The organism is Shewanella sp. MF05960, assembly GCF_050849305.1.
GTDB lineage: Bacteria > Pseudomonadota > Gammaproteobacteria > Enterobacterales > Shewanellaceae > Shewanella.
In genome coordinates this window covers 115343-173013 of record NZ_JBOZPS010000006.1, presented here as the reverse complement: position 1 = coordinate 173013, position 57671 = coordinate 115343, and the positions used below count along the sequence as shown (strand labels likewise).

General features: G+C 42.7%; 61 protein-coding genes (2 of these 61 running past the window's edge). 32 read left to right on the top strand and 29 right to left on the bottom strand.

Annotated features, from left to right (window positions below; translation table 11 throughout):
* Together ACROAE_RS08205 and ACROAE_RS08200 are read right to left on the bottom strand one after the other, a co-directional pair.
* A protein-coding gene (locus ACROAE_RS08205; protein WP_432400610.1) for an efflux RND transporter periplasmic adaptor subunit crosses the window boundary here: on the bottom strand, nt 1–496 show its start. It extends 983 nt beyond the left edge of the window; 496 of the gene's 1479 nt are visible here — the first part of the coding sequence; it begins with the start codon at nt 494–496; its stop codon lies off the left edge, out of view.
* 126 nt (nt 497–622) lie between these two features.
* On the bottom strand, nt 623–1027 hold the full coding sequence (locus ACROAE_RS08200; protein ID WP_432400608.1) for a hypothetical protein: 405 nt from the start codon (nt 1025–1027) through the stop codon (nt 623–625).
* A gap of 357 nt (nt 1028–1384) precedes the next feature.
* Here ACROAE_RS08200 and ACROAE_RS08195 point away from each other — a divergent pair, with 357 nt between their 5' ends.
* Nucleotides 1385–1948 carry a NapC/NirT family cytochrome c gene (locus ACROAE_RS08195; protein WP_432400606.1) on the top strand — a complete coding sequence of 188 codons (564 nt, stop codon included), beginning with the start codon at nt 1385–1387 and terminating at the stop codon, nt 1946–1948.
* A gap of 73 nt (nt 1949–2021) precedes the next feature.
* On the opposite strand, the gene ACROAE_RS08190 is transcribed toward ACROAE_RS08195, so the two are convergent.
* Both ACROAE_RS08190 and rsmD read right to left on the bottom strand, forming a co-directional pair.
* Nucleotides 2022–2318 (bottom strand): hypothetical protein, encoded by a 297-nt coding sequence (locus tag ACROAE_RS08190; RefSeq protein ID WP_432400604.1) that lies wholly within the window; start codon nt 2316–2318, stop codon nt 2022–2024.
* A gap of 2 nt (nt 2319–2320) precedes the next feature.
* On the bottom strand, nt 2321–2914 hold the full coding sequence (rsmD, locus tag ACROAE_RS08185; RefSeq protein ID WP_432400602.1) for a 16S rRNA (guanine(966)-N(2))-methyltransferase RsmD: 594 nt from the start codon (nt 2912–2914) through the stop codon (nt 2321–2323).
* A 181-nt stretch (nt 2915–3095) separates the two neighbouring features.
* Here rsmD and ftsY point away from each other — a divergent pair, with 181 nt between their 5' ends.
* From ftsY to rpoH, 4 genes are all read left to right on the top strand, one after another.
* Nucleotides 3096–4883, top strand: coding sequence for a signal recognition particle-docking protein FtsY (gene ftsY / locus ACROAE_RS08180; RefSeq protein WP_432400600.1), 1788 nt, complete (start codon nt 3096–3098; stop codon nt 4881–4883).
* Between the two features lie 3 nt (nt 4884–4886).
* Nucleotides 4887–5570, top strand: a complete 684-nt coding sequence (ftsE, locus tag ACROAE_RS08175) for a cell division ATP-binding protein FtsE (protein ID WP_188957593.1) — start codon at nt 4887–4889, stop codon at nt 5568–5570.
* Nucleotides 5567–6532, top strand: a complete 966-nt coding sequence (gene ftsX, locus ACROAE_RS08170) for a permease-like cell division protein FtsX (RefSeq protein ID WP_432400598.1) — start codon at nt 5567–5569, stop codon at nt 6530–6532. Before ftsE ends, ftsX begins: the two co-directional genes overlap by 4 nt.
* Nucleotides 6533–6760: 228 nt before the next feature.
* Nucleotides 6761–7618 (top strand): RNA polymerase sigma factor RpoH, encoded by an 858-nt coding sequence (gene rpoH / locus ACROAE_RS08165; protein WP_432400596.1) that lies wholly within the window; start codon nt 6761–6763, stop codon nt 7616–7618.
* Nucleotides 7619–7708: 90 nt separating this feature from the next.
* On the opposite strand, the gene menE is transcribed toward rpoH, so the two are convergent.
* From menE to menD, 4 genes are read right to left on the bottom strand one after another with little or no spacing between them, the layout of a single operon-like run.
* Nucleotides 7709–9115 (bottom strand): o-succinylbenzoate--CoA ligase, encoded by a 1407-nt coding sequence (menE, locus tag ACROAE_RS08160; protein ID WP_432400594.1) that lies wholly within the window; start codon nt 9113–9115, stop codon nt 7709–7711.
* Nucleotides 9115–10218, bottom strand: coding sequence for an o-succinylbenzoate synthase (menC, locus tag ACROAE_RS08155; RefSeq protein WP_432400592.1), 1104 nt, complete (start codon nt 10216–10218; stop codon nt 9115–9117). The genes menE and menC overlap by 1 nt, the downstream gene beginning before the upstream one ends.
* A gap of 8 nt (nt 10219–10226) precedes the next feature.
* Entirely contained in the window at nt 10227–11018 is a 792-nt protein-coding gene (menH, locus tag ACROAE_RS08150) for a 2-succinyl-6-hydroxy-2,4-cyclohexadiene-1-carboxylate synthase (RefSeq protein WP_432400590.1), read from the bottom strand.
* Complete coding sequence (gene menD / locus ACROAE_RS08145) at nt 11018–12757, bottom strand: 2-succinyl-5-enolpyruvyl-6-hydroxy-3-cyclohexene-1-carboxylic-acid synthase (RefSeq protein ID WP_432400588.1); 1740 nt, start codon at nt 12755–12757, stop codon at nt 11018–11020. Before menD ends, menH begins: the two co-directional genes overlap by 1 nt.
* A gap of 414 nt (nt 12758–13171) precedes the next feature.
* Here menD and ACROAE_RS08140 point away from each other — a divergent pair, with 414 nt between their 5' ends.
* Complete coding sequence (locus ACROAE_RS08140) at nt 13172–14005, top strand: HDOD domain-containing protein (RefSeq protein WP_432400586.1); 834 nt, start codon at nt 13172–13174, stop codon at nt 14003–14005.
* Nucleotides 14006–14060: 55 nt separating this feature from the next.
* Here the strand turns inward: ACROAE_RS08140 and ACROAE_RS08135 are convergent, their stop codons facing one another.
* Nucleotides 14061–14489, bottom strand: a complete 429-nt coding sequence (locus ACROAE_RS08135; RefSeq protein WP_432400584.1) for an Lrp/AsnC family transcriptional regulator — start codon at nt 14487–14489, stop codon at nt 14061–14063.
* Between the two features lie 170 nt (nt 14490–14659).
* Here ACROAE_RS08135 and yjeH point away from each other — a divergent pair, with 170 nt between their 5' ends.
* Nucleotides 14660–15934, top strand: a complete 1275-nt coding sequence (yjeH, locus tag ACROAE_RS08130) for an L-methionine/branched-chain amino acid transporter (protein ID WP_432400582.1) — start codon at nt 14660–14662, stop codon at nt 15932–15934.
* 11 nt (nt 15935–15945) lie between these two features.
* Here the strand turns inward: yjeH and ACROAE_RS08125 are convergent, their stop codons facing one another.
* Together ACROAE_RS08125 and ACROAE_RS08120 are read right to left on the bottom strand one after the other, a co-directional pair.
* A complete protein-coding gene (locus ACROAE_RS08125; protein WP_432400580.1) occupies nt 15946–16398 on the bottom strand; it encodes a TerB family tellurite resistance protein in 453 nt (150 codons plus the stop codon).
* A gap of 107 nt (nt 16399–16505) precedes the next feature.
* Nucleotides 16506–17057 (bottom strand): DUF2780 domain-containing protein, encoded by a 552-nt coding sequence (locus ACROAE_RS08120; RefSeq protein WP_432400578.1) that lies wholly within the window; start codon nt 17055–17057, stop codon nt 16506–16508.
* Between the two features lie 170 nt (nt 17058–17227).
* Between ACROAE_RS08120 and ACROAE_RS08115 the strand changes: the two genes are divergently transcribed.
* Together ACROAE_RS08115 and ACROAE_RS08110 are read left to right on the top strand one after the other, a co-directional pair.
* Entirely contained in the window at nt 17228–17944 is a 717-nt protein-coding gene (locus tag ACROAE_RS08115; RefSeq protein ID WP_432400576.1) for a hypothetical protein, read from the top strand.
* A 23-nt stretch (nt 17945–17967) separates the two neighbouring features.
* The gene (locus ACROAE_RS08110) at nt 17968–19422 is read left to right on the top strand and encodes a DUF4145 domain-containing protein (protein WP_432400574.1); all 1455 of its coding nucleotides are present in this window, start codon (nt 17968–17970) and stop codon (nt 19420–19422) included.
* A gap of 253 nt (nt 19423–19675) precedes the next feature.
* Here ACROAE_RS08110 and ACROAE_RS08105 read toward each other — a convergent pair whose 3' ends face one another.
* The 3 genes from ACROAE_RS08105 to ACROAE_RS08095 all read right to left on the bottom strand — a co-directional run bounded on the left by ACROAE_RS08105 (nt 19676) and on the right by ACROAE_RS08095 (nt 21672).
* On the bottom strand, nt 19676–20008 hold the full coding sequence (locus ACROAE_RS08105; RefSeq protein ID WP_432400572.1) for a hypothetical protein: 333 nt from the start codon (nt 20006–20008) through the stop codon (nt 19676–19678).
* A 270-nt stretch (nt 20009–20278) separates the two neighbouring features.
* Complete coding sequence (locus tag ACROAE_RS08100) at nt 20279–20587, bottom strand: hypothetical protein (RefSeq protein ID WP_432400570.1); 309 nt, start codon at nt 20585–20587, stop codon at nt 20279–20281.
* Nucleotides 20588–20679: 92 nt separating this feature from the next.
* The gene (locus ACROAE_RS08095) at nt 20680–21672 is read right to left on the bottom strand and encodes a LysR family transcriptional regulator (RefSeq protein ID WP_432400568.1); all 993 of its coding nucleotides are present in this window, start codon (nt 21670–21672) and stop codon (nt 20680–20682) included.
* A 125-nt stretch (nt 21673–21797) separates the two neighbouring features.
* Here ACROAE_RS08095 and ACROAE_RS08090 point away from each other — a divergent pair, with 125 nt between their 5' ends.
* The 11 genes from ACROAE_RS08090 (at nt 21798) to ACROAE_RS08040 (ending at nt 32541) form a co-directional block, all read left to right on the top strand.
* Nucleotides 21798–23003, top strand: a complete 1206-nt coding sequence (locus ACROAE_RS08090; RefSeq protein WP_432400566.1) for a multidrug effflux MFS transporter — start codon at nt 21798–21800, stop codon at nt 23001–23003.
* 135 nt (nt 23004–23138) lie between these two features.
* Complete coding sequence (locus ACROAE_RS08085; RefSeq protein WP_432400564.1) at nt 23139–23750, top strand: tRNA-uridine aminocarboxypropyltransferase; 612 nt, start codon at nt 23139–23141, stop codon at nt 23748–23750.
* Between the two features lie 19 nt (nt 23751–23769).
* Nucleotides 23770–24150, top strand: a complete 381-nt coding sequence (locus ACROAE_RS08080) for a hypothetical protein (protein WP_432400562.1) — start codon at nt 23770–23772, stop codon at nt 24148–24150.
* 33 nt (nt 24151–24183) lie between these two features.
* A complete protein-coding gene (locus ACROAE_RS08075; protein ID WP_432400759.1) occupies nt 24184–24813 on the top strand; it encodes a class I SAM-dependent methyltransferase in 630 nt (209 codons plus the stop codon).
* A gap of 84 nt (nt 24814–24897) precedes the next feature.
* Nucleotides 24898–26007, top strand: a complete 1110-nt coding sequence (locus ACROAE_RS08070; RefSeq protein ID WP_432400560.1) for a hypothetical protein — start codon at nt 24898–24900, stop codon at nt 26005–26007.
* Nucleotides 26008–26067: 60 nt separating this feature from the next.
* Entirely contained in the window at nt 26068–26235 is a 168-nt protein-coding gene (locus ACROAE_RS08065; RefSeq protein WP_432400558.1) for a hypothetical protein, read from the top strand.
* A gap of 64 nt (nt 26236–26299) precedes the next feature.
* Complete coding sequence (locus ACROAE_RS08060; RefSeq protein WP_432400556.1) at nt 26300–27589, top strand: hypothetical protein; 1290 nt, start codon at nt 26300–26302, stop codon at nt 27587–27589.
* Between the two features lie 133 nt (nt 27590–27722).
* The gene (locus tag ACROAE_RS08055) at nt 27723–29030 is read left to right on the top strand and encodes an amidohydrolase (protein ID WP_432400554.1); all 1308 of its coding nucleotides are present in this window, start codon (nt 27723–27725) and stop codon (nt 29028–29030) included.
* Between the two features lie 43 nt (nt 29031–29073).
* The gene (locus ACROAE_RS08050) at nt 29074–30402 is read left to right on the top strand and encodes a M16 family metallopeptidase (protein ID WP_432400552.1); all 1329 of its coding nucleotides are present in this window, start codon (nt 29074–29076) and stop codon (nt 30400–30402) included.
* Nucleotides 30399–31847, top strand: a complete 1449-nt coding sequence (locus ACROAE_RS08045; protein ID WP_432400550.1) for a M16 family metallopeptidase — start codon at nt 30399–30401, stop codon at nt 31845–31847. The genes ACROAE_RS08050 and ACROAE_RS08045 overlap by 4 nt, the downstream gene beginning before the upstream one ends.
* Nucleotides 31848–32010: 163 nt before the next feature.
* Nucleotides 32011–32541, top strand: coding sequence for a hypothetical protein (locus tag ACROAE_RS08040; protein WP_432400548.1), 531 nt, complete (start codon nt 32011–32013; stop codon nt 32539–32541).
* A gap of 25 nt (nt 32542–32566) precedes the next feature.
* Here the strand turns inward: ACROAE_RS08040 and ACROAE_RS08035 are convergent, their stop codons facing one another.
* From ACROAE_RS08035 to ACROAE_RS08005, 7 genes are all read right to left on the bottom strand, one after another.
* Entirely contained in the window at nt 32567–32902 is a 336-nt protein-coding gene (locus ACROAE_RS08035) for a DUF2956 domain-containing protein (RefSeq protein WP_432400546.1), read from the bottom strand.
* Nucleotides 32902–33366, bottom strand: a complete 465-nt coding sequence (gene trmL, locus ACROAE_RS08030) for a tRNA (uridine(34)/cytosine(34)/5-carboxymethylaminomethyluridine(34)-2'-O)-methyltransferase TrmL (RefSeq protein WP_432400544.1) — start codon at nt 33364–33366, stop codon at nt 32902–32904. The genes ACROAE_RS08035 and trmL overlap by 1 nt, the downstream gene beginning before the upstream one ends.
* A 267-nt stretch (nt 33367–33633) precedes the next feature.
* Entirely contained in the window at nt 33634–33792 is a 159-nt protein-coding gene (locus ACROAE_RS08025; RefSeq protein WP_011635799.1) for a YqaE/Pmp3 family membrane protein, read from the bottom strand.
* Nucleotides 33793–34068: 276 nt separating this feature from the next.
* Nucleotides 34069–34752: a hypothetical protein gene (locus ACROAE_RS08020; protein ID WP_432400542.1), complete on the bottom strand. Its 684-nt coding sequence runs from the start codon at nt 34750–34752 to the stop codon at nt 34069–34071.
* Between the two features lie 74 nt (nt 34753–34826).
* A complete protein-coding gene (locus ACROAE_RS08015; protein WP_432400540.1) occupies nt 34827–36206 on the bottom strand; it encodes an ATP-binding protein in 1380 nt (459 codons plus the stop codon).
* Nucleotides 36206–36892: a response regulator gene (locus ACROAE_RS08010; protein ID WP_160051961.1), complete on the bottom strand. Its 687-nt coding sequence runs from the start codon at nt 36890–36892 to the stop codon at nt 36206–36208. The genes ACROAE_RS08015 and ACROAE_RS08010 overlap by 1 nt, the downstream gene beginning before the upstream one ends.
* A 107-nt stretch (nt 36893–36999) precedes the next feature.
* Nucleotides 37000–38430 (bottom strand): cytochrome C biosynthesis protein, encoded by a 1431-nt coding sequence (locus tag ACROAE_RS08005; RefSeq protein ID WP_432400538.1) that lies wholly within the window; start codon nt 38428–38430, stop codon nt 37000–37002.
* Nucleotides 38431–38706: 276 nt separating this feature from the next.
* Between ACROAE_RS08005 and ACROAE_RS08000 the strand changes: the two genes are divergently transcribed.
* Nucleotides 38707–39198, top strand: a complete 492-nt coding sequence (locus tag ACROAE_RS08000) for a Spy/CpxP family protein refolding chaperone (RefSeq protein ID WP_432400536.1) — start codon at nt 38707–38709, stop codon at nt 39196–39198.
* 189 nt (nt 39199–39387) lie between these two features.
* The gene (gene fieF, locus ACROAE_RS07995) at nt 39388–40257 is read left to right on the top strand and encodes a cation efflux pump FieF (RefSeq protein ID WP_432400534.1); all 870 of its coding nucleotides are present in this window, start codon (nt 39388–39390) and stop codon (nt 40255–40257) included.
* Nucleotides 40258–40319: 62 nt separating this feature from the next.
* On the opposite strand, the gene ACROAE_RS07990 is transcribed toward fieF, so the two are convergent.
* From ACROAE_RS07990 to typA, 6 genes are all read right to left on the bottom strand, one after another.
* Nucleotides 40320–41549, bottom strand: coding sequence for a diguanylate cyclase domain-containing protein (locus tag ACROAE_RS07990; protein WP_432400532.1), 1230 nt, complete (start codon nt 41547–41549; stop codon nt 40320–40322).
* 200 nt (nt 41550–41749) lie between these two features.
* Nucleotides 41750–43165, bottom strand: coding sequence for a nitrogen regulation protein NR(I) (glnG, locus tag ACROAE_RS07985; protein WP_432400530.1), 1416 nt, complete (start codon nt 43163–43165; stop codon nt 41750–41752).
* 36 nt (nt 43166–43201) lie between these two features.
* Nucleotides 43202–44239 (bottom strand): nitrogen regulation protein NR(II), encoded by a 1038-nt coding sequence (glnL, locus tag ACROAE_RS07980; protein WP_432400528.1) that lies wholly within the window; start codon nt 44237–44239, stop codon nt 43202–43204.
* Nucleotides 44240–44378: 139 nt separating this feature from the next.
* Nucleotides 44379–44903: a DUF4124 domain-containing protein gene (locus tag ACROAE_RS07975; protein WP_432400526.1), complete on the bottom strand. Its 525-nt coding sequence runs from the start codon at nt 44901–44903 to the stop codon at nt 44379–44381.
* 107 nt (nt 44904–45010) lie between these two features.
* Complete coding sequence (locus tag ACROAE_RS07970; protein WP_188957524.1) at nt 45011–45322, bottom strand: pyrimidine/purine nucleoside phosphorylase; 312 nt, start codon at nt 45320–45322, stop codon at nt 45011–45013.
* 135 nt (nt 45323–45457) lie between these two features.
* Complete coding sequence (typA, locus tag ACROAE_RS07965) at nt 45458–47269, bottom strand: translational GTPase TypA (protein ID WP_432400524.1); 1812 nt, start codon at nt 47267–47269, stop codon at nt 45458–45460.
* Between the two features lie 487 nt (nt 47270–47756).
* On the opposite strand from typA, the gene glnA reads away from it, so the two are divergent.
* From glnA to ACROAE_RS07945, 4 genes are all read left to right on the top strand, one after another.
* Nucleotides 47757–49166: a glutamate--ammonia ligase gene (gene glnA / locus ACROAE_RS07960; protein ID WP_432400522.1), complete on the top strand. Its 1410-nt coding sequence runs from the start codon at nt 47757–47759 to the stop codon at nt 49164–49166.
* Between the two features lie 190 nt (nt 49167–49356).
* Nucleotides 49357–50940, top strand: a complete 1584-nt coding sequence (locus tag ACROAE_RS07955) for a diguanylate cyclase domain-containing protein (protein ID WP_432400520.1) — start codon at nt 49357–49359, stop codon at nt 50938–50940.
* 89 nt (nt 50941–51029) lie between these two features.
* Nucleotides 51030–51566, top strand: a complete 537-nt coding sequence (locus ACROAE_RS07950) for a type II secretion system protein (protein WP_432400518.1) — start codon at nt 51030–51032, stop codon at nt 51564–51566.
* 205 nt (nt 51567–51771) lie between these two features.
* Nucleotides 51772–52242, top strand: coding sequence for an Lrp/AsnC family transcriptional regulator (locus tag ACROAE_RS07945; protein WP_432400516.1), 471 nt, complete (start codon nt 51772–51774; stop codon nt 52240–52242).
* 95 nt (nt 52243–52337) lie between these two features.
* Here the strand turns inward: ACROAE_RS07945 and ACROAE_RS07940 are convergent, their stop codons facing one another.
* Both ACROAE_RS07940 and ACROAE_RS07935 read right to left on the bottom strand, forming a co-directional pair.
* Complete coding sequence (locus tag ACROAE_RS07940; protein ID WP_432400514.1) at nt 52338–52985, bottom strand: DUF2959 domain-containing protein; 648 nt, start codon at nt 52983–52985, stop codon at nt 52338–52340.
* Nucleotides 52986–53049: 64 nt separating this feature from the next.
* Nucleotides 53050–53274, bottom strand: a complete 225-nt coding sequence (locus ACROAE_RS07935) for a hypothetical protein (RefSeq protein ID WP_011635820.1) — start codon at nt 53272–53274, stop codon at nt 53050–53052.
* Between the two features lie 105 nt (nt 53275–53379).
* Between ACROAE_RS07935 and ACROAE_RS07930 the strand changes: the two genes are divergently transcribed.
* The 6 genes from ACROAE_RS07930 to ACROAE_RS07905 form a co-directional block, all read left to right on the top strand.
* Nucleotides 53380–54384 carry a virulence factor BrkB family protein gene (locus tag ACROAE_RS07930; protein WP_432400512.1) on the top strand — a complete coding sequence of 335 codons (1005 nt, stop codon included), beginning with the start codon at nt 53380–53382 and terminating at the stop codon, nt 54382–54384.
* Between the two features lie 114 nt (nt 54385–54498).
* Nucleotides 54499–54936, top strand: a complete 438-nt coding sequence (gene dtd / locus ACROAE_RS07925; RefSeq protein WP_432400510.1) for a D-aminoacyl-tRNA deacylase — start codon at nt 54499–54501, stop codon at nt 54934–54936.
* A 34-nt stretch (nt 54937–54970) separates the two neighbouring features.
* The gene (locus ACROAE_RS07920; RefSeq protein ID WP_432400507.1) at nt 54971–55453 is read left to right on the top strand and encodes a thioesterase domain-containing protein; all 483 of its coding nucleotides are present in this window, start codon (nt 54971–54973) and stop codon (nt 55451–55453) included.
* A gap of 135 nt (nt 55454–55588) precedes the next feature.
* Complete coding sequence (locus tag ACROAE_RS07915) at nt 55589–56182, top strand: FMN-dependent NADH-azoreductase (protein ID WP_432400505.1); 594 nt, start codon at nt 55589–55591, stop codon at nt 56180–56182.
* 278 nt (nt 56183–56460) lie between these two features.
* The gene (locus ACROAE_RS07910) at nt 56461–57072 is read left to right on the top strand and encodes an SCO family protein (RefSeq protein WP_432400503.1); all 612 of its coding nucleotides are present in this window, start codon (nt 56461–56463) and stop codon (nt 57070–57072) included.
* Between the two features lie 8 nt (nt 57073–57080).
* Nucleotides 57081–57671: the 5' portion of a methyl-accepting chemotaxis protein gene (locus tag ACROAE_RS07905; protein WP_432400501.1), read on the top strand. 912 nt of this gene lie beyond the right edge of the window; the window shows 591 of its 1503 coding nt (coding positions 1–591); its start codon is at nt 57081–57083; the stop codon falls past the right edge of the window.

Sequence of the window (57671 nt, the reverse complement as noted above, 5' to 3'; positions counted from 1 at the left end):
GCGCTTGTTGCATTCCACCTGATACGCCCACCACAATTTCTTGGCTTGCGTCACCGACAGCCACTTTTTCTAAATTCATACCACAAATCGGACAACTACCCGGCGCATCAGACACAACATGAGGATGCATTGGGCAAATATATTTAGTTGTCTGGGTGGGAGTTTTGTTAGTTACGCTTGGTTTGGCCATGGGTTGAAGTGAGCTAATCGGTTGCTCAAATACTTTTTTGGCAGCAGGCGTTATTTGTGTTTCGTGGTGAGCTACTGATTTAGATTCAATATCAGCTGTTTCAGGCTCTTTTGCGACTAAAAACATACCACATTTAGGGCAACTACCTGGCTTGTCACTCGTGACATCAGGGTGCATGGGGCAGTAATAATTGTGTTGATGCTGTTCATGTGCTGCCGGTTCAGATGCAGCATAGGCAGGGAAAGCCGTCGCGTAGCTTAATAAGCTCGCCGTTGCTAATAGTGCAACAATAAAAGCGTGTTTCATATCAACCTCTGGTCATGGTTGAGCGCGGCATACAATACAAAAATTGTGTTGCGCCAATACGCAGATAAACCATGAATATCATGTAAAAAATATAATCGAGTTTACGCCGACATTATAGAAGTGAGGTTAAACAATAGGGGGGCGAAACGCAGGGGAGCCATCAATAGAGAATAATTGTGCAATCGGTAAGGTTACCGCAGTATCTTCAGGGGTAGGGCTAATCGCTATATCGGTACTGAAAACCGTGCCCGTAAAAGTAATGGTAAAGCAATGGCTGCAGTCATTAGTGCAACTAGCGGCATTATCACAACAATGGTTTGAGCTAGTGGCAATGTTTGTTTCATCTTGCATCATGCTGTGGCAATCGCTGCCACTTTTCATGTCGTTTGGCATCACTTTCGTGATCATCTGTTCATTCATCTTCATATCGCTGGGCATAATCATGGTATAGCCATTAGCTAACACACCTTGTCCGATTAAAGACAACAAAGTGCAAATAGCAATCAGGTAATGGCGAATAGATTTATGCATAACATCCTAAAAGTGAACCAACATGTAAGCTTTATCGATCAATCATAGTGAAGACTAATCACAATACTAAAGACCCGTACAATATAATCGCATACGGAGTAGCAAACAATGCGCCAGTACACATTTTTAACCTTAATCAAATCAATAAGACCGCTAAAAACACTAAACCATTTCAGCATTCGGAACGTTTTTAAGCTGTTCAGTGACAATGAGTAGCGATCTATCTCTCATTTTAGATATTTTCTGATAAGGAATCATAAAAACAGCGACTAGAATCAATTTTATAATGTTAAAAAATCCTAAACTAGATAAACAAATATTAGAAATGTAGTTTTAGCAAATTATGGAGATTGAACAATGAACTGGCGTGCACTATTTAAACCAAGCGCGAAGTACTCAATTATTGCACTTATTGTGGTTGGTGTAATTGTGGGTGTCGTAGGCTATTTCGCAACACAACAGACATTACATGCAACAAGTAGCGATGCTTTTTGTATGACTTGTCACCGAGATCACTCGTTAAGAGATGAAGTTATGGCATCAGCTCACGGTGGCGGTAAAGCCGGTGTGACTGTGCAATGTCAAGACTGTCACTTACCGCATGGTCCAGTTGATTACTTGATTAAGAAAATCATCGTGTCAAAAGACATTATTGGCTTAATGACTATCGATGGCTTTATGACGCAAGAATGGTTAGACGAAAACCGTAAAGAACAAGCCGACTTAGCGTTAGAATATTTCCGTAGTAATGATTCTGCTAATTGTCAGCACTGTCATACACGTATTTATGAAGACCAGCCAGAAACGATGAAGAAAATGGCTGTTAGAATGCACAGCAATAACTTCAAGAAAGCACCTGAAGACAGAAAAACCTGTGTAGATTGCCACAAAGGTGTTGCTCACCCTTACCCTAAAAAGTAATAGCATATCGACTTTAAAAAAAGCCTCGTTAAATTAACGAGGCTTTTTTGTATCAGGTACAAAGTGAATCGCGCTAAACGGTTACCGATTGAGGCTTAAGGTGACCTAAGGCAAATATGCCCCACAGCAAAATGGCTGCATATTTTATGATGGGTTGATATTTACTCTTAGGGCTGAGGCATACGGCTAAAAGTAACAACAGGTGCATCATCGCAGACAATGTAGCGATAAGAGTCAGTATGGCTGTGACATCTTGGCTAAACACAAAAAATCCATAGGTGAATAAGGCCCACATCGACAATGTGGCGGTTTTACCGATTAATATCAGATCATTTCGCGCTGTATTGTTTAATGTCAGATTGCTGAGCATGACTACAGCGCCGATGTGTCAGTTGTTTGATATTGATAAAGTCGGTAAGTCACCTGGCCAGCCTGCTTCTCTTTAAGTGGAATCCATGAGGCGGGTACGGGTAACGTTGCAATTTCGGACTCGGTTTCAACGTAAATAAAGGCATTGTTGTTGAGCCATTGGTGGGCCATTAATAGATCAATGGCTTTGGCTGCGAGTTCTTTACGAAATGGTGGGTCAATAAAAACCAGGTCAACACCGTTTTTAGTGCCTTTAGCCAGCACTTGTAAGCTGTCACCATTGATGACTTCGGCATTTTGGCATTGTAGAGTAGTAAGGTTTAGTTTTAATTGATTGGCGGCATCTCGTTGCAACTCAATCATGGTGGCAAATTCTGCGTAACGCGACAGTGCTTCAAGCGATAATGCACCGCTGCCAGCAAAACAGTCGAGCACTCGAGCGCCGCGAATATCGTTGGCTATCCAGTTAAATAAGGTCTCGCGAACGCGATCGGTTGTTGGACGTAAACCTTCAAGATCATGGATCGGAAGCTTACGTGAGCGCCATTGACCTGAAATAATTCGCACCTGACCGCTACTGGTGTTTTTTTTAGCCATCTCACCCTCGTGATTTTGCCTGAACAAAGAAAAAAGAAAGTGGTAGACTATGCCACAATCTGAACCGTCGTTATTTTATATCAAACTCGTGATTAAATGTGAGTATTCATCATTTTACTGCACAGAGATGCATCAAACGGCTTCAACCGAATTTTTAAACCTATAAATACTGGTAGCAAACATGGCAAAGAAAGGTTTTTTTTCCTGGTTTCGTAAAGATAAGCCCGCCCCTGAAGTTGAAGAGCAGCAACAACCTGATGCAGAAATTTCGCATGATGTTGCCACTGACGCAGCAGAACAAACTCAACAAGCTGAGCAACAAAAGCAAGCAGCAGAATTTGCCCAGGTAGAAGCGGCTCGTATCGAAGCTTTAGAGCTTGAAAAACAGCAGCTTGAACAACAACGTGTTGATAATGAACGTGCTGAGCAAGCACGCCTTGAAGCTGAGCGAATAACTGCTGAAACTAAAGCATTAGCCGCCGAGAAACTCGCTGCGGAGCAATTAGCCGCACAGCAAGCCGAACAAGAAGCTGCCCGTTTAGCAGCTGAACGCCTAGAACAACAACGCATTGAGAATGAGCGTGCAGAACAAGCACGACTTGACGTTGAGCGTATGGCCGCCGAAGCAGAGGCATTAGCAGCCGAAAAGCTTGCCGCGGAGCAATTAGCCGCACAGCAAGCCGAACAAGAAGCTGCTCGTATAGAAGCTGAACGCCTAGAACAATTGCGCATTGAGAATGAACTTGCTCAGCAAACACATCTCGAAGCTGAGCGTCTTTCGGCTGAAACAGCAGCATTGGCGGCCGAAAAACTTGCAACTGAGCAATTGGCCGCTCAAACATTAGCAGCACAAGAACTCGTTGCACAAGAATTGGCCGAGCAGCAAGCGGCTGAAGAAGCACGCCTAGAGCAAGAGCGTCTTGATTCAGAAGCTATCGCAGCAGAAGCTTTAGCCGCTGAAACGCTGGCAGTCGCACAAGCGCCTATTGAATCCATTGAGCTCGAACGTCAAGATGAGCCACAAGAAAAACCTAAAAAAGAAGGCATGTTCGCCCGCTTAAAGCGCGGCTTAATGCGTACCAGCGAAAATATCGGTTCTGGTTTTATTGGCTTATTCAGTGGTAAAAAAATCGATGATGAGTTGTTTGAAGAGCTAGAAGAGCAATTATTGATTGCCGATGTGGGTGTTGAAACAACCACTAAATTGATTAAAAGCTTAACGGAACATGCGTCGCGCAAGCAGCTTAAAAATGCAGAAGCGTTATACGACTTAATGCGTGACGAAATGCAAAAAATGCTAGAGCCGGTCGCGATTCCATTAGTCCCTGATAACGCCAATGGTCCATTTGTTATTTTGATGGTCGGCGTTAATGGCGTGGGTAAAACCACCACTATCGGTAAATTAGCAAAACAGTATCAAAATCAAGGTAAATCTGTCATGTTAGCGGCAGGTGATACCTTCCGTGCTGCGGCGGTTGAACAGCTTCAGGTATGGGGCCAGCGCAATAATATTCCTGTGATCGCTCAGCATACTGGCGCCGACAGTGCCTCGGTATTATTTGATGCATTACAAGCGGCCAAAGCGCGTAAAGTTGACGTATTAATTGCCGATACCGCCGGGCGTTTACAAAACAAAAGTCACTTAATGGAAGAGCTGAAAAAAGTGGTTCGAGTGATGAAAAAACTTGACCCAGATACTCCGCATGAAGTGATGCTTACCCTCGATGCGAGCACAGGCCAAAATGCCATTAGTCAGGCGCAGTTATTCCAAGAAGCCGTAGGGGTGACGGGGTTAACGATCAGTAAGCTTGATGGCACAGCTAAAGGTGGGGTGATATTCGCCATTGCCGACAAATTTAATATCCCTATTCGCCACATTGGCGTAGGCGAACAAATTGACGATTTACGTACGTTTAACGCCAACGACTTTATTAAAGCGTTATTCAGTCAGGAAAAAACGGACCAATAATTTATGATCCAATTTGAGCAGGTCAGTAAAATTTATCCAGGCGGTCAAAAAGCGCTGATGGATGTCAATTTTCATCTTAGACAAGGTGAAATGGCTTTTTTAACCGGCCATTCAGGTGCGGGTAAAAGTACCTTGCTCAAATTGATCACGGTTATCGAACGTGCAACTGCAGGTAAAGTATCGATTAATGGTCACAACATTGCCAATGTTGGCCCTAAGCATGTGCCTTATTTGCGTCGCAATATCGGAATGATTTTCCAAAACCATCATCTACTGATGGATAAGAGCGTGTTTGACAATATTGCTTTGCCTTTGGTTATCGAAGGTTTTTCTCATGGTGAAATTCGTAAGCGTGTTGCGGGTGCCCTAGATATGGTGGGTCTATACGGCAAAGAGCGTCACTTACCGATTATGTTATCGGGTGGTGAGCAGCAACGTGTCGGTATCGCTCGAGCGATTGTTAACAAGCCGCCATTACTGCTAGCCGATGAGCCGACCGGTAACTTAGATCCCAAATTGTCGATGGACATTTTGCGCCTGTTTGAGACCTTTAACGACTCAGGCACCAGCGTATTAATTGCCACCCATGACCTTGGCCTTATTGCGCGCATGAAATACCGCACATTTACCTTGCGCCAAGGCAGAATGCTCGGCGGCGAAAGCAGTGATAGGGAGGCGATGCGATGAGCAAGAAACCCAATATTACGCAAAGTAAATTACCGTTAAGCGGCCGCATAGTGATGTTCTTTATTCGACATGTGCAACAAGGCATGTCGAGTATGGGAGAGCTGTGGCGCAGCCCGGTATCATCGATTATGACTATGGCCGTGCTCGGCGTGAGTTTAAGCTTACCCGCAGCATTACAGGTGCTGGTTAAAAATGCCGAGAATATTACTCAGTCTTGGAACAGTGCGGCTGAAATATCACTATTCATTAATAAAGGCCGTAGTGAGCAATCGATTCAAAGTTTATTATCGCGAATTAAAGCGTTTAGAGAAGTCGAAACCGTGAGCTATATCAGCCGAGATCAAGCGCTTGAAGAGTTTCAGCGCTTATCTGGATTTGGTGAGGCACTGTCGTACCTTGACGAAAACCCGCTGCCCGCCGTGGTGACCGTGACCCCATCGGTTAAGTATTCAAGCCCTACTGGTGCGCGTGAATTACTCGCCAAATTGGAGCGTGAGCCTGAAGTGAACTTTGGTCGGCTCGACATTGAGTGGCTAGAACGCTTGCAAGCACTGCTTAAATTACTTGAGAAAACCGTGCTGGCCATCGCAGCGTTATTAGTATTAGCTGTCGTGTTGGTGATTGGTAACACTATTCGTTTAGCCATTATGAATCGACGTACTGAAATTGAAGTGATGAAGCTGGTGGGTGCAACCGAAGCGTTTATTCAAAGGCCTTTTTTGTATACCGGCATTTGGTATGGGGTGATAGGCGGTATTTTAGCCTGGCTTATCATTAACATATTAGTGTGGTATCTCGACAGTGCATTAGCGGAATTACTGGGTTTATATGGTAGCCAATTGACCATTCAATCGTTGACCTTTGCTGAGTTAATCAAGCTTGTTTTGTTAGCGTCATTTTTAGGTTGGCTAGGCTCGTATTTATCGGTACGACAGCACTTGCGTAATATTGAGCCTTCATAATTAAAGGCATATAATAGTATTAGTGAGTCTATTAATGAACGATTGTTCACTTGCATTGTGATTGGCCAGCGGTGAAAATATTAATCGAGCTGAAGCTGATTTGACATATGATGTCATTTAGTTGATAGTTCATCAGCTAAATCGAGTGTAGAAATAGATGAACCATTGGGTTTCATAAAGCGTATTTAGTTAACTGAAGTAAATTTTTTGAATGTAGTAGGAGAGCGAATGACTTATCAAACGCAATCAATGGCACTGACTGTTCCTAGAGGCAGTAGTAGTTTAGAAGCGTATATCCAGTCTGTGACCAGCATTAATATGTTGGACGCGGATACCGAGTACGATATTGCCAAGCGTTTACAAGAAACAGGCGATCTACAGGCTGCAAAGCAATTAATTATGTCGCACCTTCGTTTCGTGGTTCACGTTGCTAAAGGTTACTCAGGTTATGGTTTACCTCAGGCTGACCTCATTCAAGAAGGCAACATTGGTTTGATGAAAGCGGTAAAACGCTTTGATCCAGACGTTGGTGTTCGTTTAGTCTCATTTGCAGTGCATTGGATTAAAGCCGAAATTCATGAATACGTCCTTAAAAACTGGCGTATCGTAAAAGTTGCGACCACTAAAGCTCAGCGTAAGCTGTTCTTTAATATTCGTAAATCTAAAAAACGTTTAGGTTGGTTCAGCGACGCTGAAGTCACTATGGTGGCAGAAAATCTGGGTGTGTCGAAAGCTGATGTGACTGAAATGGAGTCACGTATGGCCGCGCAAGATCCTGCGTTTGATCTTGCCAACGACAGCGATGATGATAACCACGATTTTGCTCCTGCATTGTATTTAGAAGATCATTCTTCAGATTTAGCCGAACAGGTTGAAAACGACAATTGGGAAGCCGATTCGCAAGCGCGTTTATTATCAGCAATCAAAACCTTAGATGACCGCAGCCAGCATATTCTTCGCGCTCGTTGGTTAGATGATAATAAAACCACGCTACAAGAGCTTGCTTCAGCTTACCAAGTGTCAGCAGAACGTATCAGGCAGTTAGAAAAAAATGCCATGAACAAGCTTAAAGCGTGTATGGAATAAGCTTTACTCCTTACACTTTTTAAACTAAAAAACCTGCCGCGGCAGGTTTTTTGTTTTTAGCATTTAAGTTATTTAAGCATTAATGTCTCTTCACACCACCGACTGTTGAATGGCAGCAATAATCAATTTTCTGGGCGCTTTAATGCCGCTCGATATGACCTGTTTAGGCCAGCCAAAATACTGTCTTGGACGCATAAAGCGCGCTAGCTTTTGCTCTATTAACTCACTCAGTTGTGCATTGACTTGCTCTGTATCGTGTTCATCGACATAGTCGATAATCGCTGCAGGTAAGTAGCCAAAAATGGGGTCTGGCATAGCAAATACAATCGCTTGAGCCACGTTGGGGTGTGTCATTAACACCGCTTCAATTTGTTCTGGATGAACATTTTCACCGCCACAAATAAACATATTGTCTATTCTTCCTGAAATCATCAACTGGCCTTTATCATTAAGCTGACCTTTATCTTGAGTACAAAACCAACCTTGGTGGTCAACTGGAAGTGAAATACCTTGGGGGGTTAAATACCCTAAAAATAAGCATTCTCCTTTAACCCAAATAATCCCGTCGACTAGCTTGAGCTGCCGAGCCGGCAAAGGGCGGCCATGATGACCAGCGAGATTGGCTTTTGCCGTAGTGATTTGCGAGCTCATCTCTGTCATGCCATAACTGGTGTAAGCTTTGATATTGTGCGCGTTGAGGGTGCTAATGAGTTGCGGTTCTATCATGCCACCGCCTAATAATAAGGCTTTTACATGGGTTAAAACCTGGGGCTGCTGCGCTAATATTTGTAATGCCTGAGTTGGCACTAACGACACATGGGTAATATCGCTTTGTTGCAGTTGTTCGGCTAATGACATAGCTGAGTTGCGAAGTGCTATGCAGGCACCGGCTAGGGTGCATCGATGCAATATCGCTAAGCCGCCAATATGAAACAATGGTAAAGACAATAACCAGCTATCATTCATTTTTAGTGGAATATAGCTAGCCGAGCCTTGTGCGCTGGTCATATGGTTCAGTAAGCAATGTACAGCGGCTTTAGGTGTGCCGCTTGAGCCTGATGTCAGGATGATATTAGAGGCAATGTGAGGTGATATTTTAACGGTAGTTGGCGATGGATTGGTTTGTATACACAGTGATACGTTTAACCAATGGGCGACCTTGATGTCTATTTGTCTACTGGGGCTGTCTGTCCATAGCCATTGTATTTGATAAGTATCAATTAGCTGAGTAATTTGTTGGTTAGATAGCCGAGGTGATAAAGGTAAAAATACCCAGCCAGCATCAATACAAGCCCAGTACAGACAAATCATCTCTAAATTGTTTTGTGATAAGCACGCCACAATATCGCCACGCCCAATATGTTGTGCCTGCAATGATTGCGTTAAATTACTCACCATTGCGCTTAAGGTGGCATAAGTATAAGTGTCATGGCCATCTTCAATTGCGATGGCATTTGGTGTCTTTAGCGCGGTTTGATGCAGTGGCGATATCATCATTATGAATCAACTGCCTCGTTTGATTCACCAGCATGATGGATTAGCTGCAAAGCGTTAATATTAAGCTGCTGAGCTATTGCTGGTGCAAGTAATAATGACTGACTAAATGCGTTTAAGGTGTCTAACCCGGGTGTTTCGTTGGGGGTTAACGCCTGGCTTACGAGGCGTAAGTCATTAATGCCAATATCGGACTCTAAGCTCGAACTTATAATGCAGCGCACGCCATAACTATGGGCGGTGTCTATTATGTTTTGTAATTTAGCTATTGAGCCGAGTAACATAGGTTTGATAATAAGCGCGCCAATACCAGGTTGTTGTTTTATCGCATTAACAACATCAAACGTGGATGAGTTAAGCGATTCATCCAGGGCGTAGCTAACGCCAAGGTGCCGAAAAACATGTGGGTTGTCAGCTGGATTGATGCAGGGCTCTTCAATGTATTCTATTTTATCTTTGGGCAAACAAGCTAAAAAGTCGATGGCTTGTTCGAGGCTAAAACCGCGATTACCATCTAGGCGCAAACTGACCTGTGGCGCGATCTCTAACACTCGATAAATAAAGGCGATTTCATCCTCCATCGTTGTTTGTGCCACTTTGACTTTAACGCTATTTACGGTGCCATTTTGCAGCAGTTTGGCTTGCAGTTGTTGTTCAGTCATACCGGCATAAACCAGCGGAACCGTGGCCGATTGAGTGTGTGGGTTGTCAATTCTACAAGGCAGTTGTTGCGTTATTTTAGCATGCAATAAACTCAGTCCAAACGCGCAACACGGCAATAATGCATTATCTACTAAGGTCATTATGGCATTGGCAGATTGGTCAATCAGTTGATTTGCGCATTGCGATAAATACGACATCACATCGTCAATAGACTCTTGGCTAAAGCCTTCAATAGGCAAGCCTTCAGTATCAATTCCCGACAGCGGTGCTATTTCAACCCAGGCTTGTTGTGTGTGGTGTTGCTCATTGGTCAAGTTTACGACTAACACCACACCTTTACGGTGATCAATGCGTTGCTTCGCCACAGGTAAGGTTGGGTTGAGTGCAATATGATATCGATATAATGAAGCACTGCTAATGGTCGGCGCGTCGACAACTTGCATAGCAACTCCTAAGCAGAGGTGATGGGATTAAGTAAAGCCAATAAAGTGTCACTGAATAACCTTGGATGTAGGCTATGAATATTGTGTCCGGCCGCCGCTAAAGGCTGCAGTATTAATTTGGCGTTACGGTACTGAGCTTGCCAGTCTTTAGCCACTTGCGCAAACTTACTGTCGTCTTCACCATAAAGGTAAAAACAGGGGCAAGAGAGTTGGTTTAGCACCGCTCTACAGTCTTGCTGCAGGCTGAGAGAAGTGGCGAGATAGCAATTATTAAGGCGTTGCGGATTATTGTTATTGCGCAGTGCAATTAATTGTTGTTTGTGTATTTTGCTCAGGTCATTAAATACAGTTTGTTGGTACCACAGTGACAAAAAGGCGGTTATCGTTAACTGCTGTAACTTTTTGGCCCACAGCAAATCGCTTTTAGCTCGTGCGTCGCGCTGTATATCGTCAATTAACCCTGGGTGAGCCGACTCTAAGGTTAAACTGAGTAGTGCGTTAGGAAAGTCTTGAGCAATATGTAAGGCAATTCTGCCGCCCAATGAGTAGCCCAATAAGTGGAACTGGTTTATTCCAAGTTCACTGACTTTGGCGACAATATGCGCAGCTACTTGACTAAACCCTGGAGATGCTAATGCCAATGTATTTGCACCATGGCCGGGTAAATCGATGCAAATACAATGAAAGTGTTGGCTTAAACTTGGCATTAAAGTAGACCAGTCGTCTTTACTGCCCAAAAAGCCATGCAACATGACTAAAGCAGGTAAGCTCGGGTGGCCAAAACGACGGATGATGACCATTAGTGCTGTTTCACCCATTGGTTAATTTGTGCAATTTGATCGCTGGCTTGATTGGGCGCAACATTAACTTCAATCACTGATGCACAGTTAAATTCAAAGGCCTCTTGATACGCTTGCTTAAACGATTCAATGTCATCTACCTGGCGATATGCCAAGCCAAACATTGCCGCACCATAACCAAACTCTAAACCATGGCTTAAGCGATAAAAATCATTACGTAAGCTTTCATCGGGTACTGGCAATAAGTTAAAAATATTGCCGCCATCATTATTAATAATCACTAGCACAAACGCGCGGGTCATTTGTTTTAGCAATGCCATCGAGTTGAAGTCATGCAAGCAAGATAAGTCACCAATGAGTAAGGTTGTGGGGGCTTTTTTGTCTGCTGCGACACCGCATGCAGTGGCAATAAGGCCGTCAATGCCAGATGCGCCACGGTTAGTGTAAATTGCGGGGGTATTGGTGGCTATTGGGGCATACATATCATAAAGGCGTATGGGTAAGCTATTGCCAATAAATAAGATGTGTTCATCAGTTTGATTCGCTGCAACGGTACGTATGACTTGTGCTTCGCCAAAACTCGTATTATCAATTTGTTGCTTAAGTACCGACTCTAACGATTCATTATAGGGTAATAGTTGCAGTGCCCAATTCGCATCTGAAGATCGTGGCCAAGGTAACTGACACACCGCTTGCACACTGGCTTGCCATATGTGTTTATTTTGATGTGTTGGGTCTAAGCGATCGCTATGATTTATTATTTGCCAGTAGCTGTGCCAGGCCTGTTGAGCCAAATATTGAATAAGACGTTTGGAGACAAAACGTCCACCAAACACTAATACGCGTTCTGCCTGTTCAAGCAGTTTACTGGCTTTCGCATTAAGCAATAATTGGTCTGTATGACCAATGACCCCCGGGTGTTGGCGTAATTGTGATTGCGCGTCGACTAATACCGGCCAGCCGAGTTTTTGTGCTAATGCCACAATTAAGTGTGGATTATCAGCGGGTGACAATGTCCCGACGACAATCACGCCTTTGCCGTGCACAAAGCGCATTAAGGTATCTGTAGAGGGCAATTCAGCACTGTTTAATCCAGCATACCGAGTCAGCGGTTTGTTATTGTCAAACCATGTATTGAGTGGCGCTAGATAAGTGGTAGTCGTCACACTTGCTGTTTTTTTTACATGGGCTAATGTGACCAGTTCAGCAGGGTATAACGGTTCACGATACATACAGTTGATATGCACGGGTTGGTGTTGGTTAGTGACTGCATGGTCAATGGCACTTAATAGTGCATTAGCCGGATAGCCAATATCTGGTGTCGGTAAATTTAATTGCTTGGCATAGCCGGCAAAAATAGCAGGTTGGATAATGGCTTGATTGGCACCGCAATCAATTAATTCACTTGGGCGATCACCTGACAATACAATTAATGGCACATGAGTAAGCCATGCCTCAACAATCGCTGGATATAAGTTTGCTACCGCAGTACCCGACGTGGTGATAATGGCAACAGGAGCGTTACTGGCCTTAGCAAGGCCAAGCGCCATAAAGCCTAAACCTCGTTCATCAAAATGAATGTGGCGAGTGATTTGAGTTTGGCTAGCAGCAGCTAATGTCAACGGCGTTGAACGAGAACCCGGCGCCATGCACACATGTTTAACGCCTAAACGCGCAAGTTCCTCGAGGATCAATTGTCCCCATAATAAATTCATATCTGCGCTAGTCTGTTGTTGCATATTGGCTCATGTAGAAGATAAATAACGAATATTAGTGTAACGCCAAGTGTGCGTGATATCTAAGGTTTAACGCAGACTTTTTAAAGCCGACGCATAAATAACCTCAACTCGGAATAATAAACGCCTTTCAAGCAGTCCTTTGCCCTGCTAACTGCGTTGAATCGACTTGCAATAGGCTAGCTATTGACGTGTCAATTCGCTTTGTTAGCATAAAAAATGACAATCTTGCAAAGTGGCAGTGGTTAAGGTGTTGTTTTAAATGGTATAAGTTCATTCCCTATCCCAGGTTCAGGTTAAATAATAAAGCGCCAATAGCAATAATCATTCACTGCATTAGCAATTGTTTTATTTATGTTATGCTAAAGTTGTAAAAGTGATTTATATACTTATCCGTTAATGTAAGGACCTAAACATATGCCATCAGCTGCACTATTAAAAAGAGTCGATGAATTACCGCGTTTACCCAAAGCTGTTAGTGAGTTACTTGATGCCGTTAATAATGAAAATACCTCTATAAAAAGCATTTCTGCTAAGGTTGCGCAGGACCCATTAATTAGCGCAAGAGTGTTACGTCTTGCCAACTCGGCGCATTTTGGGCGCAGTCGAGAAGTGGGCTCTATTGAAGATGCCGTGGTCCGTTTGGGAACGCAAACATTACGCACCTTAGTGATTGCTTCGGCTGTGGTAGGCGCGATACCCAATCCTGACGGTATTGATTTAGCGGAGTTTTGGGGCGAGACTTTTGAGATAGCGTTATATTCTCAAGCACTTGCTAAAGTGTGTGGCGTGGCATCCGATGAAGCATTTACCTGCGCTATTTTACATAACATTGGTGATTTATTAATTGCGGTTGTTGAGCCTACTGTAGCGGCGCAAATTCGTGCGGCCGTGGCAGAGGGGGCTGATAAGCAGCAACTTGAATTAAGTTTATTAGGGTTCGATTCACCATCTGTTGGTGCATTATTAGCCTCAAACTGGAAATTTGCCCCCACGTTAGTTCATGGTATTGAGTTTCAACGAGCGCCGCTGAAAGCCAAGCCTGCTTCAAAATTGGCTTCGGTGATTTATTTGTCACACGCTGTATTTTCTCATTGGGATGATCAGCGAGACGATGAGTCATTTACCGCATGGTTAGCGGATATTGCTAATCATAAAGCCGGCATTATCAAAATGGATATGTCAGGTTTGGGCGAGAAATTTATTGCTTTACATGGCAAAGGATTAGAAATAGGTAAACAGCTCGCATAATTGATTTATGTACGGACAAGTGTTCAGCCATAAGCTCTGTTTTTATAGAGCTTTTTTATGCCTGGTTATTAATCCATTCACTTAATACAACATGAGTTTTAATTTTAACAATATCGGCTTGGGCATCAATAAACTCTCGGATTTCATGCAGACGTTGCATCGAGTTAGCATGCACATAAACCAGTAAGTCCATGTCGCCAGTGATCCCCTGGCAAGTAATGACTTCAGGAATAGTGGTAAAAATATGGATCACCTCAGCGCAACGTGCACAGCGGTGTTGAATTTCAAAGTAAGCAGACACACCTTGCTTTTGAGATTCGCTGAGTAAAACCTGATACCCACGAATAACACCACTTTGTTCTAATTTTTTAATTCGCTCCGTCACTGCACTGCGTGACAAATTCACTTGTTCGGCAATAAACGAAATACTCTGTCGAGCATTGAGGCGTAATGCGCTTATAATCGCGTTATCAAATTTATCCAATGCAGTATTCCTGAGTTGTCATTAATATCTGTTCTCCGTCATATTGACGGCGTAAGAAGTTAATTCCGTCATTTTGTCGGTTTTAACAAGCAGCTTGCGCTGATGAACCCGCAGAATGTTGAGTCGATGCCACTTATAATAATGCAATATATCACAGCAAGAATAACATTATGAATCAAATAACAGGAACGATAGGTCGCTGGCAAGGTGCTGGGTTAATGGCCACCACATTGCTGGGTACAGGGGTATTTATTTTACCGCAAATGACCATTGCGGTAGCAGACTCAGGGGCATTGCTTGCCTGGTTAATACTCACGTTAGCCATTATTCCAGTTGCGCTAGTATTTGGTTTATTGGCCAGCCGCTTTCCTCATGCCGCAGGGCCTGCCTATTTTGTTGAAAAAGCATTTGGCCGCACAGCAGGAAGAACCATAGGATTACTCTTTTTATTAGTGATCCCTATAGGTGCTCCAGCAGCCATTTTAATGACCTTTCAGTTTATGAATGCCTTAATACCACTTCACGGTGGCTGGCAGCTGGTAGCAGAATTAATTGTGGTTTTAATGCTATTAGGCTTGAATATTCGCGGCATTCAAGTGTCGGCTAAACTGCAATTTGCGCTTACTTTAGCCATAGTGACGGTGGTGGCGTTATTGTTTGGCGCCAGTGGACTTAACTCTGAGCAGCTTGAATCGTTTAACCAAACCAGTCATCCGCAAATGAGTACGGTTATGATTGCCATGGGTATCGGTTTTTGGAGCTTTTTAGGTATTGAGGCTATGACTCATTTAGCCAGTGATTTTCGCCGACCTGATAAAGACATGCTCCCAGCGATTTTAATGGGTACGGTCCTTGTTGGAGTGATTTACCTCGCCTGCACGTTTTTACTGTTAATGGTGCCAACAGATAAAACAGGCCTTGCCATGATAAGTGCGTTTGATTATTTGCTCAGTGACAGTTTTTTACAGGGTTATGGTGCACAAGCTATTGGTATATTAGGTATTGCCAGTGGTTTAGCGACCGTGAACGTATATTCAGCAAGCGCTGCTCGTTTATTGTGGAGCTTTAGTAAAGAAGGTATCTTGCCCCGATACTTTGTGAAGTTAAACCAACATGGTGTGCCGTTTAGGGCTTTATTTGGCATCCTCGGCAGCATGGCGGTGGTGATTGTACTGACGTTTTATTCAGGCCAAGATTTAGAAAAGCTGATTGCCTGGAGTAACGGCGTTTTTGTGGTGATTTATTTACTGGCGATGTTATCTGCCGCTAAATTACTCAGTAAACGCTATTGGCCTTTAGTGGCAGCAGGTTGCGTGTTTTGTATTGGGATTGGCATCGCACTAGCAGACAATATGATTTATGTGTTGGTGTTGGTCATGGTGATTGCCCCTTTTATGTGGTGGCAAAAGAATCACTTACAACGCAAGCAATTACCTGCTAGTTAACCTAGATTTACTCAGGTAGATTGTTGAATAGCAATATTACGCATTTGAATTAATTCGCTGTGCTTGAGATATAATAGATCAGCAGTACGGCGAATGATTTGATCTTCGAACTGAGATAATTCACCATCGGCATAGGCTAAGCGCCACATAGACAATAATAAATGCTGTTTATCTTCAATGCTAAATTGCGCATTAATTTCAGACGTAAATTCAAATAGCGAAATGGCATCGTGACGGGCTTGTTTGGCCTCATCGGTTAAGGCTTTGGCTTGTTCGGAGTTAATGCCTAAAGTATTGATGAGCATCTCTGGCAGTAAAGCCGCTTCAGCATCAGCCAGTTTTTCATCAGCATAAACCACTTCTAACAGTAACGTCGCGGCGGCTAAATTGAGGTGCTGGGCCTTTTCTTCAGGGCTACTTTCTTGAGTGTGTGATTGAATAAACTGTTTTAGTTTGGCGATCATATTGGCTCCACAACTGAGGTTTTATCAATTTTATGCTAGCAAAAATGATAATCCCAAGCGAATGGCTTGGGATTAATTAATGTTAACCAAATTTAAAAGGTGCTCATTTAAAGTAATGAACCCAAGCCTTTCGTTAACAAACCTACCGTGCCTTCACTACCGCTTTGCTCTAGATAGTTTTTAGCAATATCAACCATAGGGACGATGTACTCTTTTGAAATGCCTAGCTTTTCAAATGCATCGTATACCATGGCAGTGCCTTGCAATGATGAACCTAAATCGCCAGCTTTAGATAATAAACCCGACATACCGCTGTCTGATGACATTGATGGTACAGCAGCCAGTAAACCGTCTGCGTTAGGAATGCTACTAGTCAATTGGCTAAAATCGTTACCGCCTAAGTTGGTTTGCGCCAAGCTCAACAATGAACCTAATCCACCTTCAGCTTGGTTTTGGCTTAAACCAAGCTGAGACATCACATTACCCACTAATTCAGTGGATTGTGCCGTCGTCGCTGTTTCTGCTGCAGCCGTTGCTGTAGCTGGGGTTTCTACAACTTTTTTAGCGGCTTCAGATGCTTTGTCTAACCAACCCGCAGATGCAGGTGATGAGAATGCTAAGACAGTAAATAGTACCGGTAATGCGGATGCTAATTTCATAATGCGTGTCCTGTTTAATGATATAAATGGCCAAACTAGGGCGCTATTTTACCCTGATTTGACTAAATGCGACAGGAGATTGGTTTTTTAGCGATTTCAATTGTGCAAATTGAGGCTTTTTTGGGTATCCTAAGCGCCATATTTATTGTTAATCGATTATTGGAATTTACATGTCATTGTTTGCTATTTTGACTGAAGCATTAAACTTTTTTCGAAACCATATCCGTCAGCTGGCAGCACTGACTTTGCCGCTGCTATTAATTCAAGTTGCTATCCAGCTTTGGCTTGGTAATGAAATGTTAACGGCCGACCCAGAAAATCCACAATTTGGCGCATCACATGCAGCGGTTATGATGGTGCTATTGTTAGTATTTTCAGTACTGATTGCTGCTTTAACATTATTTTTAGAGCTGCGCTCACAAGGCCATGAGTTATCGTCTGGACAAATATTAAAAGCCAGTTTACCGTTTGTACCACCGCTGTTACTTGCGGGCGTATTTTCTGGTTTAGCGATTTTAGCGCCTGTAATGATTTTTGCCGCGTTTGGTCCATTATGGTTAATTGGTTTGGTGGTGAGTTTGTATTTGTTTGCCCGTCTAGCCTATGTCAACTTTATGGTCGTGGTTGAGCGTTTAACGCCACTTGAAGCGATTAAAAAGAGCTTTAGCTTTAGCGCAGGTTCAGTAGCATTTAAAACCATTGCAGTATTAATGCTATATGTTCCATTATCGTTATTTGCTGGCGTGTTTACCCAAATGGCAACACAAGTAGGATTCCCACTACAGTTAGTCGTCGAAACCTTATTTGCGTTTTTAGGCTTATTTGTCAATATTGCCTTATTTAGATTGTATATGGTGAATCGCCAACCAATCGATTTGGAAAAGTAACTGATTAATACAAGGAGAGACCATTGTTAAATGATAGCGCGTTTATTGATGGTTTCTCTGAAAACTTAACTGAAGATTATCGGCTAGCCAAAAGTTATGTCCGCGATATTCCCACCCAAGCGCTGGTGTATATTCGCAGTTTTACCCATAAGCTCACCCGTCAATTAGCTACGCCTCATGGGCTCACATTCACCAGTCCTAATTTATACGACCGTATTGAGCAATTACACCAAGCCAGACTGATTGATCCGCCAGCCGTGCGAGCATTACATCGTTTACGTAGCGACGGTAATCGCGGTGCGCATCCCGAAAAATACCATTTAACCCAAACGCAACTGGTCTCGATTGCAGAAAAATCGATTGAGCATATTTTGCATTTAGTGGCCAAACTCTATCCTGTCGTGCATCAACACGTTGCCCCCACTTATACCTTTGAGCCTTTTGATTCGTTTGCGGGGCGAGATCTGTGTTATCGCGCAGTGATGAATAACGATGCTGAAGCACAGTATTTAGTGGGCATGTCATTAAAAGCTAAAGGCTTAATGCTACAAGAACAAGAGCAAGCATTAGCACAAGCCGCGACAGATGAGTCAACACAAAACAAGCAGCCTACCAAGGGTGAAAACAACACCGCGGCAGAGGCATTTGCTCAAGCAGGTTATTGGTTTGCTTTGTCTTCGCTTCAACATAAAGCGGCAGTATTTGAGCATGGCGTGAGTTTATTACACGGCTATACCGGTGAGGAAAATAAGAATAAGGGTGAGCAGTTAATCGCTCAGGCCGCAGACAATGGCATTATCGAAGCACAAGCATTACAAGGCTTTTTCTACCTTGTGGGTAGCCATCAATTTAGTATTGATTTACCTCAAGCAGAGCGCTTGTTAACCCTTGCTGCTAATGCCGAAAATGCAGAGGCGATGTCAAATCTTGGGGTGTTGTATTATCAAACAAAGCAGTTTGAAAATGCTTTTTTGTGGATTAATAAAGCAGCGCAAGCAGGTTACCCCAATGCCCAGTATCATTTGGCGCTAATGTTAGCAGAGGGCTTGGGTTGTTCATCGGACTTAGCAGCCAGCGAGCAATGGATGGCAGAGGCGGCAGATCAAGGCCAAATTGATGCTATGTTGCATTGTGGTAGTCACATTTTACATGACGACAATGCCAGCCAAACACAACGAGTTAAGGCTGAAGGCTATCTGCACCAGGCGGTAAAATATGGTCACAATGTGAGTGCCATGATAGAGCTAAGTGTGGCATTAGCCGACGGTATTTTGGGGCGTATTGATGTGGTACAAGCCGCGTATTTACTTACCTTAGCCAAGACTCACGGCAATGACGAACACCTAGAGGTTATTGAACCATTATGGCAATCGTTGGCGATGCAAATCGACAGTGTTATTGAGCTTAATCCGAGTGAAGATGAAATGATTGCTTTGCAACAAGCGAAGTTGTTGCTGGAGCCACTTTCAACGAGTTAAAAGGGAATTTTGTGATCATGAAAAGCACCGACCCCCGTGAAAGCGTTTTGTTGGTTGTATCGATAGCCGCTGTCACGGTTTTTTAGCCCCGTAACAACCATGGCTCTGCAGCCGTATCCGCTCAAAAAGCAAAGCCTCTGACTATGTAATAACCTTTCACTTCAGTACTTCGTTAATATTGCCGACACCTCTGGTGTTACCCACTTTTCGATAACCCAACGCTTAAGCAAACAATCCGAAAACTCTTGCTGGGTTAATCCGCTTGGTGTTCGAATGTTCTGCCTGTCGTTGAGGCCTGGCTTGTTCCTGAGCGCTTAAACATATCAGCATAAGGCGCAGCGGGTTCGCGTTGTACATGGGCGTAATCTTGGTATGCTCGGTCTTGTTCAGCTTGCTGACGACGCAGCATTTTTTTACCTAAAAATCGCAAAGTTATAAAACTGATTAAGCCAAACAGTAATAAAAATGGCAATAATGTAAGGGCGACTAAGGCCATAGCAAAAACCATCAGTAATGCCAGAATAGGGTTCATACTCGTCACGTGATGTTTAAAATTAGCGCTGTTAAATGTTTGGTTAACGTTCATGTTGGCTCCTAAATGCGGCTTATCCTGTTGTCGAACAGAGAGTGTTATTGATACTCACTCATTGAACTATTCAGCTGAGAAATCGCGCCTAAATATGTATGATTGTTGAGCATGTAGTGTGCAACGGCTAGACATAATATGTCACGTTAAACTGAGTTAATGTTTAGATATTACTCACTCTTTAGGGCCACAATGACTTGATAAAACGGGAAGGGTAAGGTGCTCTGCCTAATGTGAAACAATTAACACCTAGTGCTCAACGCTTAGCGTCTATTGATTAATCGTTCTGTGATGTTGACTCGGCTTGACTGAATATTCCTTCTCAATATTGGGATGTTGCTGGTACCTGTCCTGGTGCCGAACTTTTGAGGGAAACATGTTTGAGGTGGGGCTTTGTTTGCCTAAATATTTGCGACTTAGCAGTGTCATGCCAATAAAACCCACGATTAAAAACAGCAGCAATAATGGCAATAAAATCAGGCTGCCAACAATGATCAGCATTAAACTAAATAAGGCGGTGAGCGGGCGCATTTGGCGCAAGCGTTGACGAATATGCCATAAGTTAATTGAGCTGAACATTGTGGTTCCTTTACCGTAAATAAATTGTCGCTGAAGCGTGAGTAATATTTTGAGTTATGTAAGCCGCAAAAGTTCACGCCTTCCTCGAGTATTTATCCTTTTGGTACGCCCGTTTGGATGATGTGATTGTTGGCCATGGCGTTATCGACACTGTTAAAAATAAGCTCACGAAACCATTGATGTCCAGGCTCCTGGTTATTACGCTCGTGCCATAAAAACACATACGCCATCGGCATAAAATCAAATGGCAACGGGACCGACTCTAATGAATAGAGTTTTTGTGCATGGATGGCAAAGCTCGAGGGAAGAGTAAAAATAAGATCGGTATGTGCACATACACTAGCAGCGCCGTAAAAGTCAGGCACAGTTGTTGATAAGTGTCGATGTAAACCTAAATTAGCTAAATGATAATCAAGCGCCCACCAATCGTTTCCTTCACACCGAACTTGCACATGAGACATGGCTAAGTATTGAGCTTGATCCCAGTTACCCGATTCAATGATCTTTAAAATAGGATGGTTTTTGCGTACTAAACACACCTGATGGTCGTTAAACAGTGTCTGATATTCAATGCCTTCTGGAACATGCTCTATTTTGAAATCGCTTTGTGGATGAATATCTCGGCCCGCAATCCCAAAATCGATTTGCCCTTGCTGTAAATCTTGCATAGACTTTTCTGTCCACACATATGAGTCTAATTTTACAGACGGCGCTTGTTGTAACAATGGCCCGATAAAATATGGGATTAATGTTTCATAGGCACTTTCAACCATTGAAAACGTAAAATGACGCTGGCTACTTGCTGGGTGAAATGTAGGTGGTTGAGTTAACTGATATAAGTTTTGTAGCACAGGCAAGAGTTTTTGCCTTAACGCTAACGCATGCGCGGTCGGCTTTAATCCATGAGCTGTGCGTTGGAATAATGGGTCATCTAATGCTTCGCGTAGACGATTTAAGCTTTTGCTCACAGCAGACTGGCTCAGGTGTAAGCGATGAGCCGCACGAGTGACACTTTGCTCTTCAAGTAACACCTGTAAAATAACCAGTAAATTAAGGTCAACACGCGCTAAATTATCTAAATTCATCAGATATTCTCAAATGGAAATTCACTTTGGATTTTATATCATTTCTGTTCATACCACCATTTGACATATCATAGCGCTCCATTAAGGGTGACCTTTCGCTTTTTTAGATTAAGAGAAATAATATTATGCATCGTAACCTACTGCCATTATTGATGTTTATGGTGCTGTTAAGCCCATTAGCTATCGATATTTATCTTCCATCAATGCCAACAATGGCACTTGAGTATGGGGTGTCGAACAGTGAGGTTCAGTCTACTTTAGTATTGTTTTTATTTGCTATGGGTGTTGGCCAGATATTGATTGGTCCATTAGCCGACCGTTTTGGTCGTAGACCCGTCGCCTTGTTTGGTATTGTGCTTTACGGTATTAGCAGTTTATTGGGCGCATACGCGGTTGAATTTGAACTGTTACAAGTGGCACGAGTGTTTCAAGGTTTAGCTGCATGTTCTACCTCTATTGTGGTGTTTAGTGCCGTGCGTGATTGTTATGACCGCAAGCAAAGTGTGTCGATATACAGCTACTTAAATGGCGCTATTTGCGTGGTACCTGCGTTAGCGCCCACTTTAGGTGGTTTGCTAGCATTACAGTTTGGCTGGCGCTCTACTTTTATCTTTATGGCTATTTATGCGGTAATCGTATTGTTTATTGTCGGTTTTCGTTTTCCGGAAACGCGTCCACTTAACACCGACAGTACCGGTCCGCTTTACCGTTGGGGGCGCTATAAGCCGGTAATTGGCGACCCGCATTTTATGTTTTATGCTTCATGTTGCATGATCGCGATGGCCTCTATTTTATGTTACGTGTCTTACTCGCCTGTGTGGTTAATTGGTCACTTAGGTATTTCAGAGTTAATGTTCAGTGGCCTATTTGGCTTAAATGCCCTGGTTAACGTAGTGGCTTGTTTTGCAGCGCCAGTATTGATTAAACGCATTGGCAACCGCCCTGGTGTCGTAGTGGCATTGTCGCTAATGGTGTTAGCGGCTGTGGTTGAAGTGGTATTGCAATTAGTGGGCCCAGAGCAAGGCATTGCTGCTGCTATTGCCTTTATGGCACCGATGATGTTGCTATGTGTTGGTTTTGCCCTATTGCTTGGACCTGCTACTAGTATGGCTTTATCGGCCTTTGGTGAACGCGCAGGGACTGCAACGGCAATGTTAGGTTGTATTCAAATGAGCGGCGCATCGATTTTAACCGCATTAATCCAACTAACAGACATACCAGCACCTTATGCCATTGCGATTGTGATGGGGGGATTTTGCAGTGTGTTGCTCGCCATGATGGCAATGAACCGTTTAAGCCATCTGCATCAAGAGCAACTACAACACGATTAATTAAATAACCCGAGCTCAGGTTAAATAATAGTAATATCACCTTTAACCCGCAGAATGCTAACCACATTCTGCGGGTATTTTTTTATGGGGCATCCTTGGTATAATCTGAATATTACAGAAGATATGAGTTAACGATTGAAAAGAAAATATTGTATTAATTGCCAATACCCACAGTCAGCCTGCATTTGTCATGCAGTAAAACCGACAACAACAGTTACTGACATTATTATTATGCAGCATCCATCTGAGGTGGAGCATGCTAAAAATACCGTCAGGTTGCTCAAGCTTGCATTGCCACAAACTCAGATTTATGTCGGTGAAACCGCAGATGATTTTGCTGAGTTGCAAGGGTATTTAGCTGCGCAAACTCGGCCTGTGTTTATTGTGTACCCAAATGATCACAGCAAAGCGGCGAATGAGGTTGAAGCCGATGATAAAGCGATTATTGTGTTAATTGATGGCACCTGGCGCAAAGCGTACCGTATGTTACAGCTTAACCCTTGGTTACTTAACTATCCGTCACTGCACCTTGAGTGTGAAGATGAGTCGCAATATGTGATCCGCAAAGCCAAACGCAGTGACAGTTTATCCACCCTCGAGGCAGCGGCTTATACCCTAGCAAGTCTGGAGCCTGGCGCCGATATCGTGCCAATATTTGCAGTGTTTAACGCAATGGTGCACCATAAGTTATCCGCCATGCCAGCGGCGGTTCGTCAGCGCTATAATAGCGATAAGCTTAAGGGATAGGACTCAAAGGATAGTACTTATGAATATTCGCCTTATTGGAACGATTTTGTTAATGTGCGCCGCCAGCGCCTTCACGGTACATGCTTACGCTACTGACAAGCCGCATAAAAAAATGACCCTGTCAGAAAAGGGCGAACAAGCGCGCATTGAATCAGCTGAGCTTGAACAAAGCCAATTGCAAAAAGCCCGTGATGCCGCCAATGCCACCGCTGAACGCGAGCAAAAAGTGTTAGCTAAGCAGGAAGCAAATGACTGGGAAGCGCAGCAGCTCGAAAAAGCGCAAACGCAATCAGAGCAACGTTTAACCCGCGAGCAAAAATACTTACAGCAAGCGCAAGAGGCTGCGGCGCAAACTCGTAAAATCCCAAAAGAAACCAGCGACCCAGCGCAGTCTGAGTAGTTACCCTATTTGTCTTGTTTTGGAGTGTTGTCTTTGTCGTCCTGCCCATTGTGTCATCAACAAACCCTTGCTTTTCATCAAGATAAAAATCGTCACTATGTACGCTGCCAATATTGTCATTTAGTGTCGGTACCTGCGCAGTTTTATTTAGATGAAACAGCAGAAAAAGCCCAATATGACTTACATGATAATGACTTTGCCGATGCCGGTTACCAACGGTTTTTGTCGCGTACACTCACGCCACTTCTTGCTCGCACCGGGCTTAATGCCAAAGGTTTAGATTTTGGCTGCGGCGAAGGCGCCGTGCTCAGTCAAATGGCTGCAGCCCAAGGTGTCAGTGTCGCTAATTATGATTTGTTTTATCACCCTGATACTCAGGTGCTTAATCAACAATATGATTTTGTGTGTTTAACCGAGGTGATAGAACACATTGCCGATGCTCATCAGTTAATAGAACGCTTAAGCCAACTGCTGTTACCCGGCGGCATTTTAGCTATTATGACTAAGCGGGTGCTTGGCTTAGAGGCTTTTATTAATTGGCACTATAAAAGTGACCCAACCCATATTAATTTTTACTCAGTCGAGACCTTTGAATGGCTGGCGCAGCAACGGGGTTGGCAACTTGAAATCATCGACAATGACGTCGTATTTTTGAGTAAATAATCTAAAATAAAATATTGACTTTTTATTTTACGAATGTATGTTAATTGAATGTTAAGGATCTGTTTGTGTTTATAGGGAAGTAATATGGTAAATGATAGTTCTGAGCTTGATTATTATAAAATGAATTTCAAGAGTATTTTTTCGGCAAAAAAAAATGCTGTTGAAATTGATGCTATTAGTTACGCTGCATATGAAAATCGTGAATATCAAAAAGAAAGTTTTAACAGAAGATTAAATAAATATTCAGAGAACTTTAAAGCAAGAGATTATTCTATTGAACCCATTATGTCTGGATGGGATAAGGAATTAATTCTTAGTTACATCAATGAATATGGTGGAGTGTTGTGTGCGCTTTTTCATTTTGGTTCGCATAGGCATTTTTTTGTAGACGCTGCTAGTTTAAATATACCTACTGTTGCCCCTATTGCTGGGAAATCATATTATGATATGAAAGATTTGATTTCTCAAAGTTCAGCAGAACATGCCGATAAAGTAAAGTTGCTGGAAGTTGAAGGCGATAAAGTCAGTTTAGATTTAATTCGTAGTTTAAAAGAAAATCGAGTAGGTGGTATTTATGTTGATGGCAACATGGGGCCTGATTCATTTTTAAATAATGATGGGTGCACTAGTGTCGATTTTTTTGGGAGTGAGTTATCGGTAAAGGCAGGGATTGCAAGGTTGTCGCTATTGTTAAAACTCCCTATACTCCCCGTTTTTTGTAATGGTATTGATGGTAATAGTTCTATTGAAATAGCTGAGGTAATAAAGCCAAAAACATTGTCAGAAACAAAGTTAGAATTTGTTAATAAAGTCATGCAAAGGCTTTATTCATCATTAGAGTTAAAAGTTTTAAATGATCCAACCTCTTGGGAGTATGCTCTTTGTTTACACCGCTGGGTTATACCAAAAGCTGACATGTCAGAGTTTGAATTAACTAGGGAACCAGCTACAGTTAGATTTATTAGAGATAACTGGTCGACGATAATAAAGAATGATGAGTCGTATTGGTTTAATTCTCTCACAACTAAAGGAATTAAAGTTCCTGGTGAACTAGATGCTTGTTTTAAAATTTTATCTGATAGTGACGTTATTGACTGGCACCCATTTAGTTTAGAGGTAAGACAGTCAGGTTATGATTCAATTACGATGCTAAATACATTAGTTAAAAATGGTTTTATTAAAGTAATAGAATAAGAATTAAGTGCAGTCGCATTTATTAACCGGGTGTAAACCCAATAAGAAAAGGAAAAACTTATGCAAGATAATAAAACTCTTGAAGAGTTTCAAATCTGTGAATTAGAAGACCGCGTCGAGTTTGGTTTGTGTGGCGGCGGTGGCGGTGGCGGCGGCGGTGGCGGCGGCGATATTTCAAAACCTGGATGTGACGGTTCAGGTACTACCCATTGGTGCGATCCCGATTAGATTGATTTTTTATGCCGTGGTTTAAATTTTCTAAAGCACGGCATTTTATTTTAACGGACGAGTTATGAAGTTTATATTCAATACAGATGTTGACTTTTTTCCATCACATGACTTAAGTAATAATCATCCTTGGTTGTGTATTATTGCGTCTGATGATGGAAAAGACTTTAGGTTTTCATTGCCACAACATATATATAAATTCATTTTGAGTTTTGATAGTCCTACAGATATAGAGAGTTTAAAGTTAAGAGATGATTTTAAGGAGGTGAATGAGAGCGATTGGGAAAAATATAGTACTCTGCTACATGACACCTTAGTTCCAAGAGGTATACTTCTATCTGAAAACAATGGTTACTCAAAGCCAAAGTTAGTGAAAGGTAAACCTTCATATATGCAAATGCAATTGAGAGTGTTTAATAGGAAAATTGTAAACTTTATATCTAAACCTTTACAGTTTATTTTTGAACCTAAGCTTATTGGTTTTTTAACTCTTATTACGATGCTTTCTCAGCTGATATTTTATTCTAATTATTTAGGTGTTGGTAAAGCTGATTTTGAACTCGGTGCGTTAGAACAGATTATGGCAATCGCGTTAGTTGGCGTTGGGTTGTTGTTTCATGAGTTCGGACATGCAATAGCGGCATATAAGTCTGGATGTAGAAAGGTTGAAATTGGTGTGGGTTGGTATGTTATCTTTTTTGTTTTTTATGCAGATTTATCTGAGTCGTGGCGATTAAGAAGGAAAGATCGCTTATTGATTGATTGTGGTGGGATCTATTTTCAGTTGATATTCACTACTTTACTAATAGTGACTTTGTTTAAAAGCGACTCCCCTGTTATATTAAATGCAATACTTATGTTGAATCTTTCATTTTTATGGAACTTAAACCCTTTCTTCAGAATGGATGGTTATTGGATTGTAAGTGATCTGTTGAAGATCGAAAATCTTAGAGGTAAATGTAGCAAAGAATTTGAGATGTTTTTCTATACGGTAATTAACTGCATTTTTCGATTTGATGATAATCTACGTTATAATTTTAACTATAAGGTTTTAATTTATTCTTGTATGGCTAATACTTTCTTCTTTTTTATGCTCTATTCAATTTCAAATACCTTTTTTTCTTACTATGCTGCAGAAATTGTTAGCATGGTTTCTTTGTTTAGTCTTTCGCAGTTATTATCCTTGCCATTTGCTGATGCAATAGTATTGCTTTTTGGTAATTTATTTAATCTGTTTTTCGTTGCTTTTGTTTTTATTTTTTCATTTGGTGTTATTAAATCACTTGTGCTTTTTGTTTATAGATTATGGTCATTAATTTTTAAAAACAAGATTCAAAATATTTCACAATCGTAACGTACTTTGTGAAATACTCTCAATGGTAATAAATTGATACAATTCAAAAATCATTTAAATGTGCAAAGCATTTAACAATCAGGCCGTTTCAGGGTAGTTTTGTTGCTCAAATAATAATAAAAATGGACCTTACATGCGCCTGACCTCCCTCGCTTTCATGCTTGCCAGTGTATTTGCTAGCAGTGCTTACAGCTCATCTACCGTGGCCAGCGTGCCTAATGCTGCAGAATTAACGGCTCAAGTCGAAAGCAAGGTGATTGCATGGCGCCGCGACCTTCATCAACATCCTGAATTATCTAATCGTGAGTTTCGCACCAGTAAAGTGATTGAGAAACACCTCAAATCACTCGGGCTTGAGGTGCAAACGGGTATTGCGCACACTGGTGTGGTGGCGATATTGAAAGGCGGTAAACCTGGGCCATTAATTGGTTTACGTGCCGACATGGACGCACTGCCCGTGACCGAAGTGGTTGATTTACCTTTTGCTTCTAAAGCCACTGACACTTATCGCGGCCAAAAAGTCGGTGTAATGCATGCCTGTGGTCACGATACGCATGTCGCGATGTTAATGGGTGTGGCCGAAAACCTCGTGAAAGTAAAAGACAGCCTGGCCGGTGATGTGATGTTTATTTTCCAACCGGCCGAAGAGGGCGCACCAGAAGGTGAGCAAGGCGGCGCTGAGTTAATGCTAAAAGAAGGCTTATTTGCTAAGCGCAAACCGGATCAAGTGTTTGGTATGCACGTTACCTCAAGCATGCCTACTGGGGTGATTGGTTTACGCTCTGGCCCTGCAATGGCCAGTGAAGATTCATTTAGTATTAAAGTGACGGGCAGGCAAACTCATGGCTCGCGTCCTTGGAGTGGTGTTGATCCAATCGTGGCGTCAGCACAAATTATTAATAGTGTGCAAACCATTATCAGTCGTCAGGTCGATATTACTAAAGCACCTGCAGTTGTCAGCTTTGGCGCCATTAACGGCGGCATTCGCTCAAACATTATTCCTGATGAAGTAGAGCTTATTGGTACGATTCGCACCTTTGATCAGGATATGCGCGCCGACATTAAAATTAAGCTGGCTGAAATTGCCACTAATGCTGCCAAAACCCTTGGCGCTACCGCAGTGACTGAGATCCAATCGGGTTATCCGGTCACAGTAAATAACCCAGAGTTGGTCAGTAAAATGCGCCCAGTGATAGCCTCTGTCGTGGGCGACAATATGCTGATTGAACCGGGGTTAATTACCGGTGCAGAAGACTTTTCTTACTATGCGTTAGAAACCCCAGGGATGTTCTTCTTTTTAGGTGTCACACCAACAGACAAAGATATCAGCCAGGTAGCCAGTAATCACTCACCGGCATTTTATGTTGATGAAAGCGCGCTAAAAATAGGCGTGCAAGCCATGACCCAGGTAGCCTTAACCGCACTGGGCGCGGCACAATAAACCCATTTTGATTCACCATGGACAAAAGCTCAAGGAGCAAGATATGACCCGTAAACTCATCGCTTTGTTGATGACATTAGGCGTGCTAAGCACGCCAACCGTGTCGGCAACACAAGCAGAAGATATCAATAGCTTTACCTTAGATAATGGCATGAAAATCATGGTGCTTGAGGACAACTCAATCCCCAATGCCAACATGTACATTTTTTGGAAAGTCGGATCGCGCAACGAAGTCCCGGGCATTACCGGTATTTCGCACTTTTTTGAACACATGATGTTTAACGGCTCAAAAAAGTTTGGCCCTAAAATGTTCGACCGCACCATGGAAGCAGCTGGTGGCGCCAATAATGCTTATACCAGTGAAGACTTAACCGTGTATACCGATTGGTTCCCAGCCAGTGGAATTGAAACGATTTTTGATCTTGAAGCCGATCGTATCGCCAACTTAGACATTAACCCTGAAATGGTCGAAAGTGAGCGTGGCGTTGTGCAATCTGAGCGCACCACAGGGCTTGAAAACTCTAACTGGCGCACCATTCAAGAAGCCCTAAAAAGCGTAGCATTTTCAGCGCATCCTTATAGCTGGTCGGTGATAGGTTATGAGTCAGACATTGCCGCATGGACCCTTGAAGATTTACAGCAATACCATAAAACCTATTACGCACCAAACAATGCGTTAGTGGTGATTACTGGTGATGTAAAGCTTGCCCAGGTAAAAGCTTTGGCTGACCAATACTTTGCGCCTATTCCTGCTCAGGCACCGCCAAAAGCCGTGCGCACGGTAGAACCTGAACAAAAAGGTGAGCGCCGTGTGTTTGTTAAAAAAGAATCGGTAAGTACGCCAAACATTATGTTGGCTTACCATGTGCCAGCCACAAGCCACGCAGACTACTATGCATTGGACTTATTAGCCTCAATGTTAAGCGAGGGCAACAGCTCACGTTTTTACCAATCGTTAGTCGATAAGCAATTGGCCGTAGCCGCCGACACTTATATGCCCATGTCATTTGACCCAAATCTATTTTATATCTTGGGCGTGGCCAACGCGGGTGTGGATGCCGACACGTTAGAACATGCCCTTATTGAGCAAATTGATTTAATTGCCAGCCAGGGCGTGACTCAACAAGAGCTGGAAAAAGTTAAAAATATCAAGTTAATGGACTTTTATCAGACCATGGAAACCATTAACGGTAAAGCCAACACCTTAGGTACTTATGAGCTGTATTTTGGTGATTACACCAAACTGTTTAATGCCCCAGAAGCCTATAACAAAGTGACTCCAGCTGACATCCAGCGCGTAGCACAAACCTATTTAATTAAAGCAAATCGTACAGTCGGTGTGCTCGCTGCGACTGAGGAGTCAGACAAATGAAAACCAGTACTCATTCAACAATGACCTTGTCGTTATCGGCCATCGCCTTAGCGTGCAGTTTAAGCCTAGCCGGCTGCGCAGCAACACAAAATACTACAGCTGACCCAGTCGCGGCCGCCCCAAGTTTTGTGATGCCAAGCTATCAAAAAATCACTTTAGATAACGGCTTAACCGTTAATTTAATGGTGCAAAAAGAAGTGCCATTAGTCACCCTTGATGCAGTGATTAAAGCGGGTGCGGTTAATGACACCACCTCAGGTTTGGCTTACTTAACCTCGCAAAGCTTAATGCTAGGCGCAGGAGGTCAATCTAAAGCAGATATTGAACAGCAACTGGACTTTATTGGCGCGAGCGTGAATACCAATGCCGATGCAGAAGGTACTTACATACGTGCTAACATGATGACCAAAGACATCGACAGTGTGTTAGCCATTTTTAGTCATGTGATCCGTCAACCAGACTTTGATACCGCAGAGTTTGATAAGCTTAAACAACGTGAAATTGTCGGCTTATCGCAACAAAAAGAAAGCCCACGCGCAGTGATTAGCCGTTACTTTAGCAAGTTGGTTTTTGGTCAGCACCCCTATGCTAACCCGGCGTCTGGTAGCAGTGAGTCAATCGCGACCATTAACGCCAATGAGCTACGTGCATTTCACAAAGGTTATTACCAACCCAATAACATGACCATTAACGTGGTCGGTGACTTTGATGTTGCTGAGATGACCGCCAAGCTCAATAAAGCCTTTGGTGATTGGCAAGCGACAGAAACCGTTGTGCAGCCAGATTTAAGCCAAAACTTACCGACGTTAACCAAACCAAGAGTCTTGTTAGTCGACAAGCCCGACGCCATTGAAACTACGTTTTTAATTGGTGGTGTTGGTATTCGCTACGACAATCCTGATTATGTGGGATTAACCGTGGTGAACACCATTTTAGGTGGCCGTTTTACCTCATGGTTAAATGATGAGTTACGTGTCAATGCTGGTCTAACCTACGGTGCACGTTCTGGTTTTAGCCCTTATTCACAGTCTGGGTTATTCCAAATTAGTACCTTTACTAAGTCGTCGACCACCAAAGAAGCCATCGATTTAGCTTTGCTGACGTATTCGCGTTTGTGGGAAAAGGGTATCGATCAAACGACGCTAGACTCAGCAAAAGCATATGTTAAAGGGCAGTTCCCACCTAAATACGAAACCAGTGGCCAGCTTGCTGGATTACTGTCTGACATGTATTTATATGGCATGAACGATGACTTTATTAACCAGTTCCAAGCTAAAGTGGATGGTTTAACATTGGCTGAAACTCAACGCTTAGTGACACAATACTTTCCGCAGCAAAATTTGCAGTTTGTATTAATTGGTAATGCTGCTGAGATCGCCGATATTGCCGCACAATACGGTGAAGTCACACAGGTGAATATTACCGATACAGGTTTTGGTCAGTAGCAATTATTGCACTTTATTATCGACCTCAATGTGAGGTAATCAACCTGAGCTCGCGAGATCAGGTTAATCAATAAACATCAAATGGCTCACTGGTTTTTGCAAGTGAGCCATTTTATTTTGAGGTTAGGTTAGACTAAAATTACAACTCATTAGTTGAGGAATTATGATGAAAAGCCGCTTATTGTTATTGCTCGCCGTTATGAGTAGTACGCTGCCCTTGAGTGCGATTGCTGACAAGGTTGCACTGGCTGAGTTATGCCCGCACCTGGTGGGTGAGTGGCAAGGCACTGCTGCCAATCCTGCACTAGACCCAATGGCAGTAACGACCTCGATAATGTGCTCGGCAGATCAGCGCAATTTATATATCAGTGTGAGCCGTGGTAGCCGCTTTTCAAACAGCGAAACATGGTGGTTTAGGCAGCAACAAGAGACCGTTTTATTAGTTTATGGCAATGGCGTGACGGAAGATGTCACCCAGCAACTGACCTTATATCAACAAGCGGACAGCTTTTCATTTTTAGGTGAAGGTGAGATTAATCAGCGCCCTGCATTAGTGCAATTGCAATTCGACCCCATTAAGGCGAATAACCAACAACCTCAAGGCGGTTGGCAATGGCAACAAAGCGCTCATTATCTGGATGATGACAGCGAACAATATCAAGTGGTTAGAGCACTAAGTTTGCTTAAGCCTTAATGGTCTTATACCGATTTCAGCTGGTTTACAGCATCAAAAAGTAAGCTGCGAATCCCGCCCAACTTAGCAGCAACAGCCCCAGTAACACCCAAGCCAGAGACGTCATTTGTGAGTATGACTCATTGTCGAATGAATCAGCGTCATCACTTTCATGATCGGTATTCTTGGCTTTTAAACGTTGCTTACGCGCTTTATCTCGGTCGCGAGATTTGGCTTTTTCGCGTTTTTTATACTCTGCGATACCCTTTTCAATTCCGGCAGCAATCAGCTTAGTTTGCTCTTTGCTTTGACCTGGCTTTTGAGTCGCTTTGGCCATGGACAGTGCATCGTTTAGAGTTTCTGGCGACGGTGTATGTTTCATTATTCTGCGCCTGCAAAACCAAGTTGTCGCCACGCTTCGTAGCTAATAATCGCGACAGAGTTAGACAGGTTTAAGCTACGGCTACTTGCCGTCATTGGGATGCGTAAACGTTGCTCTAGTGGCGTGGCGTTAATAATGTCCATTGGCAAGCCGCGAGTTTCAGGGCCAAACAGTAATACATCATCTTCTTGAAACGCGATTTGGGTGTGCGGACGACTGCCTTTGGTGGTACAAGCCATGATACGCTTTCCCGGTATAGCCGCTAAAAAGCTCGCATAGTCTTTGTGACGCGTCACTCGAGTTAAATCGGCGTAGTCTAATCCGGCACGGCGAAGTTTTTTCTCTTCTAAATCAAATCCCAAAGGTTCAATTAAATGCAGCTGTGCACCATTGTTTGCGCATAAGCGAATAATGTTTCCGGTGTTTGGGGCGATTTCTGGTTCGTAGAGTGCGATATGAAACATAGTAACCTTAAGGCTTTGCGAGGCTTAAAAACAAGATTAAATTATACCTCAGCAGAAGGGTAGCGTCATCCACGTAAGATCATCATGACCTTATCGTGAGGTAATAAGCATTGGTAGGGCGATAGCGGCGTTGTCGCGATAATATTCTAGGTTGTTAGTGTTGTCAGTAAGCTAGTGAGGTAAAAATTACGCCTCACAAGTAACATTTGCCGATTGATTGCAGCGCAACTAAAGCCTCGTTGCTGCGCTGCAATATCATAAATCTTACTAGCGCTTAGCAATAACCCACACGGCATGCACTATGCCTGGTATGTAACCCAATAAGGTTAAAATAATATTTAACAACAGGGTTTTACTGAGTCCTACCTGTAAAAAAACGCCCAGAGGTGGTAGTAAAATTGCGATTAAAATTCGTAATAAATCCATAATGATCTCCTTTTTTGCTGTGATGTGAGAAGTTGCAATCCCTAACGTTAATAGTCTACGAGCAACTTGCTTATAGCTTACGCTTACTTGTTTATAGCCTACGCTTAATACGAAGCAATTATCAGACCAATATTTGGCTGATGGCATTTAGCGACTATTAAGGTTAAGGCAAGTCGATGGCACGCTGGCTAAGTCATGTTAGTAAGATATACCGCGACCTGAGCATTTTTTATCATCGAGAGTGTAGGGTATTTAGATTGATTAACAGGCTAAACTCTAAAAAGACTTAATTTGATACTTTTGGTCAGTTAAGTGCGACTTAATCGCGGTTGCACTCTTACATTGGGTGTTTAGCCATACTGACATTGGGAACTGGTAAAATACCATGGCAGAGTCTTGTAATAACATGGCGGGGAAATTGAGTTTATTGGCGGCGAAATTAATCCCTTGTTGATCGCCATAAACATAATCGACTTTCTGTTCTAATAATAACGACAGTCCCTGTTCTATGGTGTCGACCAGTTGCAGCTTAGCCCCGGCATCAACAAAAGAGCGTACTTTTCGGTCATCTAGCGAGATGGGTAAATGCGCAATCACTTTGTCTTTAAGTTCGTTACCGATAAACACTTGCGGTTCAGCTAGGCGAAATAACATCAGCGGTATGGTTTTATCTGCCAATATCACCTGTAAATGCTGTGCGGAAGGCGTTTGTGGCGGCAAGAAGCTCAAGCACCAATTGTTACTCTTTAACTGTTGTTGCGCCGTGGTGCTATGTACAAATGTCACGTTGGTACTTAACGCGCTATATGCAAAAGCGCGCTGTAATAACACCACCGCTTCGCCTTGCTCGGCACTGTATTGAGTTAAATAAGGCGGGTACTCAAAGGCAATGACGTCAATGTCCTGAGCTTGGCTGGTAAAAATACAACAGCATAGAAAACCAATGATTATTTTATACATGTGGCGCTAAGTAATGTAATGATACTGTTAAGCATAGCACCAGATTAATGATGTATTAAACTAATTATCACAGGCTAAAGCGTGCTTAATTGGGTCGGTAAATCAATAGTCACCACTAATCCATGTGGTTGCTGATTGGTTGCAGCTATCTGGCCATTGTGGGCATAAATAGCCGCTTGAGTAATGGCCAAGCCCAATCCCCAGCCACCAGATTCACGATCACGAGAGCTGTCTGGGCGGTAAAATGGCGTGAAAATCGCTTCTAATTCTTCTTCAGCCAATCCTGGACCATCATCTTTAACGACAATGCTCACCCGATGCTTAGTTTGCTTACTTTCGATATAGACATTTTTTTCGGCGTAGCGAATCGCATTACGCAGCAAGTTTTCAATGGCGCGCGATAAGGTTTTCGGTAAATGTTCAAAGCAAATCGATTCATCGATATTGATGTGTAATTGCTTGCCTTGTTGTTCGGCCTCAAACTCAGCGTCATCTAACACCTGGCTTAATGTTTCGGTTAGCTCAGCTGTGAGGCGTTTTTCGGTGGCATTAAGCCTTACGCGTGACAATGTGAGTAGTTCGCTAATAAGGGCTTCTTGTTGAAGCGCCTCGTATTCAATACGGTCCAGCTCGGTGCTGTGTTGGCCTTTTTTACGTGCAAGTGCGAGTGACAATTGTAGCCTTGTTAAAGGGGTACGCAGTTCATGGGATATGTCGCCCATTAAGCGTTGTTGGTTGTTTACCATGGTTTCAATGGCGTCGGCCATGCCATTAAAGGCAACCGCGAGTTGGCCCATTTCGTCTCGACGGTTAGCGGTTGCTGCGTCAACGCGATTGGCTAAGTCGCCTCGGGCAAGCGCGTTGGCGCTCAATTTTAATGAACGTAATGGTTTGCCTAAATACCATGCCAGTAGGCCACACAAAAAGCCTGATAATAATATGGCTAATCCTGCGGTAAGTAATTTGTTGTCGGCAAAAAAGAAAAACCATGGACGGGGGTGGTTGTCTGGTAAACGGCCAAATAACTGATAGTTTTTGCCGTTAACGTCGAAGATATAAGGGCCAAAAATCAGCTCGTCTCTAAATTGATGGCTTATGGGTTGGTTAGCTTCTTCAGCCATTAATTGAAAACGTCTAAAGCCGCGCGAGACTCGTTTACTGTTTAATACTTTGCCTTCGTCGTCGGTTAAATATAAGCGGATTGGGCCACCGTTTTGGTCACTACCTCGGTGCAAGCGTTGCAGGTTATTGCTTTCAAGTAATTGCGGTTGCTGTTGAATACGTGTCGCAACTTTGTTTAGCACCCGCTCAAGGCTGGGCGGGAGTGGTGAGCGGTCATGATTTTGCTGTAGCAATGGCAATAACGATACCAGTGCAATAATCAATGAGCTGCACAGCCAAAAGCCCAGCAGTAACTTAAAAAAGAGTCGATTAAACGGGTTGTTTTTTAGCATTACGGTATCCAGATATAGCCTTTGCCACGTAGGGTCTTAACCCGTGGACGACCGTCTTGGCGCTCAGGAAGTTTTTTTCGTAAATTAGACAAATGCATATCTAAGCTGCGATCAAATGGCATTAACTTTTTGCCGAGCACGTTTTCACTTAATGATTCTTTGGTTACCAGCTCGCCACTTTTTTCAAGCAAATGAAACAGCAATAAAAACTCTGTGCCTGTTAAGATAATCAATTGCTCATTGCAATAGGTTTCTTGGCGGGTAGGGTCAAGGCGTAAATCACCAAATTGCAACATATCGTTGTTTTGCGCATCTTGCTGTGTGGTTTGTGCTCGGCGCAATATGGCGCGTATACGTGCCACTAATTCGCGGTCGTTAAACGGTTTCGGTAAGTAGTCATCAGCACCAATTTCTAGTCCCACGACACGGTCGATTTCGTCGCCGCGTGCAGTCAGCATGAGTACCGGTGTTTGCTTGCGTTGGCGTAAAGCACGCAATACTTCAAAACCATTGAGTTTTGGCAGCATGACGTCAAGCAGAATGAGGTCAAAGTCTTGTTGTTGCGCTAGCGATAACCCTTGTTCACCATCATAGGCTTGGGTCAGCGCAAAGCCTTCAAGCTCTAGCAACTGGCTGAGCAGGTCGGATAAACCAATGTCATCGTCTATCAATAAAATGCGATTCATAACTGTCCTCTAGCACAAGTAAAATCGGTACAACATACCGATTTTCAATCAATTACAGATTATCTCATACTAGGGACAATTTACATTAACATTGCATAGTTTTACATTTACCCGTTTTGTTTTTTAACATAACGGGTAATTTTGACTACGATAAACGTGACGACAATAGCCCCTAATATTAAGCCAACTGAAAATACGGCATTTTGTAATGCGGCAGGGTTGAGTACTAACATGCCTCCTAAGCCTAGCATCATAATACCAGACATAAGTTTAAGAACTTCACCTTCTTTTTCAGTAAGTTTGCGCTTGCCTAATGTCATCGAGAACACAATGACGATGGCGGCGAGCGGAATGACATAGACAATATTGTAGGCAATCAAATACATGTAGCGCTGCACTGAATCAAGGTCTGACAATGATAATACTGAGGTGTAAATCATTGGAAATCCGGCGGTACAGAGTAATTCGTAAGCGTTGGCGAGAATCGCCAAAATAGTCGAGCCTAAAATCATGGTTGGTAGTGAACTGGCTTTAGACAGTTTGCCCATGCGTTTTATTAATGAGCCACGATTTTCAACTGACATGGATAGGCTGACATCACCGCGTCCATAGAAGTAGTCTTTAATATTAACCACGGCGGCTACCAATGCCAGCAACCCAGCGCAGGTAATAATAATGCCACCATCTCCGCCGCCCAGTAGTTGGAATAAATTCAACCATGCGCTCATAAAGATAAAGTAGATAAATCCTGAGAAGAAAACAAAGATCCCGCCAACCAATAACATGCGTTTACGGCTGCCAGCATTGACCATAATACTCAATAAAAACAGTAATACGAAAAACGCACAGGGATTAAAGGCATCAACACCGGCTAATACTACAGTTAAAACGGGTAATGACAGTTCTTCCGGATGTACTTCGCCAATTAAGGGGATGTCAACGGGCTGAACGCTGGGTTTTGCTGGTGAGTCAATTTTGCTGGTGCTGTCAAAAGACATACCGCAACTGCCTTCAGCTTGAGGGTCGTCACTGGTGTCGGCGCAGGTTTCAAACAGTGGCGCATCATTAGTTGACGCAGCACCTAAGAAATCGTCTAGTTTGCTGCCAATAACAGCTTGGCCACCCTGGCGTTGATAGCAGTCTATCAGTCGCTCTAAAATATAGCGTCCGGTGACGTCATGGCTGTTGTAACCCACAACCGCTTCACCACAAATGGCAAAGTAGGGCACTGATTTAGGTTCAACGCCGGTGCGCTGGCCCATTTGCATTAATTTATCGACATTGCCCGGCTCGCTGATCGCGTAGTCGTGTAACTCTATCCATTGAAAACGCTCACCTAATGCATCAATAAACGGATGTGCTTCTTTACAATGCGGACAGGTTTTAGACCAAAAGAAATGCAGTTTGACTACCGGTTGCTGGTTTTGCTGGCTATACCAAATGGCGTCATCTGTTGTGGTAGATGTATTGGCTATTGAGCTCGGTGCTAACAGAAGAATACTAAGAAGAAAAAGTAGTTGGCCAATCAATCGGTTCATAATTAATTCCATTCAAACGCTAATAATATGATTTTATGCCCTTATCCGTTTGCTGTAACAAGCAAGTCCACATTCCGTTAACTGGCTCTCATTTCAGCGATTTTTATGACCGAATATGCCAAGTTGATCATGAATGATTAGAGTTAACGTGTTATGAAAATGCTCTTTACATAGGTTTACTCATCATTAACCCTAATTGACATTGCATTCGCTAAACTGAGTATCAAATCTGCTAAGGCAGAAAACAAACACTTATGTAGACCAAGGAACTTAACAATGAAAACATCATCAATTATCAAAACTAGTTTAGTTGCCTTCGTGGCAAGTTCAGCATTATTAGCCGGACAGTTGTACGCTGCCGACACAACAGATACGACTGTGAAAACGGAACAAATGAGCAAAAAAGGCGACAGACATCATGGCCCTAAAGATGGCATGCATAAAATGTTGCGTAAGCTGGATTTAACTGACGCACAAAAAGATCAAGTTAAAGCCGTTGTTGAAAAGTACAAAGCGGATCGTCCTGAGCGTCCAACAAAAGAGCAACGCACTGCTCACCGTGCAGAAATGTTAGCCCTTATTACAGGAGCCAGTTTCGATGAAGCTAAAGCGACTGAAATGGCTGAAGCACAACAGCAAAAGCATTTACAACGTATGTTGACGCAGTTAAAAATGCAAAATGAAATTTATCAATTATTGACTCCAGAACAGCAGCAAACGTTTCAAGAAAAGTTTGCTAAAGGTAAAGGTCATAAAGCCCGTCGATAATTAACCCTAATTAAGCGATTATTGGAAGCCGTTACCATGTGGTAACGGCTTTTTTGTTCATGCAAGTTTGCTAATGGTCACAGTTTGATAAAAGGGATGGCTTGGTTTAGTAAACTTTGTCCTAATATAGTATTGAACTTGCTATAGTTACCCCAGATAAACTTAGCCAATAGAATCGATAACCACCTTATGTCCTCATCCTCTGAATATGACTTTTGGGTCAAACTTGCTAGCCGCGCGTCGGTAGCGACCGCACTGTGTCTTATTGTGATTAAGTTATTGGCGTGGTTATATTCTGGCTCGGCCAGTATGCTGGGGTCATTAACCGACTCATTTGCAGATGCATTAGCCTCAATCGTCAACTTTATTGCTATCCGTTATGCCATTGTGCCCGCAGATAAAGATCATCGATATGGTCACGGCAAAGCTGAGCCGTTAGCATCACTGGCTCAAGCGGCATTTATTCTAGGTTCAGCATCACTATTGTTGCTTTATGGCGGCGAAAAATTAATTAATCCAGTGCCGATAACTAGCCCTGGCGTTGGCATTGTTGTGTCAATCATTGCGATTGTGATGACGCTAGGATTGGTGATGTTGCAACAACGTGCACTTGAAAAAACCAAGAGTACGGTGGTAGAAGCTGATTCATTACATTATAAATCTGACTTGCTACTGAATGGTGCAGTGTTACTGGCTTTGGTGTTAGCAATGTATGGTTGGTGGTGGGCAGATGGTTTATTTGCGGTGTTAATCGCGGTGTTTATCGGCCAGCAAGCGCTCGATTTAGGCTATCGTTCTATACAAAGTTTGCTCGACCGTGAGTTAGATAACGACACGCGTGAGCAAATTAAAACACTGGCAAAACAAGATCCACGAGTAAAAGGTATTCATGATTTACGCACTCGCCAAGCCGGTAAAACCACTTTTATTCAATTGCACATGGAACTACCGGGTGAGTTGTCGCTTGAAGAGGCACACGATATCGCCGATAAGGCTGGCTTAGTGATTAAAGCGGCTTTTGATGATGCTGAAGTGATTATTCACCAAGACCCTGTGTAAGCAGGTGCTTTCTTTAGGTGCAACCGTGCCTATTTGATAATAGGCACGATAGGTTTAACGTATTAAACCATCACAAGTTGGTTGGTTATTTGCGAACGAGCCAGCTCTAGTGCAGAGTCCGCTCGTAAAATTAACTCATCTAGGGTGTCATTTTCTTGCCATTTCGACACGCCAACACACGCACTAAAACGAAGGTGTTTACCCGTTTCTGGGTCTACTAAATCAGTGCTATCAATACTGTGACGAATGCTTTCGGCTACATTTCTGGCAATACTATTGTTACTTGCTCGAATAATGGCAATAAACTCATCACCACTCCAACGGCCCAGTAAGTCGGCATCGGCTAACCTGCTTTGGCATTGTTGAGCAAAATGGATTAATGCCTTATCACCGGTTTCATGGCCAAACAAATGATTGATTTGCTTTAACTCATCTAACGCCATTAATACGCAATAGAAGTGATGATGTGGCAAGGTGTTATCGAGCAATAATGCTTTACCTGCTAATGTTATCCCGCGACGATTAAGGGCTTTAGTGAGATAGTCTACATGAATTTGTTGCTCAAACTTTTCTTTGAGTAAATACGCCTCAGTGATGTCGGTCATGGTGACTTGAATAGCCGGTTGACCATTCCAGTCTATGATTGTTTCCATCAGTTTTACCCATACAGGTTTCCCACTGTAGTGTAGGCATTTTATTTCCACGGTAGACGATTGGATTTTGTGATTGAATAGGTTGTTAAGTGCTTCTTCACGTCGGGCACGATAGGCTGGGTCGACAAAATCTAACATGGACGGTAACGCCATAATACTTTGTGGATTAGGGTATCCAAGAATAGTGGCTAATGCCTGATTACAAAAAAGTGGACTAAATTGGTGGTGTATTAACACGCCTTGACCCGAACCATTGAGCAAGGCACGGTAACGATATTCACTTTGTTGTAATGATTGTTGCAGCTGAAGTGATTGCGTTAAGTTAACAATGGTAATCTGCAGTGCAGGGCGCCCTTGCCATTCAACAATATGCTCAATGGCAAGCACATTCATGACTTCGCCAAGGCGATTGCGGTTAATGTAACTTCGAACTTGTGGTTTTTCGATGCCACTCATTAGTGCGTAATAAGTGTGCGCGGCAATGTCTTGCGACTCAGGGTCGATTAACTCCAAAATACTCTTTAATGCGAGAATTTCTTGCGCGTTTTCATAGCCGAAAATTTTCGCATAGGTATCATCCGCATGTCTCGGAATAAAGTCTTGGTGAATGACTACACCATATTGAGCATCAAAATCCAAAATCTATCCTTGCACTTGGGACAAGCCACTATCGCTTTATTGGTTGATCATTCTAGCACTGGAAATATGATTTGCATGTACCGCTTATGGAATAAGATAAAATAATTTATTAATGTGAGTGCATAGTCACATAGAGACCAAGATAAACTATAATGTCATGTAATATAAGGGGTTAATAATTATATCTTATTAACCATACCTTATAAGTCCATCGATAACTCTTTGAGTTTACGTGTTAACGTATTACGTCCCCAGCCTAAACGCTTAGCTGCTTCTTGCTTATGGCCTTGGGTGTGACGTAATGCGGTTTCCAGCAAAATACGTTCAAACTCTGGTTGCACTTCAGTTAATAAATCACTTTCACCTGCCGCGAGCTTTTCGTCTATCCAATCTGTTAATGCCGTTTGCCAATCACTTGCACCAGCATGTTTTTGTTGGTTTGAAACTGGGTCTTTGAGTAACTCAGGAGGTAAATCTTGTGGCAAAATCTCTTGACCAGATGCCATCACAGTTAACCAGCGACACGTATTCTCCAGCTGACGAACGTTACCTGGCCATGGCAGGTTTGCCAGTTTGACGGCTGTTTCTTTCGTTAGAATTTTAGGCTCAACACCTATCTCTTTTGCTGCGGTCGATAAAAAGTGAGTCGCAAGTTGCGCGATATCTTCACGGCGTTGTGACAACGGAGGTAAATGTACGCGGATCACGTTTAAGCGGTGAAACAGATCTTCACGAAACGTGCCTTTTTGCACTAACACTTCTAAATTTTGGTGGGTCGCGGCAATAATACGCACATCAACTTGTACCGCTTGATGACCACCAACGCGGTAAAACTGGCCGTCAGCGAGTACGCGTAATAAACGCGTTTGCACATCTAATGGCATATCGCCGATTTCATCTAAGAATAGCGTACCACCATTGGCTTGTTCAAAGCGTCCTTGGCGCACATTAGACGCACCAGTAAATGCGCCTTTTTCATGGCCAAATAACTCCGATTCGATTAAATCTTTAGGGATAGCCGCCATGTTTAACGCAATAAATGATTTATCTTTACGTGGGCTGTGTTTGTGCAATGCGCCAGCGACTAATTCTTTACCTGTACCCGACTGGCCATTAATGAGCACGCTAATAGATGAGCGAGACAAACGCCCAATTGCCCGAAACACCTCTTGCATAGCCGGTGCTTCACCAATGATTTCTGGGGTTTTGACTGCGGTATCTACTGCTGCAACAGGCGTTTGTTCTGTGGCGTGAGTTAGTGCGCGCTCAACTAAGCTAATGGCTTCATCGATATCAAATGGTTTAGGCAGATATTCAAACGCCCCCGCTTGATAGGCACTCACTGCACTGTCTAAATCTGAATGCGCTGTCATGATGATGACGGGAATATGCGGATAGTGCAGCTGTAAGCGGTCTAGTAAGGTTAATCCGTCGGTGCCTGGCATACGTATGTCTGACACAATCACTTGTGGCTGTGATGATTCTAATGCTTGCCACAGTGATTCGGCAGCGGCAAAGCTTGCGGTAGATAACGAAGCACCTTTGAGTGCTTTTTCTAATACCCAACGGATAGAGCTGTCGTCGTCGAGGATCCAAACTTGTTCGCTTATGTTCATGTTAAAACCTCATTCTGCCAATAAAGGGCATGCTAATTATTGTAATGGCAGGTTAATAATAAATTCGGTGTGTCCAGGTGCTGACACGCAATCAATACGGCCGCCATGTAAACGGGCAATGTTATGGGCAATCGATAGCCCTAGGCCTGAACCTTCATCTCGACCGGTGACCATAGGGTAAAAAAGGGTGTCCACTAAATCGAGGGGAATGCCTGGACCGTTATCAATAATCGACAGTGCTAAGACTAATTTATAGCGTTGAGTACCAATGGTGACCTGATGTTGAGTGCGAGTTTTTATTAAAATCTCACCGCCACAGGGCTCCAATGCTTGAATGGCATTTTGTACAATATTGAGCACAGCTTGCTGCATTTGATCTGGATCCATTTGTAAATCTGGGATCGACGGATCGTAATCTCGCTTGATTTTAATATTGTCTGGCATTGCCATTTGTACGAGTTTTAATACTTTTTGCACCACTTGGTGAATGCTGTGTGCTGAGTGTTGAGTTGGGCGTTGCGGCCCTAAAAGTCGGTCGACCAAATTGCGCAGCCTATCGGCTTGTTCAATGATTAAACTGGTGAACTCTTTTAAATCTGGAGAGGTTAATTCTCGAGAGAGTAACTGCGCTGCACCCCGCAGACCACCTAATGGATTTTTAATCTCATGAGCTAAATTACGCACTAAAAACTGTGCAGCCTGCTGCTGGGCGTCCATATTTAATTGCTGATGAATTCGGCGTTGCTGATCAACTTGGCGTAGTTCTAAAACGCTCAGATTTGTGTCATTTTCAATTGGCATTAAGGTGATATCAATTGTGTGATGCTGCCCGTCAAGAGTGATTAGTGCTGCGGTATTTACGGTTAGGCCTTGGCCTGCTGCAATGGCATCACGAAGTAGTTGTGGCTCTACTCCCATTAATTGATAAAGCTCAGGTAAAGTTTGCTCAAGTAGTTTGTGATTGCCTATCCCAAGTAATTGCGCCGCCGCAGCGTTGGCATAGCACGGTTTTAGCTCGGTGTTGATAACCAGCACTGCCGTAACTAAATGATTGAGTAGGTTATTGGTGTCCATTCGCCGTCCTAATATGGGGTTGCACTAACATGGTGCACCACTTTGGTGCAGGCTGCAACCTATTCCACACAAACAGCAATCAAGACTAAAAACCTAAATATAAGTTTTAACTTAATGAATATTATAGTTTTTATCTTTGCTATCTAGACTTTTTAGCCGGTCCAAATACTGATGCCTGATGTAGAAATACCTTTCTTGGAGAGCTAGATGCAAGTACTTTGCCGCTTTGTGTTACCACATTCACAACAATGTTATGTTCGCCTCTAAAAATGCCACTGAGTTGGAATGTTGCTGAAGTTTGTGGCTCAGTAGTGGCTACACCATCAACTAATAATATCATTTTGGCGCCTTTTGGCAGTTTTGGTGCAACACTGACGCTAACACTAAAATCGCCATTATTATCGCGAATGGTGGCCTCTTCTTGAGGTGAGATAATCGTGACTGTATAACTAACTTGAGTTGCTGCTTCGGGCGTGACATTGGCTTGAGGTGGGGTATTGATGGTCATACTATTTTGAGTATTCTGATTAAGATCAACCGCTTCTGCGTTAGTTTTTGGTTCGTCAGAATAATGTACTTTACCATTCTCATCTACCCAGTGATAAACGGTCGCGAGGCTGTTGGCGCTAATGATAAGCAAGCCAATAAGTAAGATTGCGCGCATGTTGAACTCCTTGAAAATCAATATTTTCATAGAGTAGACGCTTTTTATTAAAAAATCAGCTTAATCTGTCGTGATTAAGCTGATCTGGCAATACGCTAGATTTACCACTAGATATAGTGACAGCAGTATTCTGATATTTGACTCGTGCGTAAGCTAAAGCTCACATTTGGTGCAAGTTCAAATTGGCTACCCGCGCTGAATGCTTTCCAGTCTGTTTCGCCGGGCAATAACACCTCGAATTCACCAGAAGTCACTTGCATGATTTCACCTTCAGCAGTAGAAAACTCATATTCACCCGGAAGTACCACACCCAAAGTTTGTCTGCTGCCATCAGTAAACAACACGCTTCTGCTCGTGACCTTGCCATTAAAATACACGTTGGCCTGTTTTGCCACACTGACATGTTGCAACATACTCATATCGACTCCTAATTAATGTTAAATATTGTCGATGAGTATTACAGATCTTTAATTAAACTTCCTAGTTAAATGTTTTCATGCAGACATAAAAAAGCCCAGATAATTATCTGGGCTAAGTATTTTTACTGAATAGAATTAGCTGCGGTTATTACGCTTACGTTCGTTTTCAGTTAAGAATCTCTTACGAACACGAATGTTCTTAGGCGTTACTTCTACTAACTCGTCATCATCGATGAACTCAAGCGCTTGCTCAAGAGTCAAGTTGATTGGTGGAGTCAGTACTTGAGCTTCGTCAGTACCAGATGCACGCATGTTGGTTAGCTGCTTGCCTTTAAGACAGTTAACTGTCAAATCGTTAGCACGAGCATGGATACCCACAACTTGACCTTCATATACTTCGGCCGCGTGGCCAATAAACAGACGACCACGGTCTTGTAAACCGAATAGTGCGAACGTTAATGACTTACCTGTAGCATTTGAAATCAATACACCGTTAGCACGTTGACCGATGTCACCGCCTTTATGTGGACCGTAGTGATCAAATGAGTGATAAATCAAACCAGTACCTGAAGTAGCAGTTAAGAACTCAGTTTGGAAACCAATTAAGCCACGGCTTGGGATAATGAAGTCGATACGGACACGACCTTTACCGTCAAGTTGCATGTCTTTCATTTCAGCTTTACGTGTACCTAATTTTTCAATTACGGTACCTTGATGGTCTTCTTCAACGTCAACTGTTACGGTTTCGTATGGTTCACATAGCTCACCATCGATTGTTTTTAGAATAACTTCTGGACGAGATACGGCTAATTCATAACCTTCACGACGCATGTTTTCAATTAAAATCGATAAGTGTAATTCACCACGGCCTGATACGCGGAAACGATCTGGGCTGTCTGTTTCTTCAACACGTAATGCTACGTTGTGAACTAATTCAGTTTGTAAACGCTCAAGAATGTTACGTGAAGTTACATACTTACCTTCTTTACCCGCGAACGGAGAAGTGTTTACTTGGAATGTCATCGTTAGTGTTGGTTCATCAACCGTTAACGGTGGCATTGCTTCTACTGCATTCACTGCACAAATTGTGTCAGAAATCTTAAGCTCGCCTAAACCTGTAATAGCAACGATGTCGCCCGCGTTAGCGATTTCAACTTCAGTGCGGTCTAGACCCATGTAACCTAATACTTGGCCCATTTTACCGTTACGTTTCTTACCGTCAGCACCAATAATGGTCACTTGTTGGTTAGTCTTAACGCTACCACGAGTAATACGGCCAATACCGATAACACCCACGTATGAGTTATAATCGATTTGAGAAATTTGCATTTGGAATGGCGCTTCTGCATCTGCGTCTGGGAAAGACACTTTCTCAACGATGGTTTGGAATAGCGGCGTCATGTCAGTGCTAGTTTCTTCTGGATCTAAAGTCGCGAAACCATTTAACGCAGAAGCATAAACAATAGGGAAATCTAACTGTTCGTCAGTGGCACCTAAGTTAACGAATAAATCGAATACTTGGTCAATAACCCAATCTGGACGAGCACTTGGACGGTCAATTTTGTTAATAACAACAATTGGCTTAAGGCCTTGAGCGAACGCTTTTTTGGTTACAAAGCGAGTTTGTGGCATTGGGCCATCAACTGCATCAACCAATAGTAATACTGAATCAACCATAGATAGAACACGTTCTACTTCACCACCGAAATCAGCGTGGCCAGGAGTGTCTACGATATTGATGCGGTAGTCGTTCCACTGGATGGCAGTATTCTTTGCCAGAATGGTGATCCCACGTTCTTTTTCAAGATCGTTAGAATCCATAACCCGCTCAGTAGCTTCTCCACGAGATGCAAGGGTTCCTGACTGCGCCAACATTTTATCAACCAGGGTTGTTTTGCCATGGTCAACGTGGGCAATAATGGCGATGTTACGTAAATTCTCTAACACGGATAAACCTCTAAACCAGCAAACAAAAAAAGGGGGCTTTATAGCGACTGAATAATCATAGACACCATAAAAAAGCGTGCCATTCTACTTCAGCACGGCTTTTGTAGATAGGATTATTTTTGAACACATCAATTTTTTCAGCTTGCTCGAGCTCAAAAAACACGTTAAAACCTTTATTTAAGTCATAGTAACAAGCTTGTCATACACAAATGTGACAGTGGCTAAAACTTTATCAATTTGCATATGCACCACAATGGACTTTTGCACCACATTGAAACATAGTGGTGCACAAGATTGGTGCGAAGCGTTTGTTTTGTTGATCTTTGATATTTTCAAAATTAACAAAATCAAAAGGTTAACTAATTGGCATGATTATCGCTTTAATGGCAGTAATCGTAAAAATGAAAATTCGTTTTCCAGATGCACCATCTGGCGAATACCAAGATTATATTAAGGGACAACCCTTTACCCTACCGGAGGCTTAAGAATGTCAGTTGAATCAGTTTTAAAGCAACTTGAAGAGTTAGAAGTTAAGTTTGTTGATTTGCGCTTTACCGACACTAAAGGTAAAGAGCAGCATGTTTCTATTCCATCTCATCAAGTAAATGAAGATTTTTTTGAAGACGGCAAAATGTTTGATGGTTCTTCAATCACAGGTTGGAAAGGCATCAATGAATCAGACATGGTATTAATGCCTGATCCAACAACATTCGTTTTAGACCCATTTACCGAAGAAACAACAGCCCTTATTCGCTGTGATATTTTAGAGCCAGGCACTATGACTGGTTATGACCGTGACCCACGTTCAATTGCTAAAAAAGCAGAAGCATACCTTGTGTCTACTGGTATCGCTGACACCGTATTGATTGGTCCAGAACCAGAATTCTTCTTATTCGACGACGTGCGTTTTGGCACTGATATGTCAGGTTGTTTCGTTAAAATCGACGCAAAAGAAGCGGCTTGGAACTCAGGTACTAGCTATGCAGATGGCAACACAGGTCACCGTCCAATGGTTAAAGGGGGTTACTTCCCAGTCGCGCCTGTCGATTCATCACAAGACTTACGTTCAGCAATGTGTTTAGTGCTTGAAGAAATGGGTCAAGTTGTTGAAGCACATCACCATGAAGTGGCTACAGCGGGTCAAAACGAAATCGCTACACGTTTTAACACTTTGACTAAAAAAGCAGATGAAATCCAAATTCTAAAATACGTTGTTCATAACATGGCTCACGCTTATGGAAAGACAGCGACATTTATGCCAAAACCAATCGTTGGCGACAACGGTAGCGGTATGCACGTGCATCAGTCATTATCAAAAGACGGTGTTAACTTATTCGCGGGTGACAAGTACGCTGGCTTAAGCGAAATGGCCTTGTTCTATATTGGTGGTATTATCAAGCACGCTCGTGCATTGAACGCATTCACCAACCCAAGCACTAACTCTTATAAGCGTTTAGTGCCGCATTTTGAAGCGCCAGTTATGTTAGCTTACTCAGCACGTAACCGTAGTGCATCAATTCGTATTCCAGTGGTACCAAGCCCTAAAGGCCGTCGTATCGAAGCGCGTTTCCCTGATCCACATGCAAACCCATACTTAGGTTTTGCGGCACTATTAATGGCTGGTCTTGACGGTATTCAAAACAAGATCCACCCAGGTGAAGCAATGGATAAAGACTTGTATGACTTACCTGCTGAAGAAGCGGCTGAGATCCCACAAGTAGCAACGTCTTTAGAAAATGCTCTTGAGAATCTACAAGCTGATCATGAGTTCTTAACTAAAGGTGGCGTATTCAGTGAAGACTTCATCCAATCTTATATCGCAATTAAGAAAGGTGAAGCTGAGCGTGTTGCACGTACTACTCACCCATTAGAGTTTGAGATGTATTACAGCCTATAATGAGTCGGTTTTTATAAACGATTCAGTATTGCAAAATACCCAACCCCGATAAGCAATTATCGGGGTTTTTTGTTATACAGTATGTTGCAAATGTAAACAGATGTGTCTAAGGTGTTGCGTTCGTATTTTTCCGCACGGCAATATTTCCCCTGCCATTGTATTGCTCAAAAGTTCTGCATATGAGAATTAGATGAAATTATCATTTAGGTATTTGTTATTAATTGCGATGACCTTGGTGTCTTTGATACCTATTTGTGTTTTAGCGTTGTGGACCAGCCATAATGCGCTCGATAATGAATATCGAACAGTTCATGACAAACATTTATTGTTAGCAAAAAACTTATCACAAGCACTAGACCGCTATAGTGTCGACGCGTTATCGATATTTAATCGCGCCACTGATTCTGTTATTAAACAGCAAATTTCCTCTGAATTTATTTCACTTTTTAAAGACATTGATGTTGAGTCTGTTGGTGAATATAACGCTCAAGGCCAGCTCGTCAACGTGTTATTTGGTCCCGCACAATCACAGCCTTTATCGTTAATCGAGGGTGATAATGTTTTTGATCTTTCTCAATTATCTAGCGCAACGTTTACTGACGTGCATAAATTCGGTGTCGCGAATCCAACTTTGTATATGATCCGTCAAGATAACCAGAAACGTATCTGGTTGGCGGTAATGAATCCTGCATTTATTGGTTTATTGCAGTCTGCGGTTAAATTTGGCAAAAAAGGCCATGCTGCTATTGTCGATCGCCAAGGTAATGTGTTGGCTCACCCGAATAAAGAGTGGCAAGCAAACAGTAAAAGTTTGTCTAAAGTCAACATTGTGAAACAAATGATGGCCGGCAATACTGGTGTGATGGAGTTTTATTCTCCGGCTGTTAAGCAGGATATGATAGCGGCTTATACTATTGTGCCTACAACGGGGTGGGGAGTAATGATCCCGCAACCATTGGATGAATTGTATGCTCGAGCAGAATCTGAAATTAATACCATTTTATGGGTTGCCTCCCTATCGTTTTTTGCTTGTTTACTACTAAGCTGGTGGATGACCGGATTGATCACGCGACCGATTGCTGCACTTACCGCTCAAGCATGTGCTTTAGCCAAGCAGCAAACTCAACTCACCCCCTGGACTAAGCAGCGTATTGAAACCACCGAGTTTGTGACCTTGTTTGACAGTTTTCATTACATGTCGAAGCAAGTTATTAGTAGTCAGGCAGAGTTAGCGCAACGTGTAAAAGATAAAACCGCTGATTTAGCCCAGGCTCAAGCCGAAGCATTGCATTTAGCTAATCATGACCAGGTAACCGGGCTCGCTAATCGTATGTCGATTAGAAATACTATCCAGCAACGTATTGATGCAAAACAACCATTTTCCCTTTTATTTATCGATTTAGATGGGTTTAAAATGATTAATGATACTTATGGCCATGGCATCGGTGACAGTCTGTTGGTCAGTATTGGGCAAAAGGTTGCGGCCAGTCTTGAGTTTGGTGATATTTTAGCTCGCTATGGTGGCGATGAGTTTGTGTTACTTTTACAGCACGATAACCAGTGTGATATTGTTAACCGCAAGGCTAAACGGGTATTAGAAATAATTAAGCAGCCTTATAAAATAGACGGTCACCAGTTAAACGTTAGCGCCTGTATTGGTATTGCTCAATACGATGGTGTCGATACCGATACAGACAGTCTTATTCATCGTGCAGACGTTGCCATGTATCAAGCTAAGCATGCAGGTAAAGACCAAGTCATGCATGCGTGTTAGTCATCGCACCCATGCAAAAATAACGATAGAATTAATGATAAAGTCAGTTATGCACTTAACGTATTTAGATTAAGGATTGTAATTACAAAATGAGTCGACTCGCAACAATCTCTCGTCGTGCGCAAACCAAACCCAATGGCTTTACTCTAATCGAGTTAGTGGTGGTAATCATTATTTTGGGTGTTTTAGCGGTTGTTGCAGCCCCTAAATTTATCAGCTTAAAAAGTGATGCTTATGCCAGTGTAATGCAAGGTGTTGCCGCCGCCATTAATAGTGGTAAAACCATGGTGTATTCAGCATGTGTCATTAGTACCAGTTGCGATGAAACTGCTGCTGCCGGAACGGGGAATGGTCTAGGTAATAGTATTACGGTACAAGGGCAATCGATTACGCTCGCTTACGGGTATCCGCGTCATACTTCAGCGGGCATTGCAAGAATGATTAACATTGCGGATATCTCTGATGGTGGTGAGTTCAAATTAGCCACTTATACATCATCAGGCCGCACGGGCTTACGAATTCGTCCAAACGCCGACTATGCTGCTAATAAATGTGAAATTCGTTACTCACAACCCTTAGCTGCGGGTGAGCAACCTCTGGTAGAAGTCGATATTGACGACTGTTAACGCGGTGAATCATTCACAGTTAAAAGAGTGCCATGAAGATTACTTCATGGCATTTTTGTTGGTAGCCAGAATATCGAAGGTATAATTGGGTTAGTGGCGTGATATTTTTGAGCTCAAGTACGATTTGTAGAGGATTTCACTCAAAAATATGATATTTATATAATTAATCACTCATTTGATTCTGACTAAAAAAGCGATCTGTTTAATGGATAAGAAAGACCTAAAGCTATTAGAAATATTACAGCGTCATGGCCGAATGGCGGTTTCTGAATTAGCCGACAAAGTAAATATGTCAGATACGCCTTGTTTGCGTCGAGTCAAAAAGCTTGAGCTTGATAAAGTCATTGTAGGCTATGGTGCCCAGGTAGATCCTGCAAAAGTGGGCCTAAGTGTCGTGGTGTACGCATCAGTGCGCCTGAGTGAGCATTCAGATGAGTCAACAGCATTGTTTGAGAGTACGGTAGCGCAATTACCTGCGGTAATGGAGTGCTCTGTCGTCACCGGGTCGCATGATTATTTATTAAAGATAGTCGCCAAAGACTTAGTGACCTACGAGCAGTTCATTAAAAAATCTTTAGGTAACTTAAAGTACGTGTCTAATATTGAAACCACAGTAGTGTTAAAACAAATATTTAGTCATAACGTACTGCCAGTCGACGCATCGCCGATAGAGTAGTCAGTTATTGATTATATTGGCTATGCTCGGCGTGCTTACATAGCCAATACTCAAATTACCTAATACCTAATACCTAATGATGCTAGAGAGAGCGACTAACCTTGCTCCATTGACGCAATAAACTTGTTCGACTCTTCTATCGACTTGTTCATTTCATTAATTAAGCTTGAAATGTCAGTTTGTAAGCTAGCAAATTCACCTTTAATCGCGCCAATTGCTTGAGCATTTAAGTTATGCTTTAGATAGAGCATATTGTCTTTCATTGCGGTTAAAATCGGTGGCATTTTAGCTTCTGCACGGCGCATGCCTCTCACTAATGAAGTATAAGCGCGCTTGGTTTCGTTCAGTTTGTTGGTGCTATTGCGGCGTAAGCTGGCTTTGCTTATCTCGGTGATTTCATCTTGCCATTCTTCAAATAATGCATCGGCGACATCTTCCACTTTACCAATACGATTTGTGACTTCATCCGCCGCAGTTTGTGCCGACTCATATTCATCTTTGGCTTTGTTGTAGGCGTCTTCTAAATCGCCGCCATCAAAAGCCAGTAAAGCTTGCATTTCTTCGAGTGCGGAACTGAATTGCTCTTGTGCTTCTTCTTGTGACTCTTTGGCATTTTGAACACGATCAACCATAATGTCGCGCTTGTGATAGCCGACTTTTTCCATGGCACCGTAATAGGCGCTTTGACAACCGCTCAACAGTAAACTGCTACTTAATAGTGCCAGTGATATCCATTTTTTCATCAATGTGTCTCTTTTTATTGTTTGAGTTGAACGTAACCTTAAAGAGGTTAACGATCAGATTTGATTAACTGCCTGATTTAAATTTTGCAGCGTCGATAATGCTCCATAAATGGAACAGGCCACCAATAATGGCGGGAATGACTAATACGAAAAAGAAGTAGCATACTGCCGTAATACAGAAAAATAACAATGCCGCTAAAATGCGTCCTTGTAAAAGTTGCCCTAGGCCTGGGAAAAATAAACTTGCTACTGCTGCGAGGACATTACCCGCCGAACCTTGCTGAGACATCAATTTGCTCCATTCTTTTAGCACTAATATGTTATAACATTGTACGAAGTTAGTGGCTTAATACAAATGTTATCTCTACTAACGGACTATGAAATAAGGATTATTATGCCCAAGAAGTTTGATTTTAGACCATTCGTCGAGTTTTTCACTGGTATTGGCCAGTTCTTACTGCACCTAAAACAACGCCTCGCCGATGACCAAATTAATATCCGTGCGGGCCATTTGGCCTATGTCACCTTGTTGTCGTTAGTGCCGATGGTGGCCGTGACGATGTCGATGCTATCGGCTTTTCCGGTATTCCAGGGTATTAGAGGTAAGATTGAAGGGTTTATTTATAACAACTTTATTCCTGCCGCCGGCGACACGGTGCAAGTGTATATCAACGAGTTTGTCGCAAACGCTTCTAAGGGGACCTTTGTTGGTATTATCGCATTAGTGTTTGTCGCAATTATGTTGATATCGGCCATCGACAAAGCGTTGAATAACATTTGGCGAATTAGCGAAAAACGATCATATGTGGTGTCATTTTCAATGTATTGGATGGTGCTTACTTTAGGCCCTGTACTTATTGGTGCAAGTTTAGTGGCAACATCTTATGTGGTGTCACTAGAAGTGGTGACTGGCACAGAGCTCTCGGGCATTGTGCCGTGGATTGTAGAGCGGATCCCATTGTTGTTTTCTGTGGCCTCTATTTTATTGCTGTATATGGTGGTGCCTAACCAAAAGGTGCGTTTTTTACATGCGCTACTCGGAGCTATTGTGGCTGCGGTACTCTTTGAAGCCGGTAAAAAAGGTTTTGCATTTTATGTGACGCAATTCCCTAGTTACGAAGCGATTTACGGTGCGTTAGCTGTTATCCCTATTTTATTTGTGTGGGTATATCTATCGTGGATGATCGTGTTACTGGGTGCTGAAATTACCGCCGCCTTACCTGAATATTTAGACAGCTTAGCGTTGATTGCAGAAGAGATGAAAGCAGAGATCTTTACCGAAGGTGAAGCCTCGAGCGAAGACGATAATGCTCAAAAGATGAATGTTCATGATCCCGTGATGACATCAAATCAGTCACAGGCTAAAGCAGTCGCAGATTCAACGGTGGATAAGTCTTAATTCTTTTTGATGATAGATAATTAGCCGGGTTATTTTGCGTGATATTTGTATCGCGCGACATGGGATATTCCATGGCATTATGTTTTACCGCTTATTTAAGGTTATTAGGATTTTATGATTGCATTAATTCAACGGGTCAAGCGTGCGTCTGTTACGGTTGATGACGAAGTGATCGGTAAAATTGATCAAGGGTTACTGGTATTACTGGGTGTTGAGCGCGAAGATGATGCTGAAAAAATGGCAAAGCTGGCAACTAAGGTCATGAAGTATCGCGTGTTTAGCGATGATGACGGCAAAATGAACCTTAATGTGTCGCAAGTGGGCGGTCAGCTACTCGTGGTATCGCAATTTACTTTGGCAGCAGACACTGGGCGAGGCTTAAGGCCAAGTTTTTCGTGTGCAGCCACCCCAGAGCAAGCTAAGCAATTGTATCTCGATTTTGTGGATTTTTGCCGCCAACAAGGCATTGAAACTCAAACGGGTCAATTTGGTGCCGACATGCAAGTTGAATTACTCAATGACGGCCCAGTGACCTTTAATTTGCAGGTTTAACTTTTAAATAAGGCATAGACGATAAGGAGTGGTAATGTCACAAGACAATGTAATGCCAATCGGTAGTGGTTTTAGCGAACTGTTATCTCAATTACAAAATACATGGCATAGCACCATTCCTTTAAGCCAGTTTATGCAGGTTCAGCCGCTTCGTTTTAGTGGCACTGAATTACAGGTCACCGCGCCATTAACCCCGAATATTAATCTGCATAACACTATGTTTGCTGGCAGCATTTATACGCTAATGACCCTAACAGGCTGGGGCATGGTGTGGTTGCAACAACAACGTTTAACGCTACAAGGGGACATTGTATTAGCTGATGCCAACGTAAAGTACATCAAACCTATTACGGCCGACCCCATTGCGAAAGTGATTTGGCCGAATACTGATATGTCTGGTTTAGCTGATGGCAAGCGGATTAAGGTCACATTAGAAGTCGGACTATATTGTAACGAACAGCTGTGTGCTGCTTTTACGGGTCATTATGTGTCTTTACCTAAAGTGATGCCTGAGTAAACCTTTCTAATTAATCGAACCTTATTGCTACATTTATCCGCTTTTTTTCTTTTTTATCGTTCAATATATTGATGTCATTGGTCGATTATGTAGAGACCTCACTGAATAAACTTAACCTAGTAGGCGGAATAAACGATGACAAAAGTACTCATGTTAAAATCGAGCATTTTAGGCGAATACTCTCAATCTTCAGCACTTGTTGACTATGCAACTCAGCAGTGGAGTGCACAAGGTGCTGAGATAACAACTCGTGACCTAGGTAGCAACCCAGTGCCGATGTTAGATGGCGAGATTGCTGCAGGTTTACGTGGCGGCGACAATTTATCTGAGCGCCAACAAGCCGCTTTGATATTGTCGGACGAATTAGTCGCTGAGATCAAAGCCCATGACACGATTGTGATAGCCGCACCAATGTATAACTTTAGTATTCCGACAACCTTAAAAAGTTGGATCGATTTTATCGCGCGCGCGGGTGTGACATTTGCCTATACCGACAAAGGCCCTGTAGGATTAATTGAGGGTAAGCGTGTGATTATTGTCACTACGCGTGGCGGCGCACATAAAGGCGGAAGTACAGATCACGTGGTGCCTTATTTAACTACCGTACTTGGCTTTATTGGTATTACTCATGTTGAAACCGTATACGCCGAAGCATTGAATATGGGCCCAGATGCCGCCAAAGCGGGAATGAGCCAAGCTAAGCAGACTATCGACGCGATTACCTTGTAATTCAATTATCTTGACCTATGCATAACGCCCAAATCTACACGATTTGGGCGTTTTTATTGGCGAACCTACCCACTTTTTTGTATTACTCTCTCTTGTGTTGATCCAAGTTGTTATCTGCAACGTATTGAGCGTTAAGATATATTGCTGGAAATATATCAATCTCAACTCACAGCCTAATCAAAATATTTCTATCTTGTTGACCCATTGTATTTGAGTCAATCCAGCTATCATTATATTGTTGAGTTAGTGGGTCCTTTGACACAAAAAGGCGTTAACCTATGCAATTAAAAAAAGTGGTTATTGCGTCGGTTTTAATTTGTATTTGCTTAGGAATGATCCCTATACTTATGGTGTTAAGCCAATGGTATCAAGGCAGTGAATCCTACGGCATTAATATTAACGACCACCAGCAATTACGCTTTACTTGGCAAGATGCTGAACAGCAATCGCATCAATTTCCTGCGTCCGCGGGTAAATATACATACTTATTCTTAGGATTTTTATCGTGCTCTGAAATTTGTCCGATACGGGTCCAACAAATGATTCAATTGGAGCAACACATACAGCAGGATGCTTTGTTTACTGGGGCTGAGGTGCAATTTATGTTTGTAACGATTGATCCTGACAACGATACCCCCGAAGTGCGTAAAAGTTTAATTGATGATCGATCTCCTCGCTTTGTGAGCGCGTCATTATCTGATGAGCAGTTACAGCGATTAGATAGGCGATTGTCTGAAAATATCAATCATGAACTCACCAGCATAAACCATGTTGGTAAACTGTTTTTAGTGTCCCCTGATGGACAACTTGCAAGAATATACACGGCTAAGCAGCTTTCAACACCCAAAATGCTGCATGAGCTTAAGCACATTATTTCATCTGAAATGTAGGCCTGTTTATGAATGATAACCAAACAACAACGCTGTTAAAAAAGCATGATTCATATATTTACCAAATATTAATGCTACAAGGGCCACTGCTGTTTATGAGTGGCTTTTTTGGGGCAAAAATGCTGACATTTAGCACTATCGCTGCGATTGCGATTTTAGTCTTAGTGCAGTTAAGTTACAGCTTATTAAAAGGCACTGAGTTATTTGCCATTGTGGGGGCGGTGATTATGATGACCGTTTCTGGGTTGTTGATTCAAAGCCAGATGGGCATGCTTGAGATGCACTTCCATATTTTTGCTTCTATGGGTGTATTTTTGATTTATTTACGCTGGCAACCCTTGCTGGCGGCATTATTAACCGTTGCGGTGCATCATGTTGGCTTGACCTATATCCAACTGCAAGGTGTCAGTTTATTTGATACGCCAGTGATGATTTTTGCCGGTGAATGTAATTGGACCATTGTGTTGGTCCATGCATTATTTGCTGCGGTAGAGACCTTTATTTTAATCCGTATCGGCTTGTTTATGCGCACAGATGCCGTGGCTAACCAGCGTATTGCTGGCGCGATTGAAACCATTTCAGCCAATAAAGATTTGTCC

Excerpts from the sequence above, each read along its gene's own strand:
- ACROAE_RS08200 (WP_432400608.1), bottom strand. The coding sequence starts at position 1,027 with ATGCATAAATCTATTCGCCATTACCTGATTGCTATTTGCACTTTGTTG.
- ACROAE_RS08195 (WP_432400606.1), top strand. The coding sequence starts at position 1,385 with ATGAACTGGCGTGCACTATTTAAACCAAGCGCGAAGTACTCAATTATT.
- ACROAE_RS08190 (WP_432400604.1), bottom strand. The coding sequence starts at position 2,318 with ATGCTCAGCAATCTGACATTAAACAATACAGCGCGAAATGATCTGATA.
- rsmD (WP_432400602.1), bottom strand. The coding sequence starts at position 2,914 with ATGGCTAAAAAAAACACCAGTAGCGGTCAGGTGCGAATTATTTCAGGT.
- ftsY (WP_432400600.1), top strand. The coding sequence starts at position 3,096 with ATGGCAAAGAAAGGTTTTTTTTCCTGGTTTCGTAAAGATAAGCCCGCC.
- ftsE (WP_188957593.1), top strand. The coding sequence starts at position 4,887 with ATGATCCAATTTGAGCAGGTCAGTAAAATTTATCCAGGCGGTCAAAAA.
- ftsX (WP_432400598.1), top strand. The coding sequence starts at position 5,567 with ATGAGCAAGAAACCCAATATTACGCAAAGTAAATTACCGTTAAGCGGC.
- rpoH (WP_432400596.1), top strand. The coding sequence starts at position 6,761 with ATGACTTATCAAACGCAATCAATGGCACTGACTGTTCCTAGAGGCAGT.
- menE (WP_432400594.1), bottom strand. The coding sequence starts at position 9,115 with ATGATGATATCGCCACTGCATCAAACCGCGCTAAAGACACCAAATGCC.
- menC (WP_432400592.1), bottom strand. The coding sequence starts at position 10,218 with ATGCAAGTTGTCGACGCGCCGACCATTAGCAGTGCTTCATTATATCGA.
- menH (WP_432400590.1), bottom strand. The coding sequence starts at position 11,018 with ATGGTCATCATCCGTCGTTTTGGCCACCCGAGCTTACCTGCTTTAGTC.
- menD (WP_432400588.1), bottom strand. The coding sequence starts at position 12,757 with ATGCAACAACAGACTAGCGCAGATATGAATTTATTATGGGGACAATTG.
- ACROAE_RS08140 (WP_432400586.1), top strand. The coding sequence starts at position 13,172 with ATGCCATCAGCTGCACTATTAAAAAGAGTCGATGAATTACCGCGTTTA.
- yjeH (WP_432400582.1), top strand. The coding sequence starts at position 14,660 with ATGAATCAAATAACAGGAACGATAGGTCGCTGGCAAGGTGCTGGGTTA.
- ACROAE_RS08125 (WP_432400580.1), bottom strand. The coding sequence starts at position 16,398 with ATGATCGCCAAACTAAAACAGTTTATTCAATCACACACTCAAGAAAGT.
- ACROAE_RS08120 (WP_432400578.1), bottom strand. The coding sequence starts at position 17,057 with ATGAAATTAGCATCCGCATTACCGGTACTATTTACTGTCTTAGCATTC.
- ACROAE_RS08115 (WP_432400576.1), top strand. The coding sequence starts at position 17,228 with ATGTCATTGTTTGCTATTTTGACTGAAGCATTAAACTTTTTTCGAAAC.
- ACROAE_RS08105 (WP_432400572.1), bottom strand. The coding sequence starts at position 20,008 with ATGAACGTTAACCAAACATTTAACAGCGCTAATTTTAAACATCACGTG.
- ACROAE_RS08100 (WP_432400570.1), bottom strand. The coding sequence starts at position 20,587 with ATGTTCAGCTCAATTAACTTATGGCATATTCGTCAACGCTTGCGCCAA.
- ACROAE_RS08095 (WP_432400568.1), bottom strand. The coding sequence starts at position 21,672 with ATGAATTTAGATAATTTAGCGCGTGTTGACCTTAATTTACTGGTTATT.
- ACROAE_RS08090 (WP_432400566.1), top strand. The coding sequence starts at position 21,798 with ATGCATCGTAACCTACTGCCATTATTGATGTTTATGGTGCTGTTAAGC.
- ACROAE_RS08080 (WP_432400562.1), top strand. The coding sequence starts at position 23,770 with ATGAATATTCGCCTTATTGGAACGATTTTGTTAATGTGCGCCGCCAGC.
- ACROAE_RS08070 (WP_432400560.1), top strand. The coding sequence starts at position 24,898 with ATGGTAAATGATAGTTCTGAGCTTGATTATTATAAAATGAATTTCAAG.
- ACROAE_RS08065 (WP_432400558.1), top strand. The coding sequence starts at position 26,068 with ATGCAAGATAATAAAACTCTTGAAGAGTTTCAAATCTGTGAATTAGAA.
- ACROAE_RS08060 (WP_432400556.1), top strand. The coding sequence starts at position 26,300 with ATGAAGTTTATATTCAATACAGATGTTGACTTTTTTCCATCACATGAC.
- ACROAE_RS08055 (WP_432400554.1), top strand. The coding sequence starts at position 27,723 with ATGCGCCTGACCTCCCTCGCTTTCATGCTTGCCAGTGTATTTGCTAGC.
- ACROAE_RS08050 (WP_432400552.1), top strand. The coding sequence starts at position 29,074 with ATGACCCGTAAACTCATCGCTTTGTTGATGACATTAGGCGTGCTAAGC.
- ACROAE_RS08045 (WP_432400550.1), top strand. The coding sequence starts at position 30,399 with ATGAAAACCAGTACTCATTCAACAATGACCTTGTCGTTATCGGCCATC.
- ACROAE_RS08040 (WP_432400548.1), top strand. The coding sequence starts at position 32,011 with ATGATGAAAAGCCGCTTATTGTTATTGCTCGCCGTTATGAGTAGTACG.
- ACROAE_RS08035 (WP_432400546.1), bottom strand. The coding sequence starts at position 32,902 with ATGAAACATACACCGTCGCCAGAAACTCTAAACGATGCACTGTCCATG.
- trmL (WP_432400544.1), bottom strand. The coding sequence starts at position 33,366 with ATGTTTCATATCGCACTCTACGAACCAGAAATCGCCCCAAACACCGGA.
- ACROAE_RS08025 (WP_011635799.1), bottom strand. The coding sequence starts at position 33,792 with ATGGATTTATTACGAATTTTAATCGCAATTTTACTACCACCTCTGGGC.
- ACROAE_RS08020 (WP_432400542.1), bottom strand. The coding sequence starts at position 34,752 with ATGTATAAAATAATCATTGGTTTTCTATGCTGTTGTATTTTTACCAGC.
- ACROAE_RS08015 (WP_432400540.1), bottom strand. The coding sequence starts at position 36,206 with ATGCTAAAAAACAACCCGTTTAATCGACTCTTTTTTAAGTTACTGCTG.
- ACROAE_RS08010 (WP_160051961.1), bottom strand. The coding sequence starts at position 36,892 with ATGAATCGCATTTTATTGATAGACGATGACATTGGTTTATCCGACCTG.
- ACROAE_RS08005 (WP_432400538.1), bottom strand. The coding sequence starts at position 38,430 with ATGAACCGATTGATTGGCCAACTACTTTTTCTTCTTAGTATTCTTCTG.
- ACROAE_RS08000 (WP_432400536.1), top strand. The coding sequence starts at position 38,707 with ATGAAAACATCATCAATTATCAAAACTAGTTTAGTTGCCTTCGTGGCA.
- fieF (WP_432400534.1), top strand. The coding sequence starts at position 39,388 with ATGTCCTCATCCTCTGAATATGACTTTTGGGTCAAACTTGCTAGCCGC.
- glnG (WP_432400530.1), bottom strand. The coding sequence starts at position 43,165 with ATGAACATAAGCGAACAAGTTTGGATCCTCGACGACGACAGCTCTATC.
- glnL (WP_432400528.1), bottom strand. The coding sequence starts at position 44,239 with ATGGACACCAATAACCTACTCAATCATTTAGTTACGGCAGTGCTGGTT.
- ACROAE_RS07975 (WP_432400526.1), bottom strand. The coding sequence starts at position 44,903 with ATGCGCGCAATCTTACTTATTGGCTTGCTTATCATTAGCGCCAACAGC.
- ACROAE_RS07970 (WP_188957524.1), bottom strand. The coding sequence starts at position 45,322 with ATGAGTATGTTGCAACATGTCAGTGTGGCAAAACAGGCCAACGTGTAT.
- glnA (WP_432400522.1), top strand. The coding sequence starts at position 47,757 with ATGTCAGTTGAATCAGTTTTAAAGCAACTTGAAGAGTTAGAAGTTAAG.
- ACROAE_RS07955 (WP_432400520.1), top strand. The coding sequence starts at position 49,357 with ATGAAATTATCATTTAGGTATTTGTTATTAATTGCGATGACCTTGGTG.
- ACROAE_RS07950 (WP_432400518.1), top strand. The coding sequence starts at position 51,030 with ATGAGTCGACTCGCAACAATCTCTCGTCGTGCGCAAACCAAACCCAAT.
- ACROAE_RS07945 (WP_432400516.1), top strand. The coding sequence starts at position 51,772 with ATGGATAAGAAAGACCTAAAGCTATTAGAAATATTACAGCGTCATGGC.
- ACROAE_RS07940 (WP_432400514.1), bottom strand. The coding sequence starts at position 52,985 with ATGAAAAAATGGATATCACTGGCACTATTAAGTAGCAGTTTACTGTTG.
- ACROAE_RS07935 (WP_011635820.1), bottom strand. The coding sequence starts at position 53,274 with ATGTCTCAGCAAGGTTCGGCGGGTAATGTCCTCGCAGCAGTAGCAAGT.
- ACROAE_RS07930 (WP_432400512.1), top strand. The coding sequence starts at position 53,380 with ATGCCCAAGAAGTTTGATTTTAGACCATTCGTCGAGTTTTTCACTGGT.
- dtd (WP_432400510.1), top strand. The coding sequence starts at position 54,499 with ATGATTGCATTAATTCAACGGGTCAAGCGTGCGTCTGTTACGGTTGAT.
- ACROAE_RS07920 (WP_432400507.1), top strand. The coding sequence starts at position 54,971 with ATGTCACAAGACAATGTAATGCCAATCGGTAGTGGTTTTAGCGAACTG.
- ACROAE_RS07915 (WP_432400505.1), top strand. The coding sequence starts at position 55,589 with ATGACAAAAGTACTCATGTTAAAATCGAGCATTTTAGGCGAATACTCT.
- ACROAE_RS07910 (WP_432400503.1), top strand. The coding sequence starts at position 56,461 with ATGCAATTAAAAAAAGTGGTTATTGCGTCGGTTTTAATTTGTATTTGC.